We start from the raw sequence: 57671 nt of genomic DNA on the forward strand, positions 1-57671 counted from the left end.
CTTCAGCCCACACTCCTTACGGTCATTGAAATTTTATATTATTTTTGAAATAGCTCTTGCATTTTCAGCATATTTACACTCAAAATAGGAAATGTATTGCTTATAAGAAGAAAGGTGATTGCTGTGACAAACAGTATGACATTATCTCAAGATTTAAAGGAATTACTTGCATCTGTTGAATATAAAATGCAAATAAAAAAGGGAAGTTTTATTTTTCAAGAAGGTATGGAAGCGACAGAACTCTATATCGTCCACTCAGGAAAAGTACAAATTAGTAAACTAAGTGCTGATGGGCAAGAATTGACACTCCGTATTTGTTCGGAATATGACATTATTGGAGAATTAACATTGTTCACGGACAATGCGAAGTATTTATTAAATTCGAAATGCCTTGAAGATGTGGAAGTTGGCGTTATAAAGCGTGAAGCGTTAGAAAAAGCATTACTCCAAAAACCAGCTCTTGTATTTGAATTTATGAAATGGATTAGTGAACATTTAAGAAGAATGCAAACGAAGTTCCGAGATTTAGTATTACACGGCAAAAAAGGTGCCCTGTATTCTACTCTCATACGAATGACAAATAGTTACGGTGTTTTAAAGGAAAATGGTATTCTCATCGATTTACCATTAACGAATCAAGAACTTGCTAATTTCTGTGCAACTTCACGTGAAAGTGTAAATCGAATGTTAAATGAATTAAAAAAGCAAGGTACAATTTCTATTCATAAAGGAAAGATTACCATTCACAATTTACAATTTTTAAAATGTGAAATTGCTTGTGAAGATTGCTCTGCTTCTGTTTGCAGCATTGATTAGCATCTTATTTAGATGCTAATCTTTTTTCATATTACGCTCCTTTTTAATTTTAACGTACACGATTATCTCCCCTATATTAAGAAAAACGAGGCCTTCCATATTAGGCCTCGTTTCGTTTTAGCTGCTAGCTCCTATTCGTTTACAGCAGTATTATTTTTTCAATTCATTTGGAATACGTCTTCTGTAAATCACATAACTACGGCTTATATATTTAATTGGGGCACTAAATACATGTACCAGTCTAGTAAATGGCCATACGGCGAATAGACCCATACCTGCAATAATATGAATTTTAAACCATACTGGTACTTCCGTCATATACTCAATTTTCGGTTGGAAAATGAAGAGGCTTCGGAACCAAGGACCGATCGTTGTACGATAATCAAATCCTTTTGAATCGATATTTAAAAATGTTGAAGAAAGTCCTGCTAGCATGACGATAAGTAATAAAATAAGCGCAATATAATCTCCCTTTGTGCTCGTTGCAATGATACGTTTTACTGTTACGCGGCGGTACGTTAATATAATTAAACCGATGATAGAAGCAATACCTGCCGGAAGTCCTAAACTAATTGCTACTACATGATACATATGCTCAGAAATACCTATTGAGCGGTATACAGCCTCTGGAATTAGTATCCCCATAACATGGCCGCCAATTACGAACATGATCCCAAAGTGGAATAATAGACTTCCGATTCGAAGCATTTTCTTTTCTAATAGTTCACTAGATTTTGATGTCCATCCAAATTGATCATAGTTGTATCTGAAAATATGTCCACCGATAAAGATTGCAAAAATAATATAGGGAAACAATACCCAAAGAAATTGATCCATCATTTTGACAACTCTCCTTTCTAATTTGTCTGTACACCCCATGTATCGATAGCGAATAGAACAGCCGCAAAAATTGGTTCATACATACTGTCTGCTTCTTTTAACTGAACATGCAATGCTTGTATATTCTCCTTATATTTACTCATAATCGGCTTACTATCTTGTTCATCTGCATTTGCAAAAAACTCGAGTAATAGCGGTAAATAATCAGGCAATTCTTTATCTGTTACTTCAAAACCAGATTTTTTATAATGCTGTTTTAATTCTAGTAATTCAATACCTCTTTCTCTTTGTTCACCGGTGTTCATATAAGTAAGATACATATTTGTTTTCTTACCAAAATCGAATGTATATACGTAACTATCAATGAGTTGTTCATTCGTTTTATCTAGCGCTTGTTTTACAAATGCTGTAAGTGATGCTTTAACGTCTTCCTGTTCAATTACTGCAATCTCTTCTTGCAATTCAGTTACATCTTCTCTCCACCCTAATTCCGGGTAGGAGAGAAGGAATGAAGAACATGAAAAAGCAGTTTGTAAACTTTGTTTCATATTTTTCTGCCCCCTTTATTTAAGAAATTGTCATACAAGAACCTGGGCCACCTGCGAATGATAAACCACAGCTTCCTTGTTCACTATATAAATCTGCAACTTGTTCACGGTGAGACGTCGGGATAACGAAGCGATCTTTATATTTTGCGATAGCAAGAAGACGATACATATCTTCTACATCCTGTTTCGTTAAACCAAGTTCTTTTAATACCGCTTCATTTGGTTCTTTATTAATTTGCAATGCTCTCATATGCGTTCGCATAACAGCCATTTTTTTCAATGTAAGACGAATATGTGATTCATCTCCTGCAGTGAGTAAATTCGCTAAATATTGAATTGGAATACGCATATTATTGATAGCAGGGAAAATCTCTTCTGCTTGCCAGTTACTACCTTTCCCCTCCACCATGTTCATTATTGGGCTAAGCGGCGGGATATACCAAACCATCGGCATCGTACGGTACTCTGGGTGAAGAGGTAGAGCAATTTTCCAATCGATAATCATTTTATAGATTGGTGACTCTTGTGCCGCTTTAATCCATTCTTCAGGAATGCCTTGTTTTTTCGCTTCGGCTGCTACTTCTGGATCATTTGGATCTAGGAAAACAGTAAGCTGAGATTCATATAAATCTTTTTCGTCTTCAACAGAAGCCGCTTCTTTTACTTTATCAGCGTCATATAGCATTACTCCAATATACCTGATACGTCCGACACATGTTTCCGAACAAATTGTTGGCATACCAGCTTCAATACGTGGGAAACACATTGTACACTTTTCTGCTTTATTCGTTTGCCAGTTAAAGTACACTTTTTTATATGGACAAGATGATACGCAAAATCTCCATGCACGACATGCGTTTTGATCTACAAGAACAATCCCATCTTCTTCACGTTTATACATCGCACCAGATGGACAAGATGATACACAAGATGGATTCATACAATGTTCGCATATGCGTGGTAAATACATCATAAAGACATTTTCAAAATCTGTTTTAATTTCTTCTTCCATTTTCTTTACGTTCGGATCTTGTAATCCCGTTATATGTCCTCCTGCTAAATCATCTTCCCAGTTCGGGCCCCATTCAATTTTATCGATAAATTCACCTGTAATTGCTGATTTCGGACGAGCAACTGGCTGATGCTTACGCTGCGGACTATTTGTTAACGTTTCATAATCATAGTTCCAAGGTTCAAAGTAATCATCGATTGTTGGTTGATCTGGATTGTGGAAAATATTCATAAGGCGTTTCATTTTCGAACCTGATTTCAGCTGAATTTCACCATTTTTCAATTCCCAGCCGCCTTTATATTTCTCCTGATCTTCCCATTGCTTCGGATAACCAATACCAGGTTTCGTTTCTACGTTATTGAAATACATATATTCAGCACCTGGACGATTCGTCCAGGTGTTTTTGCACGTTACACTACAAGTATGGCAGCCGATGCATTTATCTAGGTTCATTACCATTCCGACTTGTGCTTTAATCTTCAAGCCAATCTACCTCCTTCAGTTTGCGAATTACAACGTTTAAATCTCGCTGGTTCCCAGTCGGACCATAATAGTTAAATCCATAACTTAATTGACCATATCCACCAATCATATGTGTCGGTTTCACGTGAATTCGAGTTGGACTATTATGCGTTCCCCCGCGATTACTTGTTAATTTCGTACCAGGTACGTTAATGTGGCGATCTTGCGCATGATGCATAAATGCCATTCCTCTCGGTATACGGTGCGTTACAACAGCACGCGCTACAACAACACCGTTACGATTAAAGCACTCGATCCAATCATTATCTGCAACGCCAGCTTCTGCAGCATCCTCTTTATTCATCCAAACGGTTGGACCACCTCTAAACAGCGTTAACATCGGTAATGAATCGAAATACATACTATGAATCGACCACTTATTATGCGGTGTTAAATAGTTTAGTGTAATCTCCTTCCCTTCTACTTCAGGTCGTGACTTACGGAACGGTTTATGTTGCAGAATTGGTTTAAATGTTGCCATCGTTTCACCAAATTCTTTCATCATGTCATGATCTAAATAGAAAGATTGTCGTCCAGTTATCGTTCTCCAAGGAATAAGACGTTCCACATTTGTTGTAAACGGTGAGTAACGACGTCCACCTTTTTCTGAACCTGTAAAGGCCGGAGAAGTAATTACTGTTTTTGGCTGCGCTGTAATTTGTTCAAATGTGAAGCATTCTTCTTCACGTTCTTCTGCTAAATCACGTAATTTTAGATCTGTTTGTTTTTCAAGTGCTTCCCATGCCTTTACAGCCATATGACCGTTTGTTGTAGAAGAAAGCGTTAATACCGCTTCAGCAGCATTGATTGCTTCTTTTATGTCTGGGCAACCTTTCGCAATAGTATCCGTTCGAACGAATCCTAATTTGCTCTTTAATTGCTCATACTCTTTTTCTGCTGACCAAGAGATCCCTTTCGTACCAATCGGTTGTTTTCCGGCATTTGGCCCTAGCGCTGTCATTTTGTCATAAATCGTTTTATAATCCCTTTCAACAACGTGAATTTGTGGCATCGTTTTACCTGGAATCGGTTCACACTCGCCTTTACTCCAGTCTTTAATTTTGCCAAGTGGTTGCGCTAATTCTTGCGGTGTATCGTGAAGAAGCGGTGTTGCCACAACTTCTTTCATTGGTTCAAGATCGATTTTCTTCGCTAAATCCGACACAGCTTTAGAAAGAGAAGTGAAAATATCCCAATCAGAGCGCGCTTCCCACGGTGAACCGATTGCCGGATTAAACGGATGTACAAATGGATGCATATCTGTACTGCTTAAATCGTGTTTTTCGTACCAAGTTGAAGCAGGTAAGACGATATCAGAATAAAGCGCTGTTCCAGCCATACGGAAATCTAAGTTAATGAGTAAATCAAGCTTCCCTTCTGGTGCCTCTTCATGCCACTTAATTTCTTCTGGTCGTAATGAATCGTTATCGTCATTCATTAATCCGTTTGTTGTACCTAATAAGTGTTTTAAGAAATATTCGTGACCTTTACCAGAACTTGAAATTAAATTCGCACGCCATACGAATAAGTTGCGCGGGAAGTTGTTTTTATTATCAGGATCTTCAATCGCAAATTTCATTTCTTTTTCTTTTAGTTTTTGTGCAACGTATTTTCTGATTTCTTCTTGCGTTGTTGCACCAGCAGCAACAGCTTCTCTATATAATTCAATTCCATTTTTCTCAAATGTCGGATACGAAGGCAACCAGCCAAGTCGTGCTGCTAAAACGTTGTAATCACCGTGATGTTGATAACGAGAATTACCTTCCACTGGTGATGCTAAATGTCCAACTGGTGTATCTTCATAACGCCATTGATCTGTTACGAAATAGAAGAAAGATGTACCGTTTTGTAATTTCGGTGGCCCTTGCCAATCTTTTGCCATCGCGATGGTTTGCCATCCTTCTGCTGGTCGTAACTTTTCTTGCCCAACATAATGCGCCCAACCGCCGCCATTTACACCTTGTGCCCCAACGAGAAGAACAAGATTTAAAACTGCGCGATAAATCGTATCAGAGTTAAACCAGTGGTTAATACCAGCTCCGACAATAATCATCGAGCGACCATTTGTATCAACAGCATTTTGCGCGAACTCACGAGCAATTTGAATAATTAGCTCCCGTTTCACTCCTGTCATTTTCTCTTGCCATGCAGGGGTAAACGGTACGTCATCATTGAAATCTTTCGGCTCTTGTCCGCCGAGCCCTCGGTTCACGCCGTAATTTGCTAACGTTAAGTCGTATACAGTTGTAACGAACACTTCACCTTCTTCTGTCATAACCTTTTTCACTGGAATTGTACGTTCTAATACTTTGTTTCCATCATCAGAGAAGTATGGAATTTGCACCGTTCCAATCGCTTCTTCCATTCCAAGTAAAGATAGGCGCGGATCAATCTTTTCACCTGTTTCTTCATCTTCTAAACGTAAGTTCCATTTCTTTTCGTTATCCCAACGTGACCCCATTGTGCCGTGAGGTGTTGCAAAATCATTCGTGTTCTCGTTCCAAAGAACAGGTTTCCATTCTCCTAACTTTGTTTCGCGTCCAATATCAGAGGCATTTAAGAAACGATCAGCAACGAATTGGCCTTCTTTTTGTTTCAATGTAACGAAGAAAGGAAAATCGGTATATTGCTTCGTATACTTTGTGAAATATTCCACTTGATTATCTACATAAAATTCTTGTAAGATTACGTGCCCCATTGCCATCGCAAGTGCACCGTCTGTACCTTGTTTCACACTAATCCAATCATCCGCAAACTTTGTAGATTCAGCGAAGTCAGGACTTACGGAAACGACTTTCGTTCCTTTATATCGAACCTCTGCTAAAAAGTGAGCGTCTGGTGTTCTTGTCATCGGTACATTTGAACCCCATGTCATAATGTAACCAGAGTTATACCAATCACTACTTTCTGGTACATCTGTTTGATCACCCCAAATTTGCGGAGAAGCTGGCGGTAAATCAGCGTACCAATCATAAAAACTAAGCATTGGCCCGCCCATAAGTTGCATAAAGCGGCTACCTGCAGCATGACTTAACATCGACATAGCTGGAATTGGTGAAAAACCAACATTTCGGTCTGGACCGTATTTCATTACTGTATAAAGTAATGAAGCAGAAACGAGTTGTAACACTTCATCCCAATTCGTACGGACGAATCCCCCTTTACCACGTGCCTGCTTATACGTACGTGCTTTTTCAGGGTTTTCCACAATGCTTTTCCAAGCATCTAATGGTGACTCATTATTTTGTAATTCCTCTTGCCACATACTCCATAGAACACCACGTACATACGGATATTTCACACGAAGTGGACTATAGATGTACCAAGAAAAACTTGCTCCACGTGGACATCCTCGTGGTTCAAAATCAGGCATATCAGGACCTGTTGTTGGATAATTAAGCTCCTGCCCTTCCCACGTTACAATTCCATCTTTCACATATATATTCCAGCTACATGAACCAGTACAGTTCACACCATGTGTAGAACGAATTACTTTATCATGCTGCCAACGCTTTCTGTACACATTCTCCCATTCACGATCTTCATATGTTTCTTGTGTATGGTTATCGTTATAACGATCTATTGGTGAAAAATATTTTAAACGTCTCATTAGTGCTGAAGGTTTCTTCTTCATACTATTCACTCCTTTAATACGTCTCTCTTACATACCCTTACTATATGAGAGGTTGTAAAATACAGATGTGACATTTCGCACAGTTCAAGAGATTGTCAAAAATTCAGTAGAAAATAAGTTTACGAGAAAATCCTTTGTTCCGTTGTGGAGGGTTATGGTTAATCGTGATTATTAGGAGAATGGTATTTTGAGGTATCGACTATTTTGCAAAAGAAAAAACGCAGGAGAAATTCCTACGTTTTTCTTTATAAATATATGAAAAAGAGTTTTGATATTATTTCAAAAATGCCATCAGGAAAAGATTACAAATTGCATGTAAGGATTTTATTTTTCTCCAACGATACTATTTTATATCAAGACATATTTCACATAAAACTAGAAATCATTATTTACCATATTGCCCTTAGTTACGGAAACAATTATACTAGATATAATTAGAGTAAATAATCTGAATATTCTCAGAATTTAAGATAAGATCTTTACTGCCCACAATTAGAGAGAGATAAATTCTATTTTCCACTAAATAGATTAGAAAACGATAATACAATTAGGAGGATTACGATGCACCAACTTGATTCATTACATCCCATTATAGAAAAAATAATTAAAAATATTGAAAAATTAATGGTCGGAAAACGAAAAGAAACGATTTTAGCTTTGACAGCTCTCTTAGCTGAAGGTCATGTACTATTAGAAGATGTTCCTGGCGTTGGGAAAACAATGCTAGTACGTGCTCTTTCTAAATCCATTGATGCTGATTACAAGCGAATTCAATTCACACCTGATTTACTGCCGTCAGATGTAACAGGTGTTTCTATTTACAATCCGAAAGAGCTACAATTTGAGTTCAAGCCCGGACCAATCATGGGGAATTTTGTACTTGCTGATGAAATTAATCGTACATCTCCAAAAACACAATCTGCCTTACTTGAAAGTATGGAAGAAGGCAATATTACAATAGATGGCATTACTAGACCGTTACCAAAACCGTTCTTTGTAATGGCTACACAAAATCCGGTCGAATATGAGGGAACATATCCTTTACCAGAAGCCCAGCTCGATCGTTTCTTATTGAAGCTAAAAATGGGATATCCTACACCAGAAGAAGAATTTGAAATTTTAAATCGGATGGAAAAAACAAATCCCCTCTCCCATTTACAAGCTATTACTACAATAGAAGAATTACTTTATTTACAACAAAACGTACGGGAAGTAAGTATGGATAAAGCAATCAAGCATTATATTGTAAAGCTTGTTAGTCAGACTCGTTCTTATAGTTCTATACAGCTAGGTGCAAGTCCACGTGGCTCGATTGCTTTAATGAAAGCTTCACAAGCTTATGCATTTATCCATGGCAGACATTATGTTATTCCAGACGATGTTAAATTTTTAGCTCCTTACGTATTAGCTCACAGACTCATTCTAAAAATGGAAGCAAAATTTGAAGGAATAACAGGGGATCAAGTTATCGCAAAAATCGTTGCACGAACTACCGTGCCTACTCAAAGGAAGATGAACCTTTGATGAAACGAATACTACGAGTACTATATCATTTTACTAAGTTATCACTCATTCCGTTATGCCTAGTCTTAACATTTGTATACGCTATGCTTCAAGGAGGATTTGTAAGTTGGTTTTTGTTTTACAGTACGATTCCTATTTGCCTTTATTCACTATTACTCCCCTTCTACGCTTTACGGGGCACTGAAGTAAAACGAATAACAAATCAAGACGAATATGTAGCAGGAGAACCATTTGTAAGCACGATTACAATAAAAAGAAAATTTCCTTTTCCCTTACTTTATTTAATTATAGAAGATGAACTGCCATCACAATTTACAAATTGTAGGCAAACAAAGATGAATAAAGTAATACTCTTTCCAGGATTGAAACGAAATATTTCGTTTCAATATGTAATTGACACAATCCCTAGAGGAGAGCACATTTTTTCAAGCATACGTGTCAAAACTGGTGATCTATTCGGTATGATGGAGAAAGAAGTAACTTTTACAGTTCCAGATACCTTTTTAGTCTATCCCCAGTATGTAAATATAGCGTATCAACAATTGGAAAATCATTTCGAACAAGGAACGCTTTCAGCAAATCTAAATTTAGCAAAAGACTCTACCATTTCTGTCGGTGTCAGAGAATATAAACCTGGCGACCGCTTTTCATGGATTGATTGGAAAGCAACTGCACGAACAAACAACATTATGACGAAAGAGTTTGAACAACAGCGCAGCCATAATATTATGATATTCATAGACAGAACCGAGTCCCCTCTATTCGAATCAGTCGTCACATTTACTGCCTCTATTGTCAGGGCTGTCTTGAAGCAAAATTCACCAGCATCATTTGTGTCTGCCGGAAAAGAACGAACTTTTTTCCCTTTAGACAATGGAGATAGTCAGTTGCATCAAATCTTTTGTCATTTAGCGAAAGTACAAGCGGACAGTGTATTCCCGCTCTCTCGGAGTGTAGAAATCGAATTAAGAAAAATTTATGAGCCCGTAACGATACTACTCGTGACAAGCAATCTTTCTCCCGATATTCAAAAGGCGGCTGACTTTGCTGCTATAAAAAATAGAAAATTAATGGTGTTTGTCGTAAAAGAAAAAGCGAATCAACTCTCACATCGAGAACTCAGTATTCTAGAAAATCTACAAAAACGAAAAATATTTGTAAATGTGGTTTATGAAAACCGATATACAAACGTGGTTTTTGAGGTGAGCAAATGATAACATTACAAACAAAAAAACAGTGGGATATGAGTAGATTCTTCATGCATGCATGTGCATTTTTACTATTACTAGAATGGCTAAGACCACTTATAAGTATTACAAACGTAGGTAGATTAGATATTTTTGTAATATTTATAGGAATTTGCTTCACCCTTTCTTTTTTTCAAACAAGGTGGCAGGTTCCAATAAAGATCGTCACGATTTTATTCATCATTCATTTCCTGTATTATAAAAATGCTTTTATAAATCCATCTTGGCTAACGAAATTTTTTACTGATATTTCTCGAAATTCCTCCCTGTTATTCCAGGGGAATTTGCTAGATATCTCTCCAGTTTTTCCAGCACTTTTATTTTTTTTATCATTTTGGTTTTTGAGTGCCTTCATCTCTTTTTGGATGATTCATAAAAAACGTGGGTTGTTATTTCTTATATTGACTATTATTTATATCACAATTTTTCATAACTTACATGTATACAATGCAAACTACGCTATTATTCGTACTGTTGTCATCGGCTTTTTTATGCTTAGTCTTCTTCGCATAGAACGAATAAAAGAGATGGAACACTTACAAAATTATGCTAGAGAAATCTCAAAATTGCTTAGACCTCTTACAATATTTATTGTATTGTCAGCAACCATCGCATACTTTGCTCCAAAATTTGGCCCTCAATGGCCAAACCCAATGGATTTTTTAAAATTCAACACATCAGAAGCAAGTAAAAAACAAGACGTTTCTAAAATTGGGTATGGTTTAGATGACTCGCGATTAGGCGGTCCTTTTAAGGCGGATCCTACAATTGTTTTCACAGCAGCAACGCAAAACAAACAATATTGGAGAGTAGAAACAAAAGATTTTTATACAGGAAAAGGCTGGAAAGTTTCTGAAAATCAAAAAAAGTTTCTTTTAAAAATAAAAACGACGTCATGAGCTGGTACGAACAAAATACAAAAACAGAAACAACCGAGGCAACAATCACCATGCAAAAAAGTTATCCTCACCTTACCTATCCATCAGGATTAGTATCAGTTGAAGCTTCTTCTGATGTATCATACAGCGTTGACCCATTTTCAGAAAAAATTTATACGATGCACGGAGACTCTTCTACTACTTTACATTCATATAAAGTAACATATGAGATTCCGGAGTTTTCCATAGAAAATTTGAAAGCTGTAAAAACGAATGAGGGGCATGAAACAAGTCCTTATTTCATGACAAAGTACACACAACTTCCCGAATCATTACCGCAGCGAGTAAGAGACTTAGCTGTTAATCTTACACATGATAAAGACAACCGGTATGATAAAGTATTAGCTATTAAAGATTACTTCACAGACAACTCTTTTGTATATGAAACAACGAATGTCTTATTTCCCGCCAAAAACCAAGATTATGTAGATCAATTCCTTTTTGATACAAAAAGTGGCTACTGTAATAATTTCTCGACGTCTATGATCGTGTTACTTCGTTCTGCCGGAATTCCTGCTCGCTGGGTAAAAGGCTATACAGAAGGAACTCTTAATAATACACTTGTCTCTGCAGAAGGTGAGAATGTTTATAAAATCGCGAACGATAACGCACACTCTTGGGTCGAAGTATATTTCCCAGAATACGGATGGATCCCGTTCGAACCAACAAAAGGATTTACCAATCCCTATAACTTTACAAATAATACTCCTGCTCTTACTATACAAAATAGCGAAGAAACAAATTCTCAAAACGAGCAAATACACCAACGGAACAATGAAGCAAAGCTCAAAAATTTAATAGACGATACAGAAGAAACTCCTACTAAAAAGATTACAAATTCTAAAAATGAATTTCCCTGGTGGTACGTGTTTCTCTCTACGATATTGATTAGTATTATAGGATACATTCTCTTCACCACTAGAATAAAATGGATTACACTTTTTATTATTCTTTTCTATAAATATCGAAAAGATGATGCTGTTTATAGAAAAGCTTACGGTGCACTTTTAAAACAATTTGCGAGAATCGGTATACCACGAGGGAAAAGTCAAACATTCCGAGAGTATGCTCTCCACATCGATACACTTTACAACTCGGCTGATATGCAACAACTTACTTTCAGTTATGAGAAAGCTATGTATCAAAAGGGGCAGACCGCAGCTGAATGGAAGAAATCCATACACTTATGGGAAGTACTTATGAAAAAAGCAGCTTCTCCGCCTAAATCAAATGACTTCCATTCAGTGATTTAATTTTAAGTAATGTGAGTTGAAAGAAAACGCCTCAAAGAACTACATCGTTCTTTAAGGCGTTTTTTAATAAACATAATAAGAGATAGGCTAGCTTCTAATTATTCTCCAAGCACCTTCTCAATCTCAACCTCTAAATCCACCGGCTTCGTCTGCGGCGCAAAACGCCCTACTACTTTCCCGTCTTTTCCGATTAGAAATTTAGTAAAGTTCCATTTCACTGCTTTCATACCGAGTAAACCTGGTGCTTGTTCTGTCATGTAAGTATACAGAGGATGAGCCTTATCACCTTTCACATCAACCTTTGCAAACATTGGGAAGTTTACACCGTAGTTTAATTCACAAAAACTAGTAATATCTGCTTCTGTACCTGGTTCTTGTCCTCCAAATTGGTTACAAGGGAAACCGAGTATTTCTAGTCCTTGATCTTTATATTTATCATATACTTCTTGTAATCCTTTATATTGCGGTGTAAATCCGCATTTACTAGCTACATTTACAATAAGAAGTGCTTTTCCTTCATAATCTTGTAACGATTTTTCTTCTCCTGTTATTGTTTTAGCTGAAAAATCATAAACTGTCATTGTTCCTACCCCTCTCTTCACTATCATTCTATGTTTATACTATACTACATTCATGAATATACAGCTCTTATTACGTATTTACCCCCTCGAAATGAGAGCGCTTTATTTATGTTCAAAAATTCGACACAAACTACTAGACTTTTATGATGGAAAGTTTTACAATTAATTTGTGAACAAAATGTGACAGTTTATATTCCATTATAAAAGAAAAGGATGGTGTTCATTATGAAAACTGCACAACATGAAACGATTTCAAATCGCGAGTTTTATTTCGTACTATATATGATGTTATTGTATGTTATTGGCTGGGTAATCGATGTAAATGGTTTATTCTTAAGCTCCTACTTTAATTTAGCAGGAGAAATTATGCTTCCATTAGTTGGCGGCGTTGTTGGATTGTTCGTTATGTCTATTAATAAACAACAAACGAAATAATAGTATTACAAAAAGGCAGAAGACGAGCTTTCGTTTTCTGCCTTTTTGTATTTTTAGCGTATAATAGTTACATATCGTATATAAGGAGTGGTAAAGATGAAAAAAGTAGAGCAATTATCTTCTCACCTATATCTTATTGATGATTTCGATCTACAACATAATGAACGAACAGGTACGTACGTTTTATTAGGTGACGATATTACTTTAATTGAAACTTGTGCAGCCCCTTCTCTTCCGTATATTTTAGATGGCTTACAACAATTACATATTGATTTAAACGATGTAAAAAACATTATCGTTACACACGTTCATTTAGATCACGCTGGGGCAGCTGGTTTAATGATGGAAAAGTGTCCAAATGCTACTTTATATGTGCATTCTCGCGGTGCTCGTCATATGATTGATCCAACAAAACTCATTTTAGGTGCAAAAGCTGTGTACAAAGAAGATTTCGATAAACTTTTCGATCCAATTCTTCCTATAGAAGAAGAACGTGTTCATATTGTACAACACGGTGATACATTACAAATTGCAGAAAACCGTACACTTACATTTTACGATACACCGGGACATGCTAAGCACCATATTAGCATTCACGATTCATTAACAAACGGTATTTTCACTGGCGATACAATTGGAATTTATTATAGAGAACTGGCAGACCTTGGTGTAGAGCTATTTCTACCATCAACGTCTCCTTCTCAATTCCAACCAGATGCGATGATTGCTTCTAAAAATCACATTCAAAGTATGAATGTAGATACAATTTATTTCGGCCATTACGGTGCATCATCCAATGTTACAGAAGTATATAACCAACTAGAACATTGGCTACCTATTTTCGTTCATACTGGTAAAGAGGTCTTTGAAAAGTATAATGATTTCGATGAAGCGACTAAAGCTTTACAAACTGTATTAATGGATAGGATCTCTTCTCATCTTACAAAGTCAAACGTCCCATCAGATCATTCCGTTTATAACATTTTACATTTAGATATAGAAATTAGCGCAATGGGCATTATTGATTATTTCACGAAGCAAGAAAAAGCAAACTCCACTATTAACTAACAGTAAAAGAAGAGATATACAACAGTAGTTATTGTATATCTCTTCTTTTTTTGAATATATTTTGAGCAAAGGATGGTGGAATGTAATGCAAAAAGTGATGCTATACCTCTGCTTCACATTATTTATCGTCTTATTATTATTTGTCGGAGTGAAAATTCAATTTTATTTAGATACAGACGCGCAAGTGAACTTTAACGTTTATCCAAGATTATTATACTTTACACTCTTCCCTCTTATAGTTGGCATTTTATTACGATTCCTTCAATCTATTAATCGGGTAACGAGTAAACAAAACTGGCGCTGTCAACCGGATAAATTTATTGCTATTACGTTGCCTACGCTATTCATTTCCTTTTCTCCAGCTCTACTCTTTTCACCAGTTGGTGCGTACCTACCTTATTTAGCTAATATTATTCTTATAAATACAACTTTTGTTACGATAATTAGTTTAATAGCGGGTTATTCACTTTTAGATTGTTTTATACAAAAGGATAATGCAAATATGAAAAAATATAATTGAATACTTTACTTTCTTTCAATAAAAAAAGCTCACAGCTAAAGCTATGAGCTTTTCTACTTATCTCACCTTTTCATCTACATACTCCATAAACTGCTCCGCTTTAATAAATCTTTCTTTGTATGCGTCAGGTACATCTTCTACTTTCATTCCACCCGTTGACTTTGTTTTTACTTGTACGATTTCATATGTCATTACAGCTTCCACATAGCGATCAAACTCTTCTCTTGTTAATACTTCTTTACTAGATTTATGACCATTTAATTTATCAAAGTATGGTTGAAGATCCATACTTATCTTTTTCATTTCTTCTCTTTTTTCTGGTGATAATTGATCATAATCAATATTACCGTTCGAATCCCCATACGTAAGTTTTGCATTTGTTAATTTTTTTAGTTCTTTTGTAAACTCTTCATATTCCTTCGTACCCATTTCATCTTTCGCTTCTGATAACTTTGCACTAAAACGCATGTACGCCTCTAATGTCATCGTTCCAGCATGTTTTTTTAAGTTTTCAAAAGATCCGTATATACCATCCGCCATAATAGATTGATACGCAAAACCAGTCGTCGGGATTAAAAAAGCCGCTGCAAGTACTCCTGCGATAAGGCGTTTTTTCCTCTTACTTCCACCACGATTCATTTTTATTTGAACGATTACTTTTTCTTTCAACTCCGGCGGGGCAACAATCCTCTTGGCTTCTTCTTGTATAGATTCTCGAACTTTACAATCTAAACTCATTTCACATTCCCTACCTCTCCTAAAAAGATTTCTTCTATTTGCTCTTTTTGACGTAGTTTCTTTAATGCCGCGTGAATTCTAGATTTTACTGTACCAATTGGAATATGTAATATTTGTGCTACTTCTTCTTGTGAGTAGTCGTGCAAGTATCTTAAAATAATAACTTGTTTCAATTTATATGGTAATTTATGAATGAGTTCGATTAGTTTTTGGTTTGATATTTTACTTATAACATCGTTAGAAAAATCAATTTGTACTGGTTTTCTTTGCTCTTCTGCTTTTTTTATAATTCGTAGTCGCATCCACCTCTTTCTTCTATAAGAATGAATTTGTTTAATCGCAAGCCCAATTAGCCAAGGACGAAATGGCTTCTCGCTATCATATTTACGAAGCGATTCATATAGCTGTATGTATATTTCTTGAACGACATCATCTACATCCGGTTTATCATCTATTAAAAAATGTGCTGTTTTATATACTTCTTGAATCGTTTTATCATACAACTCGCTATATGCTTCTTTATTGCCTGATAAAGTTAATTGAATTAAATGTGCGTAATTTATTTCACCCTTCATATACCAGCCCTCCTTTGTCTTACACTATATATTGGCAAGTAATCCATATTCCGTTCGATTTTTTCAAAAGTTTTTTATATAAATTAATATAATGATTCAATGGGTTCATAAGCTTCACTTATAACCATGCATAACTATTATATAATTTTCCAATTTCTAATGACGCTTTAAAATGATTTATATAGTCAAATTTAGGAGGATATATGATGAAAGCTATTATTGTAGCGTCGTTCGGTGGTCCTGAAGTGATGCAATATACAGATGTGGATATACCCGTTATTTCAGACAATCAAGTGTTAATTCGCATTGTTGCTACTAGTGTAAATTTCGCTGATATTAAATCACGTTATGGCAAAAAAGGAAATAAAGCACTACCTTTTATTCCAGGGATAGATGCCGCTGGTATTGTAGAACGTGTCGGTTCTCAAGTTAAAAATCTTCATCCTGGACAGCGAGTCATTGCTTTTCCTCAAAATGGATCTTACGCAGAATACGTTGTTGCAAACGAAAACCTTACTTTTGCTTTACCTGATGAAGTCGATTTTCAAATTGCAGCTGCTTGTCCGATTGTATCTTTCACAAGCTATAACTTACTCGTAAATGTTGCACGGCTTCAACAAGGTGAATCTGTACTCATTCATGCAGCGGCTGGCGGAATTGGTACTACAGCGATTCAACTTGCAAAACTATTAGGGGCTGGCAAAGTTATTGGTACTGTCGGAAGTGAAGCCAAAAAAGAAATTGCTTTAGATGCTGGAGCTGATTATGTTATTTGTCATCAAGATGAAGATTTTGTAGAGAAAGTCAATGAGCTGACAGACGGAGAAGGCGTTAATATCATTTTAGACTCTATTTCTGGAACTGTTTCGGAAAGAAGTTTACAATGTCTTGCTTATTATGGTCGCCTCGTTCATTTCGGTAATGCTAGCGGTGAAATTGGCAATTTCCAAACGAAAGATTTACATGCAAGTTGCCGTTCTATACTCGGTTTTAGCTTTGGAACCACCCGAAAAAAACGTCCTAAACTACTCCAAGAAACTGCAAATGAAGTTTTCCGTTATTTGCGTGACGGACGTTTGCAAATCAAGGCTACGAAATCTTTTACACTTCAAGATGCAGGGAAAGCACATGAATGGGTCGAAAGTAGACAAAGTACAGGGAAAGTAATACTAACTGTTCAGTCCTCTTCCTGATGAATACTTGAAACCGAGGTGTCATTCATGGGATCACGAATTATGCATGCTATTATCGCTAACGGTATCGCCGAAAAACTATGTATTCAAGACAAAACTTCTTTCATACTTGGAGGGGTAGCCCCTGATGCGGTTCATTCAGCAGAAGAAAAAGGAACTTCACACTTTTACGCTGGCACAACGAAAAACTATACGAGAAGGATAGATTTCAATTCTTTTTTTCAAAAATATAAAGTTCATATGGATTCCCCTTTTCTCTTAGGTTATTACACCCATCTCATTGCCGATGATAATTGGCTAAGCGGCTTTTTTCTACCGTGGCTAAAAAATAGAATAGAAAACGACGAAACTATCGCACCTATGTACTATAACGATTTTAAATTGTTAAATGCAAAGTTGCTTTATCATTACGATAAAGAACAACAGCTCTTTTCTCTACTCAATCAAGAGGCTCACATTGTGGATATTGAAGAGGTTTCTAAAGAAAACGTTTTAGCTTTTCGAAAGTATCTTTTTGAAGATATGCTGTATCCAGAGCAACATTTGCATAAAGACTTACAGGTGTTTACGCTTAATCAAATTGTCGGTTATATTGAAACTGCTATTGAAAAAGGAACATTTTTTATTAAACAACTCTCTAATGAAAAATTCATTTCAAAGATTTAATCCCCCTTAAATATATTTGAGGGGGATTTTCACATAACAATATTATTATTGGTTCTTTTCCATAACCGCAAAATAATTGCCTTCACTATCAGCAAAGTTAAATACTTTACCAAAAGGCATAGTTACCATTTCGCCAACTGTAACATTTTTATTTTTTAAATCTGTATATAATTGATCCAGATTTTCTGAGAAGAACATTAAGGACGGTGTACCAAGATTTAATTCTGGGCTCATCTTAGAAATAACTTCTTTATTATGTAGTATAATGCTCGTTTCAGCACCGTTAGTTGGAGCGATTTCAATCCATCTCATTCCTTGTTTGTTATCTTCCTCTGCAACTACATGAAACCCTACCTTTTCTGTCCAAAAATTGACTGCCTCATCTTGATTATTTACATATAACATAATTTGTCCAACTTTATGAATCATTTGTATTCCTCCTAATGTTTTTTATATTCTATGTAGCTTTCTACAAGTGCTATCGCTATTCCTTTTGAGTTGATATGTACTTCTTTGCAAAATTTATCGACTGACTTATCCCATCCAGTTCGCCAAAATAATCATTTCTTTCAATCATGTTATATCCGTCGAATCCAATTTCATCTAATACTTTGAAGAATATATCGAAATCTACTTCACCATTTCCTGCTGCTACTTCTATATACTTACTTGAACTATCACTTTTCACTTCTTTACAATCTTTAATATGAGTTTGTACTATATAATCTTTTAATAGTAATAAATCTTCTTCCGGATTTTCATTTACATCACTTATTAAATTTGCTGGGTCAAAGTTAACCGCTAATCCTTTTGAATTTATATTTTCTAAAAACCGCTTTAACACTATCGCTTTTTCAGATCCCGTCTCAATAGCGAAGAATCCTCCAAATCTGAATGCTAAGTCCCCTATTTCATTACAAACACGTATCATTTTATCATAGGACTCACTATTTTCATCATCTGGGATTTTCCCAATATGGGCTGTTACTATGTTAGCTCCTAACCTTAACCCTTTATCAGTAATATATTTAAAACTCTCTATTGCACATTCAGCTTCAGTTCCTATTATTCCATTTTCTCCGAAGCTAATTGCTAATGATGGTATTTGAATCTCATTAAAAGATAAGTTTTCTTTTAAAGTGTTCCATTGTACCTTTGAAATGTTAGCTAAGTTGAAAGTCGGATTCATAGCATATAATTGAATATATTCTACCTCCCATTCTATCGCCTTCTTTATTCCTTCGTTTACTTCAATATGTTTCGTATTTAAAAACATTCCTAATTTCCTATCCATATGTGTACCTTCTTTTTATTATTTCGCATCAGTTTAATATTCGACTCTTTTTATATTATTTCCTTGTATAAACCAAATGAATACACTAGCCTTTTATCGATACTCCCAGTAGAAGCATATATGATAGGTACATAAAAACACCAATACAATTCCCTTTATCACTTGTTTACAAACAAAAAAGACGTAACTACAAATAGTTACGCCTTCCCCATCATTTATCTAGGTTTTTTCTTCCCTGTAAATGCTGGTTTCTTTTTCTTTGGTGCTTTCGGTTTCGTTTCTACAAATGATCCGTTAAACATTTCTTGCTTCGTAAACACGATACCTAGTTTTTTTGCAAATTGAAGTAATTTACGCTCTTCTTGTTGTGTTACAAGAGAAACGACTGTTCCTTCTTTACCCATACGTCCTGTACGTCCTGAGCGATGAATATATTGGTCTACTGTGTCTGGTAACTCTAAGTGGATTACATGTGTTAAATCATCGATATCTATTCCACGTGCTGCAATATCAGTAGCAAGTAGAATTTCTAATTTCCCGCCGCGGAATGCACGCATCGTTGCTTCACGTTCTTGCTTACTTGCCTCTGCATGAAGAGCTGCTGCTTTCATTTTACGGAATTTCAATTTCTGAGTAATTTCATCTAAACGGAATGGGTCGTTTAAGAAAGCAACTGCTTTTACATCACCCATATGCATAATTCTTCTTACATAATCATTCTTTTCGCGTCGCTCACAAATGATATATGTGTGCTCAACTAAGCTTTTTGACTCTGCACGTGTTACACGTGTTAATTGTGGTTCAACTGCTAAATCACGTGCTGCGTCTTCTGCAGCCTTTGTCATTGTCGCCGAGAAGAATACTAATTGACGATCGCGCATCGTTGATTTAATTACATCTTGCACAGCACCCATCATTTTTTGTTTTACAATTTGATCAAACTCATCAAATACAATCGTTTTCACTTCATGCATTTTTAGCTTTTTCATACGAATTAATTCTAAAATACGGCCTGGTGAACCGACAATTACTCTCGGGTGTTTCTTTAATTTTTCAACTTGGCGCTTAATATCTGCACCACCAATTAAAGATGCACCTGAAATTTCAGTTCCCGCTGTAAACTTTTGAACCTCTTCATGAATTTGCATTACAAGCTCACGTGTTGGCGCTAAAACAACAACTTGTGGTTGTTTTACTTCAGGATTAATTTTATGTAAAAGGGGTAATAAGTACGCTAATGTTTTTCCTGTTCCAGTTGGAGATTCAGCTATAACGTCTTGTCCTTCTAAAATAGTTGGAATCGCTTGTTTTTGAATTTCAGTTAATTCTTTAAAACCAGCCTTCTCCCAAGCTTGTTGTAAAAATGGTTGCATATCTTTAATCATTTGTTTTTTCTCCTTTATCTCTATTTTTGAAGAAAATGTTGTATTGTTCGCACCGTTTCTATCATGTGTGAAATAACAGCTATTAAATCATCAACATGGTCTTCTGTAATCGCTTTTTGAAATAGAACCTCTACCTTATTATGATATGAAATCGCTTGCTTATTATATTCGTATGAAATTTTCTGCGTAATCATTCTTTCTTTTCCCCATATAGAATGCATGAAAGTTTCAATTTCTTCGCACACTACTTCTGTTTTTTCTATGGGGAATGAAAATGCTAATTTCATTTCACAACCTGGTGTAAATTGTGGTACTTCCAATATTTCACCAGACAAGTTCTTTGCATCTACAGATAGTGAAAATGTTGCTTCTACTAACGGTTCGAATGGTTCTGTTAATTGAAATGAAATATGATATATACGACTTAATGAAGCAAGGTCCATCATATCCTTTCGATCTGTTACAAGAATATCTCCATGTAAATCAAAATCATAAACAGCGCCTTCTACGATTACTTTTAAATTATCAAAAGCAGTTGGATCAAACATAATTTCCTCCAAAAAACAGGCGCCTTTCGATGGAAAGGCGCCACTTGATGTATATATAGTTTACAGATAAACGAGATGAATTACAACCTTTTAGAATAAACCTACTGCTTTTCCACCTTCATTTACATCCATTTGTAGTGCTGCTGGCTGTTTTGGAAGGCCTGGCATTGTTAACATTGTTCCTGTTAACGCAACGATAAATCCTGCACCAATAGATGGTTTTAGCTCACGAATTGTAACGATAAAGTCAGATGGACGACCTAATTTCGTTGCATCATCAGAAAGAGAATATTGTGTTTTCGCCATACAAATTGGTAGGTTACTCCAGCCTTCTCCTTCATATTGAGCTAATTGCTTACGTGCTTTCGGAGCAAATTCAATATCTTTTGCTCCGTAAACTTTTTGAGCAATAGTACGAATTTTTTCTTCTAATGGTAATTCTAATTCATAAAGTGGTGCGTAGTTGTTCTCACCTTTTTCGATTTCTTTTAACACTTTTTCAGCAAGGTCAACTCCGCCTTGACCACCTTTCTCCCAAACCTCTGTTAAGGATACCGCATAGCCACGCTCATTACACCACTCTTGTAAGTATGTAACTTCTGCATCTGTATCTGTAATGAATTTATTAATTGCAATTACGAAAGGCACACCAAAGCTTTGAATTGTTTCAACATGCTTCTGTAAGTTTTCCATACCTTTTGCTAATGCATCTACATTTTCTTCTTTTAATTGATCTTTTGCTACACCGCCATGCATTTTAAGCGCACGAATTGTCGCAACAATAACAACTGCTTCTGGTTTAATACCAGCTGCACGAGCTTTAATATCTAAAAACTTCTCAGCGCCTAAATCAGCACCGAATCCAGCTTCTGTAATAACATAATCACCTAATTTTGCTGCCATTGTTGTAGCGATAACACTGTTACAACCGTGAGCGATATTCGCAAATGGTCCGCCGTGAATAATAGCTGGTGTATTTTCTAACGTTTGTACTAAGTTCGGCTTTAATGCGTCTTTTAATAATAGTGTTAACGCACCTTCTACACCTAAATCTTTAACCGTTACAGGTTGATTTGCAAAGTTATAAGCAACTACGATTCGAGATAGACGTGCTTTTAAATCTTGAATATCTGTTGCAAGGCAGAATACGGCCATAATTTCAGATGCTACTGTAATATCGAAACCGTCTTCACGTGGTACACCTTGAACTGGTCCACCAAGACCAATTACTACGTTACGTAGGGCACGATCATTTAAGTCAACACAGCGTTTCCAAACGATTTTACGCGTATCAATTCCAAGTGTGTTTCCTTGTTGGATATGATTATCAATAAACGCTGCTAACGCGTTATTGGCAGTTGTGATCGCATGGATATCTCCAGTAAAGTGAAGATTAATGTCTTCCATTGGTACAACCTGTGAAAAACCACCACCTGCTGCTCCGCCTTTTAGTCCCATCGTTGGTCCAAGAGATGGTTCGCGAAGTGCAATTACTGTTTTCTTACCAATTTTATTAAAAGCTTGACCTAAACCAACTGTTACTGTTGATTTACCTTCTCCAGCTGGAGTTGGGTTAATCGCTGTTACTAAAACAACTTTACCGTCTTTCTCATTCTGTAAGCGCTTAAAAATATCAAGAGATAGCTTACCTTTATAATGCCCGTATGGCTCTAATTCATCTTCTAAAATATTTAAATCAGCTGCAATTTCTTGAATCTTCTTCATACTCGCTTCTTGTGCGATTTCAATGTCGGATTTAACTGTTGTAGTAGTTGTCATATACCCTAGTCCCCCTTTAATTGGTTCTGATGATATTGTATCAGTTTTTTGTATTTTCTGCACTTATTTACCTCCTAAAAATTCTTTCATTTCTTTATACGTTTTTTAACATAAATACCCATAAGAACGTTAACGATTGTTGTAATTCTGTAGGTAGTTGACCTAACATCTTCTCATTTACTCCGCGCTTATATACACCGATCCCATCTATAACTTCAAAACCTTGTTCTTTCGCTAACTGTTCAAATTCCCAAGGCATCATCGTATTACAAACAACGTCTTTGCCGTATAAACGAGGATAACTGTTCTCTCGTGGTTTTGCGGTCGGTCCTAAAATTGCAATACATGCATATCCATCTCTTTTTAAAACACGCTTTATCTCATTTAATGCTCGTAATGGCTCCTCGGTCCACTCTAAAGAATTAATTGCCATAATTGCTTCAAATTGTTCATTTTCAAATGGTAAGGAAGAAAGATCTCCTTTTATAAAAGATAAATTCGGTCCTTCTCCGCGCTCCTTCCCTTTTTGAATCATCACTTCTGATAAATCTACACCAACTGCTTTATATCCCGCGCGACTTAATTTATATGTACCGTATCCATCACCACAACCAACATCGAGCACTTGCGCTTCTTTCTTCACATAGTGTTCAAAAAATGGAATAATTGTACTCCTACTCCCGCTGTCCCACATCTCCTGACTATTTTGATTCCAAAATTCCGCACTACTATCCCATTTTTTCTCTGCTGATTCATGCCAATTAAATTTCGTCATGCACTCCCCTACCTTCACGTTTTATCATTCATTTCATTCTACATCATTTTCTAAAATTCCTGTTTTATCTTCATAAGGAGATGTACATGCTAACGATGGAATTTTTATTCTCCAATTTTTGCTTTACTTGGGTTTAACTCATACTCATGTTCTTCTCTTTATGAAAGATACTATAGGTACACCCAATTGAAAGAGAGGGATGTACATGCGAAGAAAGAGAAATCATCATTTTAAAAGTGGTAAAAAAAACGAAGAGTATGCAGCTGAAATATCACCAGCTGGCATTCCAATTAGACATAAGCGTAAAGACATTGCAAATGAAATAGAAGGTACAAATACTGGTGCAATGATAGGCTATGTCGCTTTATTTCTTTCGCTTTTCTCAATTGCATTTTATCCAGTTACACTCGGTTCTCTTGCGATTTTAGTTGGCTTATTAGCTGTCAATTTCGGAGCACGAACACTTGGATATACAGCAATTGGTTTTGGTAGTTTTTCTGTTTTATTCACTTTATTTTATCCGCTTGCTTTGTCAGCGTTTTAAAAAAACACACCAAGTTATACTTGGTGTGTTCATTCGTGATACAACATAATATGACCGCATCCACAACAATGCTTCGCTGTAATTTCTTGAAACACTGGATAATTTTCTTCATCTCGATGCTCAATAAACACCTTTTCAAATCGATACATATTTGGTGCATACGCCCAATCTTGTTTTGTACGTGCGTATAATGTAGAAGAGAAAAACTCCTCACCACCGCAAACAATACATTCCTTCTTCATCAATACCCCTCCTATGCTTGTCTTACTTCATCTATATGAACATAAGCATAAGAAAAAGACCTTCTATTACTAGAAAGTCTTCTCTGAAACAAAAAGAAATGTACCAAACATTCCTACTCCGCTATATTCTTTCGTAACATCAGCTTCTGTTTTAAATGTTTGCTTTACAGTCATAAAGAATACACCATTTCGTGCATCTGTACTTTCAAATTTTAGTTTTTCTTTTTTACCATCTACATTTTGCGTGCATTCAAAACTACTCTCGTCACATTTCAATGCATACTTATCTTCTAGATACAATTTAAAATCTGATTCTTTCGGACAAGTTATAAGTAAAATTGCCACAAGAATAATACTTACAATACCCACAATTGTATAATATTTCTTCATTTGTACTCCTTTCAAAAGACAAGAAAACTTGACTGCATGCGCCAAGTTTTCTTAGTCCACAACCCATTGCCACTCTTGCTCTTTCTTATCAAAAATGAGCCACCCTGTCTCTGTTGCTTCTTCTTTTAATTCATCGATATTATCTAGCACCTCATCCGTACTTTCATACGAACCCACTACATATACCGGAATTTCAAGACCCCTTCTTGACTCAATTTTCCCTGCCAGATCAATATAAAGACCATCTTCCATTAATGGAATAAGCCCCATAATCACTTCTTTTGAAATTGCTGGGAAAATTTTTGATTTTTGGAAGAAAGAAAAACGTTTCTTACCGAAAGCACCGAGTTTATAAGGAATGACTTTACTTAACATCCCTACAAAGTCTGCAATTCTACGATAATACACTTTGTTGTACCATCCGTCATCATGTGAAAAATAAACAAATCTATTTTTCAATAACGGAAAGAACGTTCTTGCAAGTGGTTCTTTTTTGTGAGCCAAATATAAAAGCTCTGCAATTTCTTTTGGCTCTAGTTCATCTAAATCGCTTGCATCATCAAAATCTACCCAACAAAATTCATCAAATTCATCAATCTCTGCTTGAATTAACTTATGTATATTTTCTTCCTCAACATATTCAAATAAAGTATGATAATGAAAATCTGTCCATTCAAAGTTATGCTTTAAAAGCAACACTTGATGAAGCGGTGAAGGGATGTTACTTGCAAACTCTTTAAACGTAATTCCTGATGTAATAAAACAATGACCCCGACGATTACCATTAATATATATCATATTCTTTACTTGGTCAGATCCTCCAGACAAAGCACCTAGCCACCTTCGTTTTATATGTTTCAATTCTATAGCATATTTTAACATGAAAAATTTTAGAAACATAGAAAAAACTTCAAAAACTATTTACAATTTCATGAGTTTTATTACATAGTGATTACAAGAAAAAACACCTGCTCGTGAGCAGGCGTTTTTAAAGGATTTCATCTGGGTTTTGAGGATGATGATTTCCCTCTTTCTTTTCATCTTTTTGGAACATCGATTGAATTTTATCAATTGTTTGTGGGGCTAATTCAATCATTTTTTCTGCTAAATGTGTCGCATTTTGTAAATGTAGAATATTTACTCCATCTTTATTCACCACAAGAAATGCGACTGGTGTAATAGAAACACCACCCGCGCTACCGCCACCAAATGCAGGGTTTCCGTTCGCTCTTTGTCCATCATTCGTTTGGAAATCAGAACCTCCTGCTCCAAAACCGAACGCTACTTTAGAAACCGTTAACACCACACCACCGTCAGCCGTTTGAACAGGCTCTCCAACAATCGTATTTACATCGACCATTTCTTTTAAATTTTCCATTGCCGCTTTCATTAACCCTTGAATTGGATGATCCACCGTTCATAACCTCCTTTGTCATATCTTTCCTAGTTTTTCCGAAAGTTTGTGAACTAAACATAAAATTTTATATTAATTTCAAAAAACTTAAGTTGTAATATTTAGAAAAAAATAAAAAATGAGTTCGATTCGTTATGATGCGAAAATTAACAAAGAAAGATCATGAACAAGTATTCGCTTACCTAAAAGAAGAAGCAGCCCTTAACTTATTTATTATTGGAGATATTGAAGCTTTTGGTTATGAGACAGATTTTCAAGAACTATGGGGAACATTCAAAGAGAATGGAACATTACAATCGATTTTACTCCGCTTCCATGATGAATTTATACCGTATAGTAAAGAAGAGTTTGTAGTAACTGACTATGAGGCGCTTCTTTCCGCATATAAGCCGCTGAAACTCTCTGGTAAGTCAACTATTGTAGAACGATTTGAAACTGTTTCAAATATACAGCTCGGTACTAAAAATGAAATGTATTTTTGTGCATGTCTAGATGCCAACAACTTACCTAGTACGCCTGCCCAAGAAACAATTAAACTTGCCACACTAGAGGATGTAGAGCGAATAATACAATTACGAAGTAACATCGCTGAATTCCCGACTGCTAATGAATCAGAGAAAATATTAAGACAAGCTCTCGAAACAAATACAGGACGTACGTATTATATTGAAAAAGACGGTGCTATTATCGCATCCGCCTCTACATCTGCTGAAAATTCATTATCCGCTATGATAATTGGCGTATGTACACATCCGAATTATCGCGGGAGCGGATATGCTTCGCTTATATTACAAAAAATGATTCGGGACTTTACGAATGAAGGCCGAACACTTTGCTTGTTTTATAACAACCCGACTGCTGGACGAATTTATAAACGATTAGGGTCTAAAGATATTGGGATGTGGACGATGTATCGATAATAAAAAGCCGATTTGAAATCGGCTTTTTATACATACTGTGCTATTCCAGCTTCAAAGGCTTTCTTATCATTATTTAGTACACCAAATAATGCTTCTTGAAGCGCAAATGTACTCTTATAAAAATACATTCGCTCCTTTACTGCTTCTAAATTAGGATAATAGGCTTCAAATAGTTGTAAAAACTCCTCTCCATAACTAGCTAATATCCCTGCAAAATCATAAGCAGGATCTCCAATGCTCGCACCACCAAAATCTAAGACCCCTGAAATATCCTTTTTTGTTGCACTATATAAAATGTTTGTCATGCCAAAATCCCCATGAACAAGACTGGGTGTAAAATTAAAATGGCTCTCTTCATTCAAATGCATTTCAAAAGATTTCGAAACTTCTTTTTTCGCCTCTTCTCTCATGTATGGATAAACATAATCTTTTAATTGACTATACAAACTATTTATTTCTGAATACATATCAGTAGTATCATATTGCATAATACCTTCAAATGTAGATAATGGAATTTCATGCAACTCTTTTAAAAATCTCGCCAATGTGCATGCAAGTGTCTGTAATTGCTTTTCATCATTTATTTCCGTAAAAATATTTTTCAAAAACGGGTCCCCTTCAATCATCTCATATCCTGCAAATACTTTTCCTGGTACTTCATCTTGAAACCCTTGATAACTTGGATTGGGAATTTGAAGCGTAATGAAGGGTCTTATTCTCTCTAGTAACTGTTTTTCTATTCGAAGTTTCTGAATACCTTTTTCATATTTCGGAAAACGGAATACTATATTATCATTTACAATTAACACATCATTATTTTGACCTATTTCATTTATATACACGGAATTTATTTGTAATTCAGGATACAAACTTTGTAAATACGCAACATACTCATTTTCTTTTCTCATTCTTTCTCTTCTCCCGTTCAAACTATTATTCTCACTTCAAAGTCATAATTACCTGTCTTTCAACAAAACCAAACTCTTCGTACATCTCTTTTGCAAAATTTCCAGCAAATACATTCAAACGAATTTCTGAATAATTCTTTTGTAATTCCTTAATACCAGCCTCCATTAATTTTCTTGACAATCCTTTCCCGCGGTACTCTGGAAAAACATACAATTCGTATATAAACCCTAGTTTTTCATGAGAAAAATAGTCCGTATTTTCCCCTATTAATATCCATCCCATTACACTGTTTTCTTCTTTAACGACTAAATAATACGCTCCCTTTTCTACAATCGGCCTTGTAATTTCAATCGCTTTCTCTGTACTTAACTGACAATTTCCCCTCGCACCTTCAAAAAGTGATTGAGCTGCATACTGTATTATTTCATTCGTTTCTTCTCGATTTGCCTTTTCTATCATTTTTCACAACTCTCCTCTTTAATAGGCATTAATCCATGTTCTGTACTCGTCTCATGAAGCTCCCTCTTCTCCCAAAACACAGCTTGTCCCGCTTCCACCTTCACTTTTTCTTTATCTGCCCCACATACATATCCTTCGCCGTCCACAATAAGAAGCAGTTGCGATACAACTGCTTCATGATATCCAATTATTCCATTCTCTCGTAAATGCATAGCACCGATATGTATATTCCCTTGATGATTTAATATTTTCGACATTATGAAATTAGATTGAAATGCTGTGATTTGCTTTCCCACTTCTTCACTACAATCAAAAATTTTCATTACCGGTCCTCCTTATACGTATAAAACCATCCTTACTGTCTGCATCATATGTCCTTCAAAATCTTCTTCAAATTCCTCTAATTGTGCAAAACCTTTCGCTTCATAAAAACGTTTTCCTTTTTCATTCGCTGCTTCTACATGAATATATAGTTTCCGAATTCCTTTTAATACCGTTAACCCTTTTTGTAATAAAGCACTTCCTATCCCTTTCCCTTGCTGATCTGGTAACAAATAAATTGCTCCTAATTCCGCTTCGTTTTGCAGTCTAACAGGTGAAAAATTTGCAAAGCCAATTACTTCTCCCTCTTCTTCCGCAACCAATAAATGTGTATTTTCAAGACGATATTTCATTTTTTCATCAGAATAGGCCTCGTCTAAAAAGCTGTCTTGAATCTCTCTAGGAATAATGCCTTCGTATGTATCATGCCAAGCTATTTTCGCTACTGATTGTACAGCATGAATATCTTCTTGCTTCATTTCTCTAATTACATATGTCATCTCGATGTCTCCATTCTCTTTAAATTATATTCTGCTAATATACTAGAAGAAATGGCAGAAGCATTTTCATAATTCACCTTAATTAATTTTAATTTTTCAATTGAAGCCGTTGCAAAATCAGATTTTTCATATATATATTCCATTACACTTAAAAACTGATTTGTATGTAACCTATTTGCAATCGTACAATGCGGAACCCACTTTCCCGGTACGTAATATGAATTTGGGTTGTCATGAAAAGTTTTAAAATAATCATGATAAGTATGGTGAAGTTTTAACAATTCATCGGTAACAGTCGGTGCTAGAAAGACCGTTCCGTTAGTAGGAAAAATTCCAACAGAAGGAAAAGTTACCTCAGCCATATTCTCTTGAACAGCTACAAACTTCCCTAACTTCTCCGTGTATAAATGAACATCTAACTCATTGTAATCAGCTAACGTAATATGAGGTTCTACTCCGGCTAATTGATTTGTGCCAATGATATTTGTTAATTCATTTTGCAATTCTGTAATTTTATTAGTAAACACACGATCAAATGTAGCAATAATAGCGTACATACTTCTTCACCCCTTTGTTACACATAGCGCTTCCCATTCTTCACGAATCATTCCCATTCGAATAGAATCGTAGTACGTTCCGTTATAGTATCGGCATTTGCGCATTCTACCTTCTAAGCTCATCCCTATTTTCTCAGCTACTTTCATCATTCGTTCATTACCAGACCAAGTCGTGAGCCCTACTCTACCAATCTCCATCTTTTCAAATAACAAATCTCGATATAACGTTAACGCTTCTGTACCGTATCCACCATTCCAGTAAATTGGATTATAAATCACAATTCCCATCTCCAACCAACGCGTCGGTTTATGCTCCCAATAAAATCCGACCGTCCCTATAACTTGACCGTTATTTTCTATAATTAAATTGGATAGAGGTTCTTCTTTTAAACGAGTTTGCATCTTCTCCTTATAGGATGAGTATTCTTGCATTGAAAACGAAAAATACGGTGCATCCCATTTTTTCCATTCTGGATTTTCTTCTTTAAATACGAGGTTCCATAATGTTTTTATATCTGATTCTTCAATTGTACGAATTGTTACTTTATCCCCTTTTACTATTACGTTTTGCATAATTCCCTCCTACAATCCTCTTTATTTCATATATAATTATAATATTTTTTCAGAAAAATCAAAACAAATATCGTTTATTCTATTGTATAATTTTGTTATAAGATACCAATTATTCATGTAGAAAGCTGGTGATCCAGTGAATAATCGATTTAGTATTGCTTTATTTCTCACTATTATTACGACAAATATTATTCTCTATTTCTTCTTACCATCAAATATTGTTACGAAATGGGACTTCAATGGAACGCCTACATCAACGATGGATAAAAGCACTTTTGTAATCGTAAATATAATTATATGTTCCTTCGTATTCTTTTTATTTTTAGCTTTATCTAAAGCGATGAGTAACCAGAAATTTCTTCTATGGACCGGTAATACGATTTTACTATTCTTATTTTTTGTCGATATTGTCATTGCCCTTATCGCTCTTGGCTTTTCACTTCCTCTTGATCATTTCATATTTTTAGCATTAGGGCTTTTATTTATATTAATAGGCTATTTCAGTTCCAAAATTGATACGACTAAATCAACCGTTTCATTAGAATGGAATGATAAGCACCTTGAAAAAAGAGCTTCAAATATTAGTAGTATTTCAATGATGATAGCAGGGATTTTCCTAGCCGGGCTTCCATTTATCGTTTCTGCTCCGTATAGAGGTTATGGCATACTAGCGATTATTTTAGGAATGACACTTATCATTTTACCAAGTACGATTTATTTACTTATTAAAGACAGCAAGCAATCTACTCCTTTAAAAAAGTAATAAAAAAATAGGAGGTTACATCCCTCCTATTTCAGCTTAATATTTTCTTTTTCACTTCACAAATATCACTTTCTTCATTAACAGTAATATTTAATTGTGCTAGCATTCATTGAAAATTGTGTTCTTTCTCGTACATAAATAATTTATTAGCGCAGGATTTTCGTTTACAAGTGCTTCAACTACAACTTCACAATTCCCTTCTATTACATAAACATTTGGCTTACTAACTACTAAATCCATCACATAGTTTACGGCGCCAATACTATTCCTTCCTTTCTCACAAAGATCACCATTAATAATTAAATAATCTTCATCTTTAAAATTAACTTTATGTAATAATTCCTTAAAAAGATCTAATTCTCCATGGATATCAGAAATAATGATGACTCTTACATCATTTGGTATAGATAATTTCTTTATTTTTTCCAAGTATAAACGCTCCTAACATTCTCTAAATGCAATATTCCCTTGTTAATTTCTAATATTCAACAAATTATATTACTAGACCTGTCCCTAGCTCAAATCTGAACAAGAAAATAGGTTCCACATATTTTTATACACGGAACCTACTTGGTATTATAACGCTTTATAAAAAGAATAGCTTACCTTATCAAAGCCCTCTCTTTCATAAAAACGATGTGCATCAATTCTTGGAAACGCAGATGTAAGTACGATAGAACTACAACCATTTTCTTTCCCCCACTTTTCTACATATGACAGCAGAACATTACCATATCCTTTTGATCTGTGAGCTTCCGCAGTTACAAGGTCATATACAAAAACATGTTTCTCATTATAAAAATTCGTACAAATCGCTACACCAGCTAGACTAACAAGTTCTTCATCTTCATTACGTAGCGAAAATAGCTTATAATTTTCTTCTTTCATTTTTTGAAATAAAGAACTTGCCTCTTCTCTTGAAAGTTTTGTTCGTAATTGCTGTAATACGGGAAATACATCATGTAAATCCTCTTCTGTCACTACTGCTTTAATATTCATTATGATTCGCCCCTTACTATTTATAAAATTTTCTAAATGTTATATCATCATTATAGAAAGCGACTGCCCTTAGCTTAAGTGACAGTTCTATTCTTTTTTATAAGGCCAGTATGAAAAGGAGTGTCTACGAATGGATCTGAATATCTCATTAGTGTTACAAAGTAAAACACCCATTTACTTACAAATTTATGAATATTTAAAACGAGAAATCTCTCATGGATCACTACGTGCTGGTACACGCCTTCCTTCTCACAGAAATTTAGCTATGCAACTTAATGTAAGCCGTATTACAGTTGAATCCGCTTATCAACAATTACTAGCTGAAGGGTATGTAGAAAGTAAACCGAAACGCGGGATTTTTGTTGCGGAAGTTGATATTGATGTCATTCAAAAGAAACAGAAAATTGCGTCAAACAGTGCTAACAATAAAGAAAAAGAACAATATGATTATGATTGTAGTCAGGGACTTATTGATCAAAAATCTTTTCCAATAACAAACTGGAAAAGAGCATTACACGAAACTTTCTTTCAGTATGAAAATGAATTATTTGCTAAAGAAGATCCTCAAGGTGAGCTCGTTCTACGAGAACATATTTCAAAGTATCTATATCATGCTCGTGGGGTACATTCTTCACCTGATCAAATTATTATTGGAGCAGGTACGCAACCTCTTCTTTGGCTACTACTTCAACTACTTGGTTCAAAAAAAGAATACGGAATCGAAAACCCTGGATTTCACCGTATACCTGCTATGATTCAAAGTTCTGGCCTTCCTGTTCACCCTATCCCTTTAGATGATAAAGGGATTCATATTTCTGCTTTACGTGAATCGGGTTCCAATGTGGCATATGTCACTCCATCTCACCAATTTCCACTCGGAATCATTATGCCGTTATCTAGAAGACTCGAGTTATTAAAATGGGCGAATGATTGTAAGGGGTATATTATTGAAGATGATTATGATGGGGAATTTCGCTATATTGGAAAACCTATTCCTTCTTTACAAGGGCTAGATTCAAATGAACGTGTTATTTATATGGGAACTTTTTCGAAATCTTTTTTACCTTCTTTACGAATGGGATATATCGTTTTACCACCTCACCTTTTAAGAGCCTATAAAGAACTTGATGGTATGTTTAAACAAACCGTTTCTACGCTGCAACAACTTACCTTCGCTACCTTTATTCAAAATGGTGATTGGGAACGTCATATTAACCGAAGTCGTACGTTATATAAAAGAAAACACATTTCTTTAATTAAATCTATAACAAACGAAATGGGAAATAACGTTCAAATACTCGGTGAACAATCCGGACTTCATATTGTACTTCACGTTCATAACGGGATGAACGAGCAAGAACTTATTCATGCAGCCGCAAAACAACGTATTAAGTTATACCCTCTCTCGACATACGATTCTGTTCATAATGCACGGGAGGAGTCGTATGTATTGCTCGGTTTTGGCAGTATTCCAGAGGATTGTATCGAGACTGTTGTCAAATTACTGAAAAAAGTTTGGTTCCCTAAACAAAAATAGCTCCACGCAAGTTATACTTACGTGGAGCTATTTTCATTCACTATTTTTCCGATCTCGCTGTCCTTCCCGGACGCTTAACACCAGTTGTTTCTGTTGAATAAGACGCTTCAATTATAGCAGTTGGATCTACAGAGAGAACGAGATCTTTCATTTTCGGATAAATGAAACGGTTTGTAATACAGTAAATGATTCTCTTATGTTCCCCTAAAAAACCACCTTCTCCATGTAGATACGTAACGGATAATTGCAATTCTTTCATAAGTAGATCGCCTATTTCTTTATTTTTACCAGAAATAATCATAACGCTCTTCCCTTGATTAATACCATCTAATATGAAATCAATCATCTTCGTAACAATATAGAAAATTGCTAATGAAAACATCGCTTGTTCAATTGAAAATAGAATGGCAACAAAGATGAAAATAACTGCATTTACAGCAAGTAAAAATGTACTAATTGGTACTTTAAAGTGTTTGTTCATCCAAACTGCTAACATTTCTGATCCATCTATTGCTCCCCCCATTTTAACAACAATTCCAACACCAATTCCAAACAGTACTCCACCATAAAGTACAATTAATAATTCAGAAGTTGTAATCGCCGGAAATGGTTTTAAATAGATTAATCCGAGTGTTGTAACAATATTTGCATAAGATGTACGGATGAAGAACTTCTTCCCCATTACTCTTGCAGTAAATAATAAAATTGGGATATTAATTCCTAAAAACACGCCATAAAGCGGTAGTCCTGCAACTTTATTCGCCATAATAGCAATGGCTGTTACCCCGCCATCTACTAATCCGTTAGGTGCTAAAATAAGCTCCAATGAACCCGCTACAATAACTGAGCCAATTGTTAATAATACGTATTCAAATACTTTCTTCATTCATTACCCCCAAAACTTATATATTTTCTTAGTATTATTTTAACGTAATTTTACTACTAATTCAAAGATATCAGTTTATATACACAAAAGTTTCACCTTTACAGTGATTTTTTATGTAATTTATTTATAAAAACACACTTACATATTACAGTAAGTGTGCTCCAAACATTTATTTAAGTTTTGAGTATGAATTCATTTTCATTTTAAATATTTCATCAACTGCCTTATTATATCCACCAACATTTCGGAGTGACTCTCCAACTTTACGACTATTTTCCTTAAACGTTACATCATTCATCACTTTCTTTACAGTCTCACGTAATAATTCAGCAGTTAATTCTTTACGATGAAGCCTTATTCCAGCCCCTACTTCGGTCACTCGTTTCGCAACTAAAGGCTGATCTCCCGTTACCGGAATTACAACTAACGGGACACCGTAATATAGTGCTTCACTCGAACTATTCATACCACCGTGTGTTACGAATACATCAGCATGTTGTAAGACTTCTAATTGCGGCACATAATTATACACCTTAAAGTTATTCGGAATGTTTTCAAATTGACTTATATTTATCTTCTTACCAACAGTTAATACGACTGTCGCTTCTACACCTTTAAACGCTTCAAAACATTTTTCATACAGGGCAGGTTGCTCATTAAAAACTGTTCCCATAGAAATAAAAATTACTTTTTCACCTTTTAAATCTTCCATAGAAAAGCTTCCTACTTCTTTTCGAGTAGCAATTGATGGACCGACAAACTTATACAATTCATCGAATACATCTGAACGTGGTTGATATTCCTTTGAAGTGTATACGATAGTAATATCACCAGGATGATTCATAATATCGTACATACTATTACATTTCATTCCATACTGCCTATTCCATTTTTCCATTCCCGCTAAGCAGGATTGATATAATGGATTCGTTTCATCTACTTCTCTCGATTCTTGTTCATCGTTAAAAGTAATGTACTGATTAAAAGCAAACGTTGTACAAGAAGAAACGCTAGGTAATTGTAAAACATTCGCTATAATACGTCCTACTGGAAAATGATTATCGTATATTAAGTAATCGTACTTTTCACCTTTTGTTTCCTCTACAATTTGAGTAACAATACGCTCTGATGCTTCAATCATATGAGATAGCATCGTCAAAGGACTCCCACCTTCATTTACTCGTTCCATAATATTAATTTGAGAGAGAAAATTCTCAAACACTCGAAATTCTGCACCTGTTGCTTCAATCTTCTTTCTATAATCTTCAATACAATACGAAACAACTGTTTCCCCTCGCTGAATTAACTCATTAACAATAGCTAAAGTCGGATTAATATGACCTTCTCCAGGGAAATTTATTACGAGTACATTTGCCATCATATTCTCTCCTATCTAATATAATTAATAATATTAATTAATTTAAAACTATTATAAAGGAATCTATTCTACTTCTTCATATTTTTCTCTTCATTTTATTATTGAGAAATATTTTTCATAACCCACATTATAACTCTCATAAAAGAACTCTTAACTCTTCATTTACTGAAAAATACGAGATTGATATTCAGGCATTTTTTCAGAATTATCATCAGAAATATTATTTCGATAATTCACACAAAACTAGAGAAATATAATTTTCACACAGATTTCTCATCATAAATTTATTTAAGTTCTATGTTTTTCCCATCGTTATCCACTTGGTACATGTTCTGTTATATAATCAATTTATAGAATTTACAGAAAAAAGGAGTCACTTCATGCTACAACAACTATTCACTTCACCTATTTTATCTGTTCAAACTTTACACCCAGGTTATGAAGAACATGCAAGCGATGTGTTTCTCGTCCGAACAGAAGATGCAGAAGTCATCGTTCGTTCTTCTAAAATGAATGAAGAGCCAAATAATGATTTTTGGTGGGGATGCAAAAATCTATTTGGGATTGATCCAAGGAACGTACATCATTTAGAAACTGTACATACATTGCTGCAAGAACATACGAATCTTCCCATCCCAACAATATTAGAAAAACATATTTTAAATGGCCGTGAATTCGTTTTGGTCGAAAAGTTAGTAGGTAACACAGTTCAATCTTTTATCGGGCAACCAGATACTACTTTATTCAGTCTAGGTAAAGGACTTGCAGAAATACATAAATTTAAAGCTAATTACATAGGAAATGTGTCAGGCTCATTCCAAGTTACACTAGATGAATTCCAATCACACATTTTAAATGTGAGTAAAGAACTCGTGAATATGTTTTATTCCGATAATGAAAGCATACAAAATGCATTTCCTACTTTTGAATCACAGCTTTCTTCCTTACCAGCACCAAAGGAAGCAACGCTCGTTTTAATTGATATGGACCCTACTCAGTTTTTATCAGATGGTTCAACTATTACAGGTTTAGTAGATACAGAAGCTTACGCAGTTGCTCCTCGTGAGTTTGATTTTATAAGCTTAGAATATGTATTTACAGAAAAGGAAGCTCATACTTTTAAACAAGGTTACGAAACCATTATGCCTATTCCTAATCTTGCAGAATGTAGACGTCCCTATCGATATTTGTACCGGTTATTATCCGTTCAGGGCAGTGTGGAGTTAGAAAAGTGGCTAAGTCATCCATCCTATTTTTAAATACGAATGAGAGGGATTATGAAATGAATATTGAACAAAAGAAATCTTTAACAGGAAACGAAATTCAGCAAATGAAAGATTTAGCTCATATATGCGGGCAACACGACCAAATTGATTACTCGTCAGATTTACATGTAAACTTTTTAACTACTCGTAACAAAGAAGAGATAAATGATTTTCTATTTTATGACGATACAAAATTAGTCGGTGCATTAAGTATGTATGACTTTGAAAGACCGACAAAACTGGAGTTAATAGGGTTTGTTCATCCGAACTATAGGAAACAACATATAGGCACCACTCTTTTACAAACCGCAATGAAAGAAATACGAATAAGAGAGGCAGATGAAGCTCTTATTATTATGAATGGAGAGTCTGCTTCTGGGAAAGAATTTGCAATACATATGAATCTGCCTTATTTATATAGTGAATATAGTATGGCGTTCAAAGCAAATGAAGTGCAAAAAACAACGAAAAATGCTATACAGCTCACTCTTGCATCTTCAAAATCACTTCTTGATCTTATTAAAATTTCTAGTAAAGCGTTTGGAGATTCAGTAGAAAATACCACTACATGGTTACAAAAGATGATGAATTCATCTTCCCATCAAGTTTATAATGCTCGTATCGATGAAAAAGTGATAGGAACGATTACAGTTTCTGAGCAAGATCAATCTACTACTCTATCAGGATTCGCCGTTCATCCTTCTTATCAAGGTAAAGGATATGGAAAAGATATTCTTAAGTCCATGGTACATACCCTTATTACAAAAGGAGTTTCAACAATTGAATTAGACGTCGAAACGAAAAATAACAATGCTTTAAAACTATATACACAATGTGGTTTTGAAATTAAAACGAAGCATGACTATTATAATGTAATGAATTTCGGGGTGAATACATATGTCTAAAAAACTAATTTATTCTAATTATGATATTTTCGCATCCATTTATAATAAGCATTGGGGGCATTATGCTGAACAAGCCTATCTACTTTTGGAAAAACTCGTTTTACAATATGCACCACCACATTCTCATATTTTAGATCTTTGCTGCGGGACTGGTCAGCTTACTAAGAAGTTAATTGATAATCATTTTGTAGTAACTGGTATAGATGGTTCTGCTCAAATGATTGAATACGCACGTCAAAACGCTCCAGACGCAGCCTTTATCGTCGATGATGCTCGCTATTTCAATATAAATGAGCAATTTCAATATGTTATCTCTACTGGCGATAGCTTAAACCATATTTTGAAATTAGATGAATTAAAAAGTATTTTTCATAATGTTTACTCCGTATTACATAGCGAAGGTACATTCGTATTTGATATGAATATGGAGAAAGGTTTTCTAGAAAACTGGAACGCGTCCTTTCACATTTCAGAAACGGAATATGCTTGTACGATTGATTCTACATATGATAATGAAAACAAAAAAGCAGAAATGAATTTTATATTATTTACCCCTCATACAAATGAAACTTGGAAAAGAAGTGACTTTTCTTTTAAAGAAGCATGTTACTCTAAAGACGAAATTATTAACTCTTTAAAATCTGTAGGATTTAACACGATTCAATTACACGGTACAAATAGAGCATTTTTCATTTGTCAAAAATAAAAAAACTGAATCATAACGATTCAGTTTTTTCTTAGTATATTTACAACAGCAGTCGTTTCATTATTTTCTTTATACACACGTGGAATTCTTCTGTCTAACATACATGTAACTTCATAGTTAATTGTACCTAGCATATCAGCTATTTCTTCTACTGCGATGTTCTCTTCATCTTGTTTACCGTAGAATACTACTTCGTCTCCAACTTGTACTGGCATTGCTTTTGAAACGTCTAACATGAGCTGATCCATACAAACACGGCCAATAACAGGTACTCGAACTCCATTTATTAATGCATACCCTTTATTAGATAACTGACGATTATAGCCATCAGCATAACCAATCGGTACAGTTGCAATCCATTCTTCACCAGTCGTTACATACGTATTCCCATAACTTACACCGCGATTCTTCTTCGCATGTTTAATATGAGCTACTTTTGATTTTAACGACAACGCAGGTTGTAAAGAAACAACTGAATGATCTACCTCTTTTGAAGGATACATTCCATAAATTCCAATACCTACACGAACCATATTTTGAAATGTATTGCTAAGCTCCATTGATCCTGCACTATTAGAACTATGAATATATGGGATATGAATTCCTAATTCTCTTGCTGCATTGACAGCTTTCTCAAATAAACTTGTTTGCATATTCGTATATGATTTATCGATTTCATCTGCCGTAGAGTAATGTGTAAACATTCCTACTACCTCTACATACTCCATACGTTTTAATTCTTCTAAAAATGGTTTAACCTCTTCTTCCTGTAAACCAATGCGACTCATTCCTGTATCAATTTTCACCTGAATTTGCGCTTTCTTTTGAAGACGGTTTGCGATTTCATTTATACCTTGTAAGTCTTCACTTCTATAAACAGTCATCATAACGTCATATTGAATTGCCTCTTCCGCAGATGCTACTGATGTATAACCTAAAATTAAAATCGGCACGTTAATTCCTGCTTCTCTTAACTCTATCGCTTCATCTACAAATGCAACTGCAAGCTGATTTATTCCTACCTCAATTGCGGCTTTCGCAACTTCAACTGCCCCGTGGCCATACCCATTTGCTTTTACAGCAGCAATCATTGCAATATTTTCATCATTCACACGTTTTTTAAATTCTTTTACATTATGTTTTACTGCATTTAAGTCAACTTCAATAATTGTATCTCTTCCATAATTCAAACTCATTGGTCTAACTCCTAACTCAATAATTGCATTCCATTCTATTTCACGTTTCATATGACCTTTTACAATATAATACTTTTCAATATGCTAGTCAAACTACTAGAATTTTCGGAATTTTGAGCATGATATAATACCCTTAAGAAATTATTATATACGGAGATGAGGAGAATTACAATGTTTGTTCAATCTGCATTGCACCAACTTAAAGTTGCTGTTGACACTTCTATTCAAATGCTTAACCAATATAAAGAAGACGAATTAAAAATACAACCCATTCACTCAAAGCGATCTCTATTTGAAATGTGTGCACATCTTTCTCTTATTTGTCATGCAGATCTACTCATTTTAAATGGTATTACGGAAAAACAACTACATACTTTCTATAAAGAACAAACACCCGAAACAATTAAGCAAATGCAACAAACGATGATACAGGGCTATGATTTACTTTCTAAAACTTTTTTATCCTATTCCAATGAACAATTAGCGGAAATTAAGACTGCTTATTGGGGTATTTCTTATTCACGATTTGAATGGTTGCTTGAAATTGTTGCACATTTTTATCACCATCGTGGACAAATTCATATTTTATTATGTGCGCATACGAAAGATCCTCACATTCCTTTATTTGAGTGATTTTCCACTCATTCATTATCCAATCTACATATCATTAAATATATGTTCATTATTTATAAATAGAGAAGCTATAAAACCAATAAAAAGTATCATTCCTAATAAAATAAATGTTTGAGCATAACTTCCTGTTTTCAAAAGATAAATAGAAATGATGGGTCCTATACTAGTACCTAAAAATAAAATAAAAGTATAAATAGAAACTGCTATTCCCCTTGCTTTTCCTCCTAATTGGCCAACAAGAGCAACTAAAGACGGAACTGATATAGCAATACCTATTACAAAACAGACACTCATTATGACAAGTAGAGGCAAGTACGAAACAAAGCCCATTGCACTTAGACTAAAAATAGCGACCAATAATCCACCCTGCAGGACTTTCCTTACTTCGAACATCTTTGTTAAACGACCCGCAAGTGGTGACAGCATCATACCAAATAGCCCCGCTAAGCGAAAATAAAGGATTTGTTCTGCAGTTAAATTGTAAATAGGAGAGCTCAAATAACTCCCTAAAACAGTATACATATTAACAAACGCCATTAATAAAACAAACGCAATCATATAGCTCAATACTAAGCTTTTATGTGTAAATACTTTACCCATCTGTTTAACTGGTCCCAAAATATCAGTATAGGATTGAGATGTCGCCCCTTTCGGAAGAGAATACTGAACCCATACAGCAGTAATCATATAGACAATGCTAAGAAGAAAAAACACCATATGCCATCCAAAATGTTGACTAACAACCGTACTTATTACCTGGCCTACAATTCCAGCTACTAAAAAACCGGTACTAACAAATCCTATTGTTGTAACCTTTTTTTCTACTGGAAACATTTCTACAACGTAGGCTAACGCTACCGGAGAAAATGTAGCTGCTGCAATCCCCTGTAATCCTCTAAGAATAACAAGCCAAAATATATTATCTACAAACCCTAAAGAAAAAGAAATAATCGACAGAGCAAGTAATCCAATGAAGATTACTTTTTTTCGCCCATATTTATCAGAGATTGCACCAAATAACAAACATCCTATAGCAAAGCCAATAGAAAATATACTGCCTGTCGCTGCAGATTGCGCTAGTGAAACATTAAAAAGGTCTGAAAATAGAGCATTTAAAGGGATTGTTACATATAAGCTAGACATAACTACCATACCCGACCAACATAATACAACCGTCATTATTATGTAATTCTTTTCACTATTTATTTCCTTTCCTATTTCCATCCTAATTATCTCTCCCTTAATACGATTTGTTTTATTAATTTAAAGCCTCTAAAGCACTCAAAATAGTATTTCTTTAACTGTTACTTATTTTAATTACATCGAAAAATTATGACTGACACTTAAAGTTAGCTAAACTTATAATAAGGTAAACTAATTATATTCCCAAATAAATAAGTTGACCCTCATAATCAACTTATTTATCTACCTTCTCCTAATTTCACCTGCATAGTTACTTGCATTTTATTTAATAGCTTCTCTAAAATTTGACGCTCTTCTTGATTAAAGTCGTCAACTAACGAAGCGCAAGATAACCAAAAAGTTGGTAAAGATTGCGTAACTAGTTCTTTTCCTTTCGGAGTAATTTTCACTTTTAATCTTCTTCGATCTTCAGAATGATGGAATCTTACGATTAACTCTCGTTTCTCCATCCAATCTAATAAACCAGTGACAGAAGCACGTGTTATTCCTAATCGACTCGCAATATCCGAAGGACTCATGTTCACTTCTTCCCCATTTGATTCCATTTCACGTAAAATAAACAACAATAAAAAATCTAATTTACTTTCTGAAATACCAAGCGGAGCTAAATCTACGTCAACAGCATCCAGAACATTATCAGACGTCCATAACATTAACAAACCAAGTTTTGCTGCAATTGGATCCGTATCTGCTGATGCTGTCTTTTTTATTAGCTCTGCATATGGTCCAATCCCTAAAGGAAGAGAATCTTTTCTTGAACCCATTCATCTTCACTCTCCTTTCCTTTTAATTAATTAGTTTACCTAACTAATTTTAATTATACTCACCTTTTTCCTTTTATTGCAAGAATATTGTTAGACAAAAAAATCCTGCAATTCAAACAGGATTTTTCAAACTGACTGGCTATTATCTTTAAATAATACGAAACTCCTTTAAGGCAAAAGCAATACCACCTTCACTCGCCTTCTTTGTAACGAAATCGGCTCTTGTTTTTAACTCTTCTCCGCCATTGTCCATTGCAATCCCTAATCCTACATACTGTAACATCTCAATATCATTTCTACCGTCACCAAAAGCAACGGCTTCTGATTTACAAATGTTTAAGTGATCCAATACCTTTTGAATAGCAGTTAATTTTGATACTTTCTTATCTTCCAATACATTTATGACATAGCCATGAAAACGGTCAAATGTAAGCATTGGGTATTTTTCAATAAATTTTTGAGCTTCTATTTCATCCGCATACAGACATAGACAATAGACGTCTTCTGACAAATCCCTGCTTTTTTCAGGATACTTCCCTAAATGTAACGTCTCGCTAAGCGCTTGCATTACACGCTCATTATCCGGGGCTACTCCGTTCATTGCAAAATCCTCTGTAAAATAAGAAATACCGTGACCATGTAATTCAGCAAACCCCGAAATATCATGAACGATTTCACTAGAAAGTACCGATTTATGTAGGACTGTTTCTCCACACTTGATATGTGCACCATTTGCAGAAATAAACGTATTTATACCTAATTCCTTAAATTGCGAGCATAAGCTATATGGTCTCCCTGTAGTAACAACTACATGAATCCCTTTATCTATTAATCTTTGTATCGCTTCTTTTGTACTATCGTGCATACTTCTGTCAATCTCACTTAAAAGCGTACCGTCAACATCAAAAAACACTACTTTATACATAGGTTTTTACATCCCGTCCAAATGATTCGTATCATTAATGACATGTATCGTTTTTTGTTCACCATCAATTTCAATTAAACTTATTCCCGTATCTCCCATTTTAAAATAATAATCCATTGAAATTGGCATTTTGAAAAACGCACGTAATAGACTATTTATTACACCACCATGTGCAACGATTGCAATTCGGTCATATGTATTCTCTGTCACGATTTTAGAAAAGATGCCTTCTACTCTCATTCTAAATTCAATAAATGATTCCCCGTTTTCAAAACGATCATGAAGAAACTTTGGCTCTGGATATTTTTTTGCCTCTTCAAATGATAAGCCAGCTTGTACCCCATTATTAAACTCCATTAGTTCCTCTTCTAATTGAATTGGGCATCCAATTCCTTCTGCTAACGTTTCACCAGTTTCGCGAGCACGTTTTAATGTACTTGCCCAAATGAAATCTGGCGGAAAATCTACTTTCACTTTCTGTACAAGTCTTTGCACTTGCTGTCTTCCCTTTTCTGTTAATTCAAAATCAGCTCGTCCTTCATGTACGTTTAAGATATCAGCTTCTGATTCTCCGTGGCGTATTAGTAGTATTTGCATGTTTATTCCCCCTTATCTCCTTAAAACCAAGAATAAATTTTAACATATTATTAAAACTTTTCAAAACATTAAAAGCAATCCCCATTCATAAAAGAATGAAAATTGCTTTTATTATCAACTATTTTTTATCTACACTAGCTTTAGATCTGCCTCCTATTCCCCAATGTGAACTTGGGATTTCATTCACTAAAACACGAACCCGTCCAACATCTACATCTAGTTTTTTTGCAACTGCCTCTGTAACATCTAATATTAGATTTTGAATTTGCTCCTGCTTTCTACCTTCTATTATTTGAATTTGTATAATAGGCATTTTTATCTCTCGCTTTACTATTTATTCACAAAACATCGCTACACTTCCTAAATCATCAAATTGTGCAATTATAGAATCTCCTGCTTTAAATGCAATCGCTTCAGATAATGCCCCACTTAATACGATATCACCTTTTTTTAATCCCTCATTTTGTAAACCAAGTTTATTTACCGCCCAAGCAATTGCCTCTGCTGGATGTCCCAGCACAGCTGCTCCTGTCCCAGTCGTAGCAATCTTACCATTCTTCGACATAACCATACCGATATTAGCTAAATCTATATCTTTAACATCAATCCATTTACTTCCCAACAAAAACTTTGAAGATGAACAATTATCTGCTACTACATCAGGTAATGTAAATTTAAAATTTACATATCTACTATCAATAACCTCTAAAGCTGGCGCAACATATTTCGTTGCCTTTAATACATCATCAGCTGTCACATTCGTTCCTTGTAAATCCTCACCCATTAAAAAGGCAATCTCTGGTTCTACTTTTGGATGAATCAACGTTTCATATTGCAATGGCTCCCATTCGAATGCTAGCATATCGTCCAACAAATATCCGTAAATCGCTTCATCAATCCCCATCATTTGTTGTTTTGCCTCACTCGTTAATCCAAGTTTCACACCAACTCTTTTAGAACCTTCGCTCATTTTTTGTTCAATTAAACATTTTTGCAATTTATAAGCATCTTCTACTGTTAAATCAGGGTGCTTATCCGTTACTTTTACTACTTCTTTCCTTCCTTTTTCAGCTTGAAGTAAATACTCCACAATTTCTATATCTGCCCCTTTCACTAAAGCCATCTTTTACACCCCCGTTTTTATCTTCGCTAATTCTGCTGCTACATCTAAAATCATATCCTCTTGTCCTCCAACTACTTTTCTTCTCCCAAGTTCTATTAAAATATCACGGGCATCTACATTAAAGCGCTTTGCCGCTCTTTCAGCATGCACTAAAAAGCTAGAGTATACACCAGCATATCCCATTACAAGACTTCCTTTTTGAATTTCTTGTGGTACAGGCAATAAAGGAGCAACAACCTCCTCAGCTAAATCCATCATCTTATATAAATCTACATCTAACTTATATCCCATACGATCCAAAACAGCGAGCAATACTTCTGTTTGAGCATTTCCAGCTCCTGCTCCAAGACACCGGACGCTTCCGTCAATACGTGTCGCACCTTCCTCAATTGCTACCACTGTATTCGTTACTGCAACCGAAAGATTATTATGACCATGGAAACCAATTTCAATATTTAAAGATTGACGCAAAGCACGAATACGTTCACGTACTTCATGAGGCAATAAAGCCCCAGCAGAATCTGTTACATAAACTGCTTCAGCACCATACCCCTCCATAAGTTTTGCTTGTTCTACTAGTTTTTCAACCGGTGCAGAATGAGCCATCATTAAAAAACCACACACTTCCATACCTAATTCTCGAGCAAAATGAATATGTTGAGCTGAAACATCCGCCTCTGTTACATGGGTTGCTACACGAACAAGTTTCGCACCGATATTTGCAGCTTGCTTTAATTCATGAATCGTTCCAATACCAGGAATTAACAAGACAGCTATTTTAGCTTGCTTACACTCATCTACCGCGGCTTCAATCAATTTCATCTCATTAATTAATGATTTTCCATATTGTAAGGTAGAACCACCTAAACCGTCTCCATGACTCACTTCGATATAATGCATACCAGCCTCGTCTAATCCCCTTGTAACAGATCGAACTTGCTCTTCTGTAAATTGATGTTTCATTACATGACTTCCATCACGTAAACAAACTTCCGTTATTTTCACTGGTCTTTCACTATTTCGCCTCATTCATTACACCTCTTTTCTTCTCCGAAATGATTTGCTTTGCAAATTCTTCACCTACTTTTAATGCCGCCGCTGTCATAATATCTAAATTACCGGCATAAGGAGGGAAATAATCCCCAGCTCCTTCAACTTCTAAAAATACAGTTACACGATCCCCATCAAACATTGGCTCTTGTTTCAAAGAGTAACCGGGAACATACGTCCTAACCCGTTCAACTATCCTATGAATTGCTTCATGGATAGAAACCTCATCCATATCCTTAACTTCACAATATACTGTATCTCTCATTAATATAGGTGGCTCTGCAGGGTTTAAAATAATTAACGCCTTCCCCTTGTCAGCCCCACCAATTTCTTCAATCCCACACTTTGTCGTAATTGTAAATTCATCAATATTTGCCCTTGTACCTGGTCCTGCACTTAAACTGGAAATTGTAGCAACTATCTCTGCATATGTAACATTTGCCACCTCATTAATAGCATGAACAATCGGGATCGTTGCTTGTCCGCCGCACGTAATCATATTAACGTTTTGCTTATCCAAAAAATCATTATTTCGAATAGCAGGACAAACAAATGGCCCATATGCAGCCGGAGTTAAGTCAATTACTATTTTACCAAGCTCTTCTAACGTTTTCGCATGATAACTATGTGCTTTAGCTGAGGTTGCATCAAATACAATATCAGCTAAGCTTGGATTGTCAATAATTGCTTGTATTCCATTATCAAAAACCTCGTATCCGGCTTCTTTCGCTCTCTTTAAACCATCCGATTCTGCATCTATTCCAATCATGGCATTCAGCTCTATGATTTCACTTTTTCTTAATTTATACATTAAATCCGTACCAATATTACCTGATCCAATTATAGCCGCCTTTACTTTCTGCACACCTATCCCCCCTTTGTTTAGCGCTTTAACCTAAATGAATGTAACAGAAACCAATCCGAGTGAACCGAAGTCAGCTTGTATACTATCTTTACTATTCACTGAGACTGCACCAGATAACGCACCTGGTAAAATTAACTCTCCTGCTTTTAATCCAATATTAAATTCATGTAGTTTATTAGCTAACCAAGCAATAGCTTGTGCAGGATGCCCTAATGCAGCCGCACCAGCACCCGTTGCAATTAAACTATTATTTTTATAAAGTGTCATTCCAGTTGTACGTAAATCTACTTTATCAATGCTAGAAAATGTGTTCCCAATTACAACTTTCGCTGACGAGCCATTATCCGCTACCGTATCGACCAATTTAATTTTCCAATCAGAAATACGACTATCAATTATTTCAAGTGTAGGTACAACATACTTCGTTGCCATTAGTACATCAATGTATGTAATATTAGGCCCTTTTAAATCTTTTTCTAAAATAAATCCTATTTCTGCTTCTACTTTCGGAGATACAAACGAACTTATTGCGATTGTACTTCCATTTTCTATTTTCATGTCATCTAACAAATGTCCATAATCTGGTTCATTTACCCCAAGCATCTGCTGCATCGCAACACTCGTAAGTCCAATTTTCTTTCCGATTACACAACGCCCATTCTCCAACTTTCTTTCTACTACTTCAAGTTGAATATTATAAGCATCCTCAACAGATAAATTAGCATATCTCTCAGTAAAAGGAGGTATCCCTACACGTGAATCTTCAGCCCGTAATAGTTCATCAGCTAATTCTTTAATTAACAATTGCTCTCACCTCATTTTTTTAATTTATATATCCTAAATCCTTTACATTGTAACTAGCCCCCACCCATCTACTTATTTTTATAAACACCAGATGGGAGCTCTTTGTATGTTAAGTTAAAATATTATCCTTATAATTTCATCGTTACCGTTTTAGCTTCCGTATAAAATTCGAAACTATGCCGTCCACCTTCTCTACCAATTCCACTTGCCTTTGAACCGCCAAACGGAGTACGTAAATCTCGGACATACCAACAATTAATCCATAGTAAGCCTGAATCAATTTGTGAAACCACTCGTTGCGCTCGTCTAAGATCATTTGTCCAAACAACTCCAGCTAGTCCATAAATGGAATCATTCGCAATGCGAATTGCATCCTCCTCCGTTTTAAATGGAATAACAACTAGCACTGGACCAAATATCTCTTCCTGCGCTACACGCATACTGTTATCAACATCGTATAAAATAGTAGGTTCATAAAAATTTCCTTCTACTAAACTTTCCACTCTTTTTCCACCATAGGCTAATTTTGCCCCTTCTGAAATTCCTATTTCTACATAGCGATCAACTGTTTCTAAATGAGATTTTGATACAAGCGCTCCCATATCTGTATCTTCAGAAAGAGGATCTCCAACTTTTATTCTTTTTACAGCCGCTACAAATTCCTCTAAAAACTGTTCATATACACTTTCTTGCACAAGTAATCTTGAACCAGCTAAACAAATTTCTCCTTGATTCCGATAAATAGCTTCAATTGAACCTTGTACTGCTTCATCTAAATCTGCATCATCAAATACAATATTTGCTGATTTACCTCCTAATTCTAATGAAACAGGAATTAAGTTATCTGATGCATTACGCATAATTGTCTTGCCTGTATTACTTTCTCCAACAAATGAAATTCTTCTAACAGCTGGGTGTGTTGTCATTTTTGTCCCGACAGTATTTCCTGGACCTGTAATAATATTAAGTACACCTGGTGGAAGTCCTGCATCATTTGCAATTTCACCAAGCATAACTGCACTTAATGGAGTATAAGAGGCCGGTTTGACAACAACAGTATTACCAGAAGCAAGTGCAGCTGATGCTTTCCACGTCATTTGCATAAATGGCAAATTCCAAGGAATGATTAAACTTGTCACTCCCGCAGGAGCATACTTTGCATATGACATAAAGTTATGTTTGTCATAGTGCTCGTGCACCATATATTTAGCCATTTCAGCAAAGAAGCGAAAATTATGAGCCGAACGTGGTATATCGAATCCTTTACTTTCTTTAATTGGTTTTCCAACATCAAGAGTTTCTATATACGCTAGTTCATCTACCCTTTCCATGATTAAATCCGACATTCTACATAAAATATGTGAGCGTTCTTCCACTGGAATTTTACTCCAAATACCACTTTTAAATGTACGTTCTGCCACATCAATTGCTCTTTTGGTGTCCTCTTCATTTGCCTTTGCAATAGATGCAAGCTTTCTATTCGTCGCTGGATTGAATGTATCAAACGTTTCACCACATACAGAATCCACATATTGTCCATCAATAAACAATTTCGCATCTTTCACTTTCAGTTTGTCCGCTAATAATTCTTTGTTCACCTTCCTTACCTCCTACTCCTCAATTTCTAAAACCATCTCAATTTCAATTGTTGTATTATTAGGCAATTGGGCCATACCGACTGCTGAGCGAGCATGTTTTCCTTTTTCTCCAAAAATATCTACCAATACATCCGATGCCCCATTCATTACTTTTGGCTGATTAATAAAATCTTCCGTACTATTTACAAAACCAAGTATTTTTACAATTCGTTTTATCTTATTTAAATCACCTAGTTCATTTCTCACAACACTTAACAAATTCAACATCGATTGCCTTGCCGCTTTATATCCTTCATCAATTGAAATATCTTTTCCTAATTTCCCGTGATACTCATCTACACCTTGTCCAGCAGTAAATAATAAGTTACCTACTCTTACACAACTAACATAATTTCCAACTGCTGGGCGAATAGCTGGTAGTGTAATTTCTAACTCACTTAGTTTATCCTCAGGTGTTTGTACTCTCTGCATATGCTACACCTCGTTTTTTTATATCAATATTTAAAAATTCCGCAGCATTTCCCCCAAGCATCGCTGCCCTTTGTTCCTCTGATAAACCAGCTGTTTCATCAATCACCTTTCCCGGGTCCACTTCTCGCAATAAAAACGGATAATCTGAACCCATGAAAATTTTTTCATATCCAAATCTTTCAATCATATATTTCAAATTAATAGGATCATAATTTAAAGAATCAAAATAAAATTTCTTTGCATAATAACTAGGAGGATGCGTAGTCAATCGTAAATGCGGCCATACTTTCCAACCTTGATCTAACCTTGGCAAAATATATGGGAAAGAACCCCCGCCATGCGCAAAACAAACCTTTAGCCGTGGAAACTTCTCCATTATCCCACTCCATATTAATGTAGCTGCCGCAAGTGCCGTTTCACTCGGCATCCCAACTGTGTACATAAAATTATGATGTGGCATTCTATCTCGACCTAATGTTTCCCATGGATGAATAAAGATTGGAACTTGCCACTTTTCAGCCATCCGAAAGAATTCAATAAACGATGGGTCATCTAAATTTTTACCATTTACGTTTGTACCAATTTCAATACCATGTAAATGTAATTCCGTTATACAACGCTCCATTTCACGAATTGCAGTTTCTCCATCTTGCATCGGAACCGTTCCTAACCCTACAAAACGATCTGGATATGCTAAAACTGTTTCTGCAATAAAATCATTTTGAATACGTGCCATACTTTCAGCTTCCTCTGGTTTGGCCCAATACGAAAATGTAACAGGAATTGGTGATAAAACTTGAATATCAACACCTTCACGATCCATATCTTCAATTCTTTTCTTAGGACACCATACTTGGTCTGTCACGTCCCGAAAATTTTTACCTCCAACCATAATACTTGCACCACATGTACAAGTCCGATTTAATATCGGCCAACGACCGCCACCAAACTTCTCTTCAAAATCTGGAAAAGTTTCAGGAATAATATGTGTATGAAAATCTATTCGCACTTCCATTCCTCCACTTCCTCTGGCATAATATGACCGCAGTTTTTACATGCTCGAATTTCTTTATTTGAATTAAAACTATGAATCGCTTCTTTTACTTGTTTTTCAATATCATTTAATTGGACACGTACACGATGCATTTCATGATTACATTCGTCACAGAACCAAACGAAATCCTCAAGTTCTCCTTGACTACGTTTTCTTTCAATTACGAGTCCATATGTGTTAGCAACACGATGTGGTGAATGCGGCACCATAGCTGGTAGCATAAATACATCCCCTTCTTTTACTGTGACGACTTCCCGCTTACCTTCCTCTGTAATACATTCCACATAACATTCACCTTTAATTTGATAGAAAAATTCATCTGAAGGATCTACGTGGAAATCACGTCTTCTATTTGGACCACCTAATATCATGGCGATAAACTCTGAATCTTGCCAAATAACTTTGTTATTTACTGGTGGCTTCAATAACTCCTTATTCTCATCAATCCATTTTAGTAAATTAAAAGATTGCAATGTTTTAGACATATTATTTCCTCCTCATGATTCCTTTTTATTTATATCGTTTTAAAAAGACCAACCGAGTAAAGAGCTAGACTTTTGCAAATCCCCATGGTAGACATAATCTCTAATTCTCGTTGAAGATATTCGCTCACCTTCATCACAGCAAACATCTTTCACTATAGAAATGTTGAAGTGTTCTCTTAGCAATTCAATATTTCCCTCACGATTTTTTCCAAATTTAAAATCTTGACCAATAAAAATTTCTACAGGGCTTAACCTTTTTATTTCTTGAATAAAACAACTTGCGCTTTTGTTTATATAAGACTGATCAAACCGAATTACAATTACATGTTCAACACCAAGGTTTTGAAGATGTTTCACCTTCTCATCAATAGTCGTTAATACTTGCGCTCCTTGAAAATATGAACGTGGTGGTGGATCAAATGTATACACAACGTTTGTTATCTTTAATGCTTTTGCCTTCTCAACCGCATTTTTAATAACCACTTGATGACCTTTATGCACACCATCAAAAGCACCAATTGAAACAATAGATTTCTTTAATTCCGGTATACACTGCTCATGTATATAAATGATTCTCACCTCTTTTCTTCTAAAGTTAAATTTCCAAATAGCCAAATTCCTTGGAAATCAAATTTGCCGTATTCATCACACTTTGAATTATGATTTCACGATTACTTCCCTGCATATACGATATAGGTCCAACAATATTAAGCGCCGCAATGGTTCTCCCAGTATAAGATCGAATAGGAGCTGCAATTCCATACAATCCATGCTCATTTTCATTATCACTAATTGAATAACCTTGTTTACGAATCTTTTGTAACTCTGTCTGGAATTGTTTGACGCAAGTAATTGTATTAGGCGCTCTTCGTAAAAGCCCTTTTTCTGAAGTATATTCTAACGGAGTTGAATGAAATGAAAGCAGTACTTTCCCTGTGCTTGTACAATACGCAGGTTCTCTTGATCCAACGTGCGTTGAAATTTGAATGGACTCCTTTGATGAAACTTTCAATATAAATACAACATCACCACGATCAAACATACCGATATGCACAGTACCACTAAAATTTCTTACAAGCTCTTCAACAAGTGGAATCGCTCCACTATAAATCTCTTGCTGAAACATGACTTGATTTCCCCACTCTAACAATTTCCAACCTAATCTATATTTTCTTTGCTCATCTTGTATGAGCATTCCTTCTGCACACAACGTACGAACAAGATGGTGAACCGTACTTGCATTCATATTTAGCTTTTCCGCTATTTCCGAATTACCCAGCACAGGCTCATCACCTGTAAAACAATTTAGAATTTTACAAATTTTACTGATAGAAGCGATCAAATCATTTACCTCCCCTATTCCAGTTACAATTCTCAAGTTTTAGATATTGTTAAAAATATAAGAAGATTTACATCCTAACAGTAAAATTCTTGTTTTCATCTATTGCTCCTTCCTTTTCAAACAAAAATGTAAGCGCGAACATTTTTGTTTAACTTAAGGCTCCTTCAGATGAACTCGATTGCAATGCATTGTTCACAAGTGAAAAAGTTTGTTGTTTTTTGTACGCATTATAAAACATTCCCATTTTACGCACTGGATCTCCAGAATAATAACGCTCATATTGTAATAACCGTTGTCCAAAAGCCTCACCACATAAGTCCCATGCTAATTTAAACAAACGAACCCGTTCCTCAGAGGATACTCCTTCACGCCCGATATAATATTTTTGCATATCATCTTGAATCTCGGGGTTCATAAAATCAGCACCTGTCGGTGACATTAATAATCCACCAGCACCTATGGTTTGAATTATCTCAATTGCCCGAGGATACATCTTAGGTAATAAACTGCGTATCGTATCAAGCGGCAGCCTCGCAGGAATAACTTCTCCATATGAATTCGTTTCATACTCATATTCAGCTACTTGCAAGAGAGCGCGTATCGTTTCAACATCTTGCATAAGCTCTGCTAACTGGTTTTGTACATTTAAAAAACCATCTACTCCAATCGAATCTGCTAATTTCATAGCTACTTCAGCAGCAAAAGATAGTTTTACTAACCCTCTTACCCCAGATTGATGAGCTGGTTGATGACCAATTCCGGTTTTAGGATACAATTGATTCCCAGCTTCCACACTTTGATAAATAAATACTTTATCCCACGGGATAAACACATTATGAAATACTAGTAATGCATCCATTTCCTCAAACCTTGATGCAAGCGGATGATCAAATAGCGATCGTTTTCCATCTTGCATTGGCTCACGACATAGAATTCTTAGACCTGGTGCGTCAATTGGAACTGCAAAAGAAATTGCATGACGTTCATCACCTGGTTTAAAGCTTGGATAGGAATATATTATTACCTCATCCGTAATCGGCGCCAGTGTCGCTAACATTTTAGCACCACTAACATACATCCCTTCTGCTGTTTCACTTACTACCCCTAAATGCATCGTTTCATCTTCTTGTTGATGAGAAGCCTTACTCCGATCATTTTGCGGATTAATAATTGCGTGTGTTAAAAATAAATCATTATCCCTTATATGTTTATAATAATTTTTTATATTCGCTCCCCATTCTGGATTAAACTTCTCAAAAAACCACGAATTACTTGCCATCGAAGTAACCGTTACATTTAAAAAATCAGGTGTTCTACCCATTAAACCATAAGTAGCTTTTGCCCACACTTCAAATAATTCACGGCGTACTTTTAAATCCTCATAATTTTTCGGTACTAAAAATGCATTTGATACCCTTTCTCCTGTCTCTTCGCATATATGAGTAATCTTATCTTGATATTCTGGATTGTGCTGCATATCATACAAGTTTGCAATTTGTATAATTGGTTCACGAAAAACATCTTCATTTACTACATCCGTTACTTTTCTCCCTCCAATCCAAATTTCAGGATTTCTTTTTCTCAATCCTTCAATATACTGTTCCCCTGTTCTAATTGCCATTCTTTCCCCTCCAATTTCCCATAATAATATACTAAAAAGTTTAGAAATTTCATTAGATGACTGAATTTTCAATTATTATACCAATTTTATTTCTTACAAATTCTCCTTGATTTCATATTATGAAATCAAGGAGAATTTTTTAGTGTATATGAAAAAGGAACGGTCTCCCGTCCCTTACTCATTTAATTTATAAATTAAAACAATGATAAAAAATAAAAAGAGAAATGGCATCCCATTTCTCTTTTTCACTCTTATTGTTCTTTTTCTGTATTATTTAAAGGCAGTTTCTTCGCTTGTTTTTCTTTAAAGATTTCTCCAATTGCCCCGAGAGTACCAAGTGTTTCAATTGCATTAGATGGAATAAAGACTTTATTTGCTGGCCCTTTCGCAACTTCAGCTAATGATTCAAATGATTTGTAAGCAAGTATACGTTCATCTAAATTCGCTTCACGAAGTAATTCAATTCGGTTTTGTTCTGCTTTTGCAATTTCCTCAATCGCTCTTGCTTCCCCTTGCGCTTCTAATTCTTTTGCTTCTTTAATACCTTCAGCTTCTCGAATACGTGCTTCTTTATCCCCTTCAGCCATTAAGATTTTACTTTGCTTCTCCCCTTCAGCACGAAGGACTTTATCTTGCTTTGCAGCTTCAGCTTCTAATATGATTGCACGTTTATTACGTTCTGCTTTCATTTGTTTTTCCATTGACGCTTGCACATCTTTCGGCGGATTAATATCGACAACTTCAACACGTTCAATGCGAACACCCCATTTTTCTGTTGCTTCATCAAGCGCTAAGCGAATTTCTGTTGAAATTTTTTCACGACCAGATAACGTTTCATCCAGTTCCATTTTACCAATGATTTGACGCATCGTTGCTGAAGTAATGTTTCGAACACCGTATTCATAGTTTGAAATACCGTATGTTGCAAGTTCCGGTTCAACAACTTGATAGAAAATAATCGTATCAATTTCTACTTGTACATTATCTTTCGTAATTACCTTTTGCGGTGGTACATTTGTTTGTTGAATACGTAAGTCATGATATACACGAACGCGATCTACAATTGGTATTAATAAATTTAATCCTGGCTGCATAACACGCTGAAACTTACCAAATCTTTCAACTACCCCAACTTTTTGCTGTGGAATAATTTTTATTGTTAATGCGATAAATGTAACAACAATTAGTGCAAATATAATCGTTAGCGTTAATGCGACTACCATATTTATTCACTCTCCTTTTTCACTTGTAATATAGTACTATTTCTCTTTATAACAACAACTTTTTCTCCAGCCTCAATTGGATCATCTGCAATAGCTGTCCAAGTATCTCCATCCACCTTCACAATACCATTCGCTTCATTTGTAATCGCTTGCATAATAATCCCTTTTTTACCGACTAGCATATCTACTGTATCAGTAAAACCTTTTGCTTCTCGAAAGTTTTTTGAAATTCTTTTCGTAAAGAAAGTCAGTGTTAAACTTACAATCCCACCAGCAATAACTTGTAACAGTAGTGCTTCAGGAGCAAATAAAGCAATTAGACCTCCGACAACAGCTCCAATTCCAAGCCAAAGCATGTAAAATGTAATCGACAACATTTCTGCAATAAATAAAATACCAGCTATTATAAACCAAATTACCCAAGCAGCCATATGCAACCCTCACTTTCTTTCTCGTTTTCTATATGTATATGAAGAAAAGAATGGTTTATCCGCCCTTTCTAATACATGGGCGCTTACTACAAGCTATTGTACATATTCACTGTTACAATGAGTATTATTAAAATACTATATTAATATATTCTTCATTATACATGAAATTTCCTTTCAAAAAGTGACAAAAAATTTACTTCTTTCAAAATTTATTTTTCAAATTATAATTATTATAACTACTGTCATATTTTTCCCAGAAAGGTTGTGTGCTGATTGCAAAATCGTTCATTAACTTACTATTTAGGATCAAAAATATGCATTACTCTCGCTGACATCGTATATATCATGATTATTACAACCCATATGTATATCACAACGAAATCAGCTACATTAACTGCTCTGTTTCCATTACTCCAAGTCATAACTAATCTTATAGCAAATACATCCGCACCACTTATAATGAATCGTTTTCCATCTTATTCATTACTGTTTACACTACAATGGTCAAAAACTGTCCTATTATTTTTATTAATGATATTATTCCCGGTCCTTTCCACAAACATTGTAGCACTATTAATTTTCATCTTTTTCATTTCATTATGTAGTGGCTGGAGCGCTCCATTATTATACGGTATCCTTCCTCGCCTTACACGGAAAGAAAATTTAGTAAAAGTAAATAGTATTTTTTCTTTTTCCACACAAATTGCGCAAGCCGCTGCTTATTCATTTACAAGTGTTATTGTTCTTCTTATCGGCGCTACTTCTACACTCATGATGAATAACATTTTGATGATTTTCGGATGTGTTGCACTACACGTTTCATTATGTTCCATATATACTGAACGAGTAATAGGGCCTTCTTCTTCAAAAGGCGCTGCTTTATTGGAAGGCTGGAAACTCTTATTTCGGAATCCTTCTCTCCGTACCGTTACATGTATGGACTTAATTGAAACTTTCGCAGGGACGATATGGATCGGTGCTATTACGATGGCGTATGTAACGACTGTCCTTCATAAAGGAGAAGAATGGTGGGGATATATTAATACAAGTTATTATGTCGGGACGTTAATTGGTGGGATATTAGCGTGGAAAATGAGTACATACATTCAAAACAATTTAATACGTTC

Annotated in this window: 62 protein-coding genes and 2 pseudogenes (1 of these 64 only partly in view); 18 read left to right on the plus strand and 46 right to left on the minus strand. The window is 35.3% G+C overall.

Annotation, left to right across the window (positions count from 1 at the left end; translation table 11 throughout):
• The first annotated feature begins 123 nt into the window (after nt 1-123).
• A complete protein-coding gene (locus tag CO726_RS19140) occupies nt 124-816 on the plus strand; it encodes a Crp/Fnr family transcriptional regulator (RefSeq protein ID WP_099685315.1) in 693 nt (230 codons plus the stop codon).
• Nucleotides 817-966: 150 nt separating this feature from the next.
• On the opposite strand, the gene narI is transcribed toward CO726_RS19140, so the two are convergent.
• From narI to CO726_RS19160, 4 genes are read right to left on the minus strand one after another with little or no spacing between them, the layout of a single operon-like run.
• Nucleotides 967-1656, minus strand: coding sequence for a respiratory nitrate reductase subunit gamma (narI, locus tag CO726_RS19145; protein WP_099685316.1), 690 nt, complete (start codon nt 1654-1656; stop codon nt 967-969).
• Nucleotides 1657-1673: 17 nt separating this feature from the next.
• Nucleotides 1674-2204 (minus strand): nitrate reductase molybdenum cofactor assembly chaperone, encoded by a 531-nt coding sequence (narJ, locus tag CO726_RS19150; RefSeq protein WP_099685317.1) that lies wholly within the window; start codon nt 2202-2204, stop codon nt 1674-1676.
• Nucleotides 2205-2223: 19 nt separating this feature from the next.
• Nucleotides 2224-3699, minus strand: a complete 1476-nt coding sequence (gene narH, locus CO726_RS19155) for a nitrate reductase subunit beta (protein WP_099685318.1) — start codon at nt 3697-3699, stop codon at nt 2224-2226.
• Nucleotides 3689-7372 (minus strand): nitrate reductase subunit alpha, encoded by a 3684-nt coding sequence (locus CO726_RS19160; protein WP_099685319.1) that lies wholly within the window; start codon nt 7370-7372, stop codon nt 3689-3691. The genes narH and CO726_RS19160 overlap by 11 nt, the downstream gene beginning before the upstream one ends.
• 561 nt (nt 7373-7933) lie before the next feature.
• Between CO726_RS19160 and CO726_RS19165 the strand changes: the two genes are divergently transcribed.
• The 3 genes and pseudogenes from CO726_RS19165 (at nt 7934) to CO726_RS19175 (ending at nt 12334) form a co-directional block, all read left to right on the plus strand.
• Nucleotides 7934-8896 (plus strand): AAA family ATPase, encoded by a 963-nt coding sequence (locus tag CO726_RS19165; protein WP_099685320.1) that lies wholly within the window; start codon nt 7934-7936, stop codon nt 8894-8896.
• Nucleotides 8896-10110: a DUF58 domain-containing protein gene (locus tag CO726_RS19170; RefSeq protein ID WP_099685321.1), complete on the plus strand. Its 1215-nt coding sequence runs from the start codon at nt 8896-8898 to the stop codon at nt 10108-10110. The genes CO726_RS19165 and CO726_RS19170 overlap by 1 nt, the downstream gene beginning before the upstream one ends.
• A pseudogene (locus CO726_RS19175) lies at nt 10107-12334 on the plus strand (transglutaminase TgpA family protein). The gene CO726_RS19170 and the pseudogene CO726_RS19175 overlap by 4 nt, the downstream one beginning before the upstream one ends.
• A 98-nt stretch (nt 12335-12432) precedes the next feature.
• Here CO726_RS19175 and bsaA read toward each other — a convergent pair.
• Nucleotides 12433-12915 (minus strand): glutathione peroxidase, encoded by a 483-nt coding sequence (gene bsaA, locus CO726_RS19180; RefSeq protein WP_088081382.1) that lies wholly within the window; start codon nt 12913-12915, stop codon nt 12433-12435.
• Nucleotides 12916-13140: 225 nt separating this feature from the next.
• Here bsaA and CO726_RS19185 point away from each other — a divergent pair, with 225 nt between their 5' ends.
• From CO726_RS19185 to CO726_RS19195, 3 genes are all read left to right on the plus strand, one after another.
• Entirely contained in the window at nt 13141-13350 is a 210-nt protein-coding gene (locus CO726_RS19185) for a DUF3925 family protein (protein WP_098761213.1), read from the plus strand.
• Nucleotides 13351-13446: 96 nt separating this feature from the next.
• The gene (locus tag CO726_RS19190) at nt 13447-14418 is read left to right on the plus strand and encodes an MBL fold metallo-hydrolase (RefSeq protein ID WP_099685322.1); all 972 of its coding nucleotides are present in this window, start codon (nt 13447-13449) and stop codon (nt 14416-14418) included.
• An 85-nt stretch (nt 14419-14503) separates the two neighbouring features.
• On the plus strand, nt 14504-14938 hold the full coding sequence (locus CO726_RS19195) for a hypothetical protein (RefSeq protein WP_099685323.1): 435 nt from the start codon (nt 14504-14506) through the stop codon (nt 14936-14938).
• A 57-nt stretch (nt 14939-14995) separates the two neighbouring features.
• Here CO726_RS19195 and CO726_RS19200 read toward each other — a convergent pair whose 3' ends face one another.
• Both CO726_RS19200 and CO726_RS19205 read right to left on the minus strand, forming a co-directional pair.
• Nucleotides 14996-15676 (minus strand): DUF3600 domain-containing protein, encoded by a 681-nt coding sequence (locus CO726_RS19200; RefSeq protein WP_099685324.1) that lies wholly within the window; start codon nt 15674-15676, stop codon nt 14996-14998.
• On the minus strand, nt 15673-16251 hold the full coding sequence (locus CO726_RS19205) for a sigma-70 family RNA polymerase sigma factor (RefSeq protein WP_099685325.1): 579 nt from the start codon (nt 16249-16251) through the stop codon (nt 15673-15675). The genes CO726_RS19200 and CO726_RS19205 overlap by 4 nt, the downstream gene beginning before the upstream one ends.
• Before the next feature lie 206 nt (nt 16252-16457).
• Between CO726_RS19205 and CO726_RS19210 the strand changes: the two genes are divergently transcribed.
• Both CO726_RS19210 and CO726_RS19215 read left to right on the plus strand, forming a co-directional pair.
• Entirely contained in the window at nt 16458-17444 is a 987-nt protein-coding gene (locus tag CO726_RS19210) for a quinone oxidoreductase family protein (RefSeq protein ID WP_099685326.1), read from the plus strand.
• Between the two features lie 27 nt (nt 17445-17471).
• Entirely contained in the window at nt 17472-18110 is a 639-nt protein-coding gene (locus tag CO726_RS19215; protein WP_099685327.1) for a hydrolase, read from the plus strand.
• 45 nt (nt 18111-18155) lie between these two features.
• On the opposite strand, the gene CO726_RS19220 is transcribed toward CO726_RS19215, so the two are convergent.
• From CO726_RS19220 to CO726_RS19245, 6 genes are all read right to left on the minus strand, one after another.
• Nucleotides 18156-18539 (minus strand): VOC family protein, encoded by a 384-nt coding sequence (locus CO726_RS19220; RefSeq protein WP_099685328.1) that lies wholly within the window; start codon nt 18537-18539, stop codon nt 18156-18158.
• Between the two features lie 55 nt (nt 18540-18594).
• The gene (locus tag CO726_RS19225) at nt 18595-19404 is read right to left on the minus strand and encodes a sugar phosphate isomerase/epimerase family protein (protein WP_136699746.1); all 810 of its coding nucleotides are present in this window, start codon (nt 19402-19404) and stop codon (nt 18595-18597) included.
• Between the two features lie 215 nt (nt 19405-19619).
• The gene (locus CO726_RS19230) at nt 19620-20789 is read right to left on the minus strand and encodes a DEAD/DEAH box helicase (protein ID WP_097949690.1); all 1170 of its coding nucleotides are present in this window, start codon (nt 20787-20789) and stop codon (nt 19620-19622) included.
• A gap of 20 nt (nt 20790-20809) precedes the next feature.
• Nucleotides 20810-21337 carry a hypothetical protein gene (locus CO726_RS19235; protein ID WP_136699748.1) on the minus strand — a complete coding sequence of 176 codons (528 nt, stop codon included), beginning with the start codon at nt 21335-21337 and terminating at the stop codon, nt 20810-20812.
• A 90-nt stretch (nt 21338-21427) separates the two neighbouring features.
• Nucleotides 21428-23116: a formate--tetrahydrofolate ligase gene (locus tag CO726_RS19240; RefSeq protein WP_099685371.1), complete on the minus strand. Its 1689-nt coding sequence runs from the start codon at nt 23114-23116 to the stop codon at nt 21428-21430.
• A gap of 94 nt (nt 23117-23210) precedes the next feature.
• Complete coding sequence (locus CO726_RS19245) at nt 23211-23891, minus strand: class I SAM-dependent methyltransferase (protein WP_099685330.1); 681 nt, start codon at nt 23889-23891, stop codon at nt 23211-23213.
• Nucleotides 23892-24096: 205 nt separating this feature from the next.
• On the opposite strand from CO726_RS19245, the gene CO726_RS19250 reads away from it, so the two are divergent.
• The gene (locus CO726_RS19250) at nt 24097-24435 is read left to right on the plus strand and encodes a permease (protein WP_099685331.1); all 339 of its coding nucleotides are present in this window, start codon (nt 24097-24099) and stop codon (nt 24433-24435) included.
• A 29-nt stretch (nt 24436-24464) separates the two neighbouring features.
• Here the strand turns inward: CO726_RS19250 and CO726_RS19255 are convergent, their stop codons facing one another.
• From CO726_RS19255 to ytfJ, 4 genes are all read right to left on the minus strand, one after another.
• Complete coding sequence (locus CO726_RS19255) at nt 24465-24677, minus strand: hypothetical protein (protein WP_000711202.1); 213 nt, start codon at nt 24675-24677, stop codon at nt 24465-24467.
• A 69-nt stretch (nt 24678-24746) separates the two neighbouring features.
• Nucleotides 24747-25067 carry a hypothetical protein gene (locus tag CO726_RS19260; RefSeq protein WP_000761180.1) on the minus strand — a complete coding sequence of 107 codons (321 nt, stop codon included), beginning with the start codon at nt 25065-25067 and terminating at the stop codon, nt 24747-24749.
• 51 nt (nt 25068-25118) lie between these two features.
• Nucleotides 25119-25895: an oxalate:formate antiporter gene (locus tag CO726_RS19265; RefSeq protein ID WP_000014090.1), complete on the minus strand. Its 777-nt coding sequence runs from the start codon at nt 25893-25895 to the stop codon at nt 25119-25121.
• A 160-nt stretch (nt 25896-26055) separates the two neighbouring features.
• Complete coding sequence (gene ytfJ, locus CO726_RS19270; protein ID WP_000349987.1) at nt 26056-26481, minus strand: GerW family sporulation protein; 426 nt, start codon at nt 26479-26481, stop codon at nt 26056-26058.
• Between the two features lie 134 nt (nt 26482-26615).
• Between ytfJ and CO726_RS19275 the strand changes: the two genes are divergently transcribed.
• The gene (locus CO726_RS19275; protein ID WP_099685332.1) at nt 26616-27401 is read left to right on the plus strand and encodes a GNAT family N-acetyltransferase; all 786 of its coding nucleotides are present in this window, start codon (nt 26616-26618) and stop codon (nt 27399-27401) included.
• A 26-nt stretch (nt 27402-27427) separates the two neighbouring features.
• Here the strand turns inward: CO726_RS19275 and CO726_RS19280 are convergent, their stop codons facing one another.
• From CO726_RS19280 to CO726_RS19305, 6 genes are read right to left on the minus strand one after another with little or no spacing between them, the layout of a single operon-like run.
• Entirely contained in the window at nt 27428-28309 is an 882-nt protein-coding gene (locus tag CO726_RS19280; protein WP_099685333.1) for a phosphotransferase family protein, read from the minus strand.
• A 31-nt stretch (nt 28310-28340) separates the two neighbouring features.
• Nucleotides 28341-28769, minus strand: a complete 429-nt coding sequence (locus tag CO726_RS19285; RefSeq protein ID WP_099685334.1) for a GNAT family N-acetyltransferase — start codon at nt 28767-28769, stop codon at nt 28341-28343.
• Nucleotides 28766-29092: a cupin gene (locus CO726_RS19290; RefSeq protein WP_099685335.1), complete on the minus strand. Its 327-nt coding sequence runs from the start codon at nt 29090-29092 to the stop codon at nt 28766-28768. Before CO726_RS19290 ends, CO726_RS19285 begins: the two co-directional genes overlap by 4 nt.
• 12 nt (nt 29093-29104) lie before the next feature.
• Nucleotides 29105-29590, minus strand: a complete 486-nt coding sequence (locus tag CO726_RS19295; protein WP_098761228.1) for a GNAT family N-acetyltransferase — start codon at nt 29588-29590, stop codon at nt 29105-29107.
• Nucleotides 29587-30147, minus strand: coding sequence for a 2'-5' RNA ligase family protein (locus CO726_RS19300; RefSeq protein WP_099685336.1), 561 nt, complete (start codon nt 30145-30147; stop codon nt 29587-29589). The genes CO726_RS19295 and CO726_RS19300 overlap by 4 nt, the downstream gene beginning before the upstream one ends.
• A gap of 6 nt (nt 30148-30153) precedes the next feature.
• Nucleotides 30154-30720: a GNAT family N-acetyltransferase gene (locus tag CO726_RS19305; RefSeq protein WP_099685337.1), complete on the minus strand. Its 567-nt coding sequence runs from the start codon at nt 30718-30720 to the stop codon at nt 30154-30156.
• Nucleotides 30721-30856: 136 nt separating this feature from the next.
• On the opposite strand from CO726_RS19305, the gene CO726_RS19310 reads away from it, so the two are divergent.
• Nucleotides 30857-31483 carry a DUF1648 domain-containing protein gene (locus tag CO726_RS19310; RefSeq protein ID WP_098761231.1) on the plus strand — a complete coding sequence of 209 codons (627 nt, stop codon included), beginning with the start codon at nt 30857-30859 and terminating at the stop codon, nt 31481-31483.
• Nucleotides 31484-31517: 34 nt separating this feature from the next.
• Here CO726_RS19310 and CO726_RS19315 read toward each other — a convergent pair.
• Nucleotides 31518-31912 (minus strand): annotated as a pseudogene (locus CO726_RS19315) (metallophosphoesterase); the annotation flags it as partial.
• Nucleotides 31913-32059: 147 nt separating this feature from the next.
• The gene (locus tag CO726_RS19320; protein WP_099685339.1) at nt 32060-32482 is read right to left on the minus strand and encodes a GNAT family N-acetyltransferase; all 423 of its coding nucleotides are present in this window, start codon (nt 32480-32482) and stop codon (nt 32060-32062) included.
• 130 nt (nt 32483-32612) lie between these two features.
• Here CO726_RS19320 and pdxR point away from each other — a divergent pair, with 130 nt between their 5' ends.
• The gene (pdxR, locus tag CO726_RS19325) at nt 32613-34019 is read left to right on the plus strand and encodes a MocR-like pyridoxine biosynthesis transcription factor PdxR (protein ID WP_099685340.1); all 1407 of its coding nucleotides are present in this window, start codon (nt 32613-32615) and stop codon (nt 34017-34019) included.
• A 40-nt stretch (nt 34020-34059) separates the two neighbouring features.
• Here the strand turns inward: pdxR and CO726_RS19330 are convergent, their stop codons facing one another.
• Both CO726_RS19330 and CO726_RS19335 read right to left on the minus strand, forming a co-directional pair.
• Nucleotides 34060-34905, minus strand: coding sequence for a YitT family protein (locus tag CO726_RS19330; RefSeq protein WP_099685341.1), 846 nt, complete (start codon nt 34903-34905; stop codon nt 34060-34062).
• Nucleotides 34906-35074: 169 nt separating this feature from the next.
• Nucleotides 35075-36283: a macrolide family glycosyltransferase gene (locus CO726_RS19335; RefSeq protein WP_099685342.1), complete on the minus strand. Its 1209-nt coding sequence runs from the start codon at nt 36281-36283 to the stop codon at nt 35075-35077.
• A 380-nt stretch (nt 36284-36663) separates the two neighbouring features.
• On the opposite strand from CO726_RS19335, the gene CO726_RS19340 reads away from it, so the two are divergent.
• Genes CO726_RS19340 through CO726_RS19350 form a run of 3 tightly spaced genes read left to right on the plus strand, consistent with a single transcriptional unit; the run spans nt 36664 to nt 39159 of the window.
• Nucleotides 36664-37542, plus strand: a complete 879-nt coding sequence (locus CO726_RS19340) for a nitrate reductase (protein WP_099685343.1) — start codon at nt 36664-36666, stop codon at nt 37540-37542.
• A gap of 23 nt (nt 37543-37565) precedes the next feature.
• On the plus strand, nt 37566-38453 hold the full coding sequence (locus tag CO726_RS19345; RefSeq protein WP_099685344.1) for a GNAT family N-acetyltransferase: 888 nt from the start codon (nt 37566-37568) through the stop codon (nt 38451-38453).
• On the plus strand, nt 38446-39159 hold the full coding sequence (locus tag CO726_RS19350) for a class I SAM-dependent DNA methyltransferase (RefSeq protein WP_099685345.1): 714 nt from the start codon (nt 38446-38448) through the stop codon (nt 39157-39159). Before CO726_RS19345 ends, CO726_RS19350 begins: the two co-directional genes overlap by 8 nt.
• Before the next feature lie 20 nt (nt 39160-39179).
• Here CO726_RS19350 and alr read toward each other — a convergent pair whose 3' ends face one another.
• On the minus strand, nt 39180-40355 hold the full coding sequence (gene alr / locus CO726_RS19355) for an alanine racemase (RefSeq protein ID WP_099685372.1): 1176 nt from the start codon (nt 40353-40355) through the stop codon (nt 39180-39182).
• Between the two features lie 171 nt (nt 40356-40526).
• Between alr and CO726_RS19360 the strand changes: the two genes are divergently transcribed.
• Complete coding sequence (locus CO726_RS19360; protein ID WP_099685346.1) at nt 40527-40988, plus strand: DinB family protein; 462 nt, start codon at nt 40527-40529, stop codon at nt 40986-40988.
• Nucleotides 40989-41012: 24 nt separating this feature from the next.
• Here CO726_RS19360 and CO726_RS19365 read toward each other — a convergent pair whose 3' ends face one another.
• The 18 genes from CO726_RS19365 to CO726_RS19450 all read right to left on the minus strand — a co-directional run bounded on the left by CO726_RS19365 (nt 41013) and on the right by CO726_RS19450 (nt 56544).
• Nucleotides 41013-42212 carry an MFS transporter gene (locus CO726_RS19365; protein ID WP_136699750.1) on the minus strand — a complete coding sequence of 400 codons (1200 nt, stop codon included), beginning with the start codon at nt 42210-42212 and terminating at the stop codon, nt 41013-41015.
• Nucleotides 42213-42409: 197 nt separating this feature from the next.
• On the minus strand, nt 42410-42955 hold the full coding sequence (locus tag CO726_RS19370) for a MarR family winged helix-turn-helix transcriptional regulator (protein WP_099685347.1): 546 nt from the start codon (nt 42953-42955) through the stop codon (nt 42410-42412).
• A 148-nt stretch (nt 42956-43103) separates the two neighbouring features.
• Nucleotides 43104-43880, minus strand: coding sequence for a Cof-type HAD-IIB family hydrolase (locus CO726_RS19375; protein ID WP_099685348.1), 777 nt, complete (start codon nt 43878-43880; stop codon nt 43104-43106).
• Nucleotides 43881-43886: 6 nt separating this feature from the next.
• Complete coding sequence (locus CO726_RS19380) at nt 43887-44477, minus strand: histidine phosphatase family protein (RefSeq protein ID WP_099685349.1); 591 nt, start codon at nt 44475-44477, stop codon at nt 43887-43889.
• 118 nt (nt 44478-44595) lie between these two features.
• Nucleotides 44596-44796 carry a 4-oxalocrotonate tautomerase gene (locus CO726_RS19385; protein ID WP_281259847.1) on the minus strand — a complete coding sequence of 67 codons (201 nt, stop codon included), beginning with the start codon at nt 44794-44796 and terminating at the stop codon, nt 44596-44598.
• Nucleotides 44797-44811: 15 nt separating this feature from the next.
• The gene (locus CO726_RS19390; RefSeq protein WP_099685351.1) at nt 44812-45600 is read right to left on the minus strand and encodes a 2-keto-4-pentenoate hydratase; all 789 of its coding nucleotides are present in this window, start codon (nt 45598-45600) and stop codon (nt 44812-44814) included.
• Nucleotides 45601-45603: 3 nt separating this feature from the next.
• Complete coding sequence (dmpG, locus tag CO726_RS19395; RefSeq protein ID WP_099685352.1) at nt 45604-46629, minus strand: 4-hydroxy-2-oxovalerate aldolase; 1026 nt, start codon at nt 46627-46629, stop codon at nt 45604-45606.
• A complete protein-coding gene (locus CO726_RS19400) occupies nt 46616-47515 on the minus strand; it encodes an acetaldehyde dehydrogenase (acetylating) (RefSeq protein ID WP_099685353.1) in 900 nt (299 codons plus the stop codon). Before CO726_RS19400 ends, dmpG begins: the two co-directional genes overlap by 14 nt.
• A gap of 30 nt (nt 47516-47545) precedes the next feature.
• A complete protein-coding gene (locus CO726_RS19405) occupies nt 47546-48319 on the minus strand; it encodes a 2-keto-4-pentenoate hydratase (RefSeq protein ID WP_099685354.1) in 774 nt (257 codons plus the stop codon).
• 128 nt (nt 48320-48447) lie between these two features.
• The gene (locus tag CO726_RS19410; RefSeq protein ID WP_099685355.1) at nt 48448-49917 is read right to left on the minus strand and encodes an aldehyde dehydrogenase; all 1470 of its coding nucleotides are present in this window, start codon (nt 49915-49917) and stop codon (nt 48448-48450) included.
• A gap of 12 nt (nt 49918-49929) precedes the next feature.
• Entirely contained in the window at nt 49930-50388 is a 459-nt protein-coding gene (locus CO726_RS19415) for a RidA family protein (protein ID WP_098760516.1), read from the minus strand.
• A complete protein-coding gene (locus CO726_RS19420; protein WP_099685356.1) occupies nt 50366-51403 on the minus strand; it encodes an amidohydrolase family protein in 1038 nt (345 codons plus the stop codon). Before CO726_RS19420 ends, CO726_RS19415 begins: the two co-directional genes overlap by 23 nt.
• Entirely contained in the window at nt 51388-51927 is a 540-nt protein-coding gene (gene nbaC / locus CO726_RS19425) for a 3-hydroxyanthranilate 3,4-dioxygenase (RefSeq protein WP_048552176.1), read from the minus strand. Before nbaC ends, CO726_RS19420 begins: the two co-directional genes overlap by 16 nt.
• A gap of 39 nt (nt 51928-51966) precedes the next feature.
• Nucleotides 51967-52506, minus strand: a complete 540-nt coding sequence (locus CO726_RS19430; protein ID WP_099685357.1) for an FAD synthetase family protein — start codon at nt 52504-52506, stop codon at nt 51967-51969.
• A gap of 16 nt (nt 52507-52522) precedes the next feature.
• Nucleotides 52523-53269 carry an IclR family transcriptional regulator gene (locus CO726_RS19435; protein ID WP_099685358.1) on the minus strand — a complete coding sequence of 249 codons (747 nt, stop codon included), beginning with the start codon at nt 53267-53269 and terminating at the stop codon, nt 52523-52525.
• Between the two features lie 148 nt (nt 53270-53417).
• A complete protein-coding gene (locus CO726_RS19440) occupies nt 53418-54890 on the minus strand; it encodes a 4-hydroxyphenylacetate 3-hydroxylase family protein (RefSeq protein WP_098760520.1) in 1473 nt (490 codons plus the stop codon).
• Between the two features lie 251 nt (nt 54891-55141).
• Entirely contained in the window at nt 55142-56113 is a 972-nt protein-coding gene (locus tag CO726_RS19445) for an SPFH domain-containing protein (protein ID WP_087964264.1), read from the minus strand.
• Nucleotides 56114-56115: 2 nt separating this feature from the next.
• On the minus strand, nt 56116-56544 hold the full coding sequence (locus tag CO726_RS19450; protein ID WP_099685359.1) for an NfeD family protein: 429 nt from the start codon (nt 56542-56544) through the stop codon (nt 56116-56118).
• Nucleotides 56545-56817: 273 nt separating this feature from the next.
• On the opposite strand from CO726_RS19450, the gene CO726_RS19455 reads away from it, so the two are divergent.
• A protein-coding gene (locus CO726_RS19455) for an MFS transporter (RefSeq protein ID WP_099685360.1) crosses the window boundary here: on the plus strand, nt 56818-57671 show its 5' portion. Its footprint extends 364 nt past the window's final position; only the first 854 of its 1218 coding nucleotides appear in the window; it begins with the start codon at nt 56818-56820; its stop codon lies off the right edge, out of view.

This window comes from Bacillus fungorum, assembly GCF_002746455.1.
In the GTDB taxonomy this organism is placed as follows: Bacteria; Bacillota; Bacilli; order Bacillales; family Bacillaceae_G; genus Bacillus_A; species Bacillus_A fungorum.

Bases quoted from the DNA above. Each gene is read 5' to 3' on its own strand.
- narI (WP_099685316.1), bottom strand. From the start codon at position 1,656: ATGATGGATCAATTTCTTTGGGTATTGTTTCCCTATATTATTTTTGCA.
- narJ (WP_099685317.1), bottom strand. From the start codon at position 2,204: ATGAAACAAAGTTTACAAACTGCTTTTTCATGTTCTTCATTCCTTCTC.
- CO726_RS19160 (WP_099685319.1), bottom strand. From the start codon at position 7,372: ATGAAGAAGAAACCTTCAGCACTAATGAGACGTTTAAAATATTTTTCA.
- CO726_RS19165 (WP_099685320.1), top strand. From the start codon at position 7,934: ATGCACCAACTTGATTCATTACATCCCATTATAGAAAAAATAATTAAA.
- CO726_RS19170 (WP_099685321.1), top strand. From the start codon at position 8,896: ATGAAACGAATACTACGAGTACTATATCATTTTACTAAGTTATCACTC.
- bsaA (WP_088081382.1), bottom strand. From the start codon at position 12,915: ATGACAGTTTATGATTTTTCAGCTAAAACAATAACAGGAGAAGAAAAA.
- CO726_RS19185 (WP_098761213.1), top strand. From the start codon at position 13,141: ATGAAAACTGCACAACATGAAACGATTTCAAATCGCGAGTTTTATTTC.
- CO726_RS19190 (WP_099685322.1), top strand. From the start codon at position 13,447: ATGAAAAAAGTAGAGCAATTATCTTCTCACCTATATCTTATTGATGAT.
- CO726_RS19195 (WP_099685323.1), top strand. From the start codon at position 14,504: ATGCAAAAAGTGATGCTATACCTCTGCTTCACATTATTTATCGTCTTA.
- CO726_RS19200 (WP_099685324.1), bottom strand. From the start codon at position 15,676: ATGAGTTTAGATTGTAAAGTTCGAGAATCTATACAAGAAGAAGCCAAG.
- CO726_RS19205 (WP_099685325.1), bottom strand. From the start codon at position 16,251: ATGAAGGGTGAAATAAATTACGCACATTTAATTCAATTAACTTTATCA.
- CO726_RS19210 (WP_099685326.1), top strand. From the start codon at position 16,458: ATGAAAGCTATTATTGTAGCGTCGTTCGGTGGTCCTGAAGTGATGCAA.
- CO726_RS19215 (WP_099685327.1), top strand. From the start codon at position 17,472: ATGGGATCACGAATTATGCATGCTATTATCGCTAACGGTATCGCCGAA.
- CO726_RS19220 (WP_099685328.1), bottom strand. From the start codon at position 18,539: ATGATTCATAAAGTTGGACAAATTATGTTATATGTAAATAATCAAGAT.
- CO726_RS19225 (WP_136699746.1), bottom strand. From the start codon at position 19,404: ATGGATAGGAAATTAGGAATGTTTTTAAATACGAAACATATTGAAGTA.
- CO726_RS19230 (WP_097949690.1), bottom strand. From the start codon at position 20,789: ATGATTAAAGATATGCAACCATTTTTACAACAAGCTTGGGAGAAGGCT.
- CO726_RS19235 (WP_136699748.1), bottom strand. From the start codon at position 21,337: ATGTTTGATCCAACTGCTTTTGATAATTTAAAAGTAATCGTAGAAGGC.
- CO726_RS19240 (WP_099685371.1), bottom strand. From the start codon at position 23,116: ATGACAACTACTACAACAGTTAAATCCGACATTGAAATCGCACAAGAA.
- CO726_RS19245 (WP_099685330.1), bottom strand. From the start codon at position 23,891: ATGACGAAATTTAATTGGCATGAATCAGCAGAGAAAAAATGGGATAGT.
- CO726_RS19250 (WP_099685331.1), top strand. From the start codon at position 24,097: ATGCGAAGAAAGAGAAATCATCATTTTAAAAGTGGTAAAAAAAACGAA.
- CO726_RS19255 (WP_000711202.1), bottom strand. From the start codon at position 24,677: ATGAAGAAGGAATGTATTGTTTGCGGTGGTGAGGAGTTTTTCTCTTCT.
- CO726_RS19260 (WP_000761180.1), bottom strand. From the start codon at position 25,067: ATGAAGAAATATTATACAATTGTGGGTATTGTAAGTATTATTCTTGTG.
- CO726_RS19275 (WP_099685332.1), top strand. From the start codon at position 26,616: ATGATGCGAAAATTAACAAAGAAAGATCATGAACAAGTATTCGCTTAC.
- CO726_RS19280 (WP_099685333.1), bottom strand. From the start codon at position 28,309: ATGAGAAAAGAAAATGAGTATGTTGCGTATTTACAAAGTTTGTATCCT.
- CO726_RS19285 (WP_099685334.1), bottom strand. From the start codon at position 28,769: ATGATAGAAAAGGCAAATCGAGAAGAAACGAATGAAATAATACAGTAT.
- CO726_RS19290 (WP_099685335.1), bottom strand. From the start codon at position 29,092: ATGAAAATTTTTGATTGTAGTGAAGAAGTGGGAAAGCAAATCACAGCA.
- CO726_RS19295 (WP_098761228.1), bottom strand. From the start codon at position 29,590: ATGACATATGTAATTAGAGAAATGAAGCAAGAAGATATTCATGCTGTA.
- CO726_RS19300 (WP_099685336.1), bottom strand. From the start codon at position 30,147: ATGTACGCTATTATTGCTACATTTGATCGTGTGTTTACTAATAAAATT.
- CO726_RS19305 (WP_099685337.1), bottom strand. From the start codon at position 30,720: ATGCAAAACGTAATAGTAAAAGGGGATAAAGTAACAATTCGTACAATT.
- CO726_RS19320 (WP_099685339.1), bottom strand. From the start codon at position 32,482: ATGAATATTAAAGCAGTAGTGACAGAAGAGGATTTACATGATGTATTT.
- pdxR (WP_099685340.1), top strand. From the start codon at position 32,613: ATGGATCTGAATATCTCATTAGTGTTACAAAGTAAAACACCCATTTAC.
- CO726_RS19330 (WP_099685341.1), bottom strand. From the start codon at position 34,905: ATGAAGAAAGTATTTGAATACGTATTATTAACAATTGGCTCAGTTATT.
- CO726_RS19335 (WP_099685342.1), bottom strand. From the start codon at position 36,283: ATGGCAAATGTACTCGTAATAAATTTCCCTGGAGAAGGTCATATTAAT.
- CO726_RS19340 (WP_099685343.1), top strand. From the start codon at position 36,664: ATGCTACAACAACTATTCACTTCACCTATTTTATCTGTTCAAACTTTA.
- CO726_RS19345 (WP_099685344.1), top strand. From the start codon at position 37,566: ATGAATATTGAACAAAAGAAATCTTTAACAGGAAACGAAATTCAGCAA.
- CO726_RS19350 (WP_099685345.1), top strand. From the start codon at position 38,446: ATGTCTAAAAAACTAATTTATTCTAATTATGATATTTTCGCATCCATT.
- alr (WP_099685372.1), bottom strand. From the start codon at position 40,355: ATGAGTTTGAATTATGGAAGAGATACAATTATTGAAGTTGACTTAAAT.
- CO726_RS19360 (WP_099685346.1), top strand. From the start codon at position 40,527: ATGTTTGTTCAATCTGCATTGCACCAACTTAAAGTTGCTGTTGACACT.
- CO726_RS19365 (WP_136699750.1), bottom strand. From the start codon at position 42,212: ATGGAAATAGGAAAGGAAATAAATAGTGAAAAGAATTACATAATAATG.
- CO726_RS19370 (WP_099685347.1), bottom strand. From the start codon at position 42,955: ATGGGTTCAAGAAAAGATTCTCTTCCTTTAGGGATTGGACCATATGCA.
- CO726_RS19375 (WP_099685348.1), bottom strand. From the start codon at position 43,880: ATGTATAAAGTAGTGTTTTTTGATGTTGACGGTACGCTTTTAAGTGAG.
- CO726_RS19380 (WP_099685349.1), bottom strand. From the start codon at position 44,477: ATGCAAATACTACTAATACGCCACGGAGAATCAGAAGCTGATATCTTA.
- CO726_RS19390 (WP_099685351.1), bottom strand. From the start codon at position 45,600: ATGGCTTTAGTGAAAGGGGCAGATATAGAAATTGTGGAGTATTTACTT.
- dmpG (WP_099685352.1), bottom strand. From the start codon at position 46,629: ATGAGGCGAAATAGTGAAAGACCAGTGAAAATAACGGAAGTTTGTTTA.
- CO726_RS19415 (WP_098760516.1), bottom strand. From the start codon at position 50,388: ATGCAGAGAGTACAAACACCTGAGGATAAACTAAGTGAGTTAGAAATT.
- CO726_RS19420 (WP_099685356.1), bottom strand. From the start codon at position 51,403: ATGGAAGTGCGAATAGATTTTCATACACATATTATTCCTGAAACTTTT.
- nbaC (WP_048552176.1), bottom strand. From the start codon at position 51,927: ATGTCTAAAACATTGCAATCTTTTAATTTACTAAAATGGATTGATGAG.
- CO726_RS19440 (WP_098760520.1), bottom strand. From the start codon at position 54,890: ATGGCAATTAGAACAGGGGAACAGTATATTGAAGGATTGAGAAAAAGA.
- CO726_RS19445 (WP_087964264.1), bottom strand. From the start codon at position 56,113: ATGGTAGTCGCATTAACGCTAACGATTATATTTGCACTAATTGTTGTT.
- CO726_RS19450 (WP_099685359.1), bottom strand. From the start codon at position 56,544: ATGGCTGCTTGGGTAATTTGGTTTATAATAGCTGGTATTTTATTTATT.